This window comes from Natranaeroarchaeum sulfidigenes (genome assembly GCF_017094485.1).
GTDB classification, from domain to species: Archaea; Halobacteriota; Halobacteria; order Halobacteriales; family Natronoarchaeaceae; genus Natranaeroarchaeum; species Natranaeroarchaeum sulfidigenes.
The window spans coordinates 1,007,355-1,060,886 of sequence record NZ_CP064786.1 but is presented as its reverse complement, the minus strand read 5'-3'; the positions used below and the strand labels follow the sequence as shown (position 1 = coordinate 1,060,886).

General features: G+C 60.6%; 60 protein-coding genes, 2 tRNA genes and 2 pseudogenes. 31 read left to right on the top strand and 33 right to left on the bottom strand.

Annotation, left to right across the window (positions count from 1 at the left end; translation table 11 throughout):
- The first annotated feature begins 126 nt into the window (after positions 1 to 126).
- On the top strand, positions 127 to 723 hold the full coding sequence (locus AArcS_RS05550) for a hypothetical protein (protein ID WP_238479488.1): 597 nt from the start codon (positions 127 to 129) through the stop codon (positions 721 to 723).
- 371 nt (positions 724 to 1,094) lie between these two features.
- Here the strand turns inward: AArcS_RS05550 and AArcS_RS05545 are convergent.
- Positions 1,095 to 1,167, bottom strand: a tRNA-Pro gene (locus AArcS_RS05545).
- A 194-nt stretch (positions 1,168 to 1,361) separates the two neighbouring features.
- Here AArcS_RS05545 and AArcS_RS05540 point away from each other — a divergent pair.
- Positions 1,362 to 1,769 carry a DUF7522 family protein gene (locus AArcS_RS05540; protein ID WP_238479487.1) on the top strand — a complete coding sequence of 136 codons (408 nt, stop codon included), beginning with the start codon at positions 1,362 to 1,364 and terminating at the stop codon, positions 1,767 to 1,769.
- Positions 1,770 to 1,771: 2 nt separating this feature from the next.
- Here the strand turns inward: AArcS_RS05540 and AArcS_RS05535 are convergent, their stop codons facing one another.
- From AArcS_RS05535 to AArcS_RS05510, 6 genes are all read right to left on the bottom strand, one after another.
- On the bottom strand, positions 1,772 to 2,593 hold the full coding sequence (locus AArcS_RS05535; RefSeq protein WP_238479486.1) for a DUF7504 family protein: 822 nt from the start codon (positions 2,591 to 2,593) through the stop codon (positions 1,772 to 1,774).
- Positions 2,594 to 2,934: 341 nt separating this feature from the next.
- Positions 2,935 to 3,915, bottom strand: coding sequence for a metal ABC transporter permease (locus AArcS_RS05530; protein WP_238479485.1), 981 nt, complete (start codon positions 3,913 to 3,915; stop codon positions 2,935 to 2,937).
- The gene (locus AArcS_RS05525) at positions 3,912 to 4,652 is read right to left on the bottom strand and encodes a metal ABC transporter ATP-binding protein (protein WP_238479484.1); all 741 of its coding nucleotides are present in this window, start codon (positions 4,650 to 4,652) and stop codon (positions 3,912 to 3,914) included. Before AArcS_RS05525 ends, AArcS_RS05530 begins: the two co-directional genes overlap by 4 nt.
- Positions 4,653 to 4,655: 3 nt before the next feature.
- Positions 4,656 to 5,543 (bottom strand): metal ABC transporter substrate-binding protein, encoded by an 888-nt coding sequence (locus AArcS_RS05520; RefSeq protein WP_238479483.1) that lies wholly within the window; start codon positions 5,541 to 5,543, stop codon positions 4,656 to 4,658.
- A 127-nt stretch (positions 5,544 to 5,670) separates the two neighbouring features.
- Positions 5,671 to 6,534 carry an SAM-dependent methyltransferase gene (locus AArcS_RS05515; RefSeq protein ID WP_238479482.1) on the bottom strand — a complete coding sequence of 288 codons (864 nt, stop codon included), beginning with the start codon at positions 6,532 to 6,534 and terminating at the stop codon, positions 5,671 to 5,673.
- Between the two features lie 600 nt (positions 6,535 to 7,134).
- Positions 7,135 to 8,991 carry a rhomboid family intramembrane serine protease gene (locus AArcS_RS05510; protein ID WP_238479481.1) on the bottom strand — a complete coding sequence of 619 codons (1,857 nt, stop codon included), beginning with the start codon at positions 8,989 to 8,991 and terminating at the stop codon, positions 7,135 to 7,137.
- 123 nt (positions 8,992 to 9,114) lie between these two features.
- Here AArcS_RS05510 and AArcS_RS05505 point away from each other — a divergent pair, with 123 nt between their 5' ends.
- The 4 genes from AArcS_RS05505 (at position 9,115) to AArcS_RS05490 (ending at position 11,315) form a co-directional block, all read left to right on the top strand.
- The gene (locus AArcS_RS05505; protein ID WP_238479480.1) at positions 9,115 to 9,426 is read left to right on the top strand and encodes an MTH1187 family thiamine-binding protein; all 312 of its coding nucleotides are present in this window, start codon (positions 9,115 to 9,117) and stop codon (positions 9,424 to 9,426) included.
- A 42-nt stretch (positions 9,427 to 9,468) separates the two neighbouring features.
- A complete protein-coding gene (locus AArcS_RS05500) occupies positions 9,469 to 9,675 on the top strand; it encodes a heavy-metal-associated domain-containing protein (protein WP_238479479.1) in 207 nt (68 codons plus the stop codon).
- Between the two features lie 201 nt (positions 9,676 to 9,876).
- Positions 9,877 to 10,809: a methenyltetrahydromethanopterin cyclohydrolase gene (mch, locus tag AArcS_RS05495; protein WP_238479478.1), complete on the top strand. Its 933-nt coding sequence runs from the start codon at positions 9,877 to 9,879 to the stop codon at positions 10,807 to 10,809.
- Positions 10,810 to 10,811: 2 nt separating this feature from the next.
- Complete coding sequence (locus AArcS_RS05490; RefSeq protein ID WP_238479477.1) at positions 10,812 to 11,315, top strand: double winged helix-containing putative transcriptional regulator; 504 nt, start codon at positions 10,812 to 10,814, stop codon at positions 11,313 to 11,315.
- On the opposite strand, the gene AArcS_RS05485 is transcribed toward AArcS_RS05490, so the two are convergent.
- Both AArcS_RS05485 and AArcS_RS05480 read right to left on the bottom strand, forming a co-directional pair.
- A complete protein-coding gene (locus AArcS_RS05485) occupies positions 11,312 to 11,827 on the bottom strand; it encodes a magnesium transporter (protein ID WP_238479980.1) in 516 nt (171 codons plus the stop codon). The two genes, AArcS_RS05490 and AArcS_RS05485, sit on opposite strands and share 4 nt — an antisense overlap.
- Positions 11,828 to 11,913: 86 nt before the next feature.
- Positions 11,914 to 12,486 (bottom strand): magnesium transporter, encoded by a 573-nt coding sequence (locus tag AArcS_RS05480; RefSeq protein ID WP_238479476.1) that lies wholly within the window; start codon positions 12,484 to 12,486, stop codon positions 11,914 to 11,916.
- A gap of 98 nt (positions 12,487 to 12,584) precedes the next feature.
- Here AArcS_RS05480 and AArcS_RS05475 point away from each other — a divergent pair, with 98 nt between their 5' ends.
- Positions 12,585 to 13,793 (top strand): potassium channel family protein, encoded by a 1,209-nt coding sequence (locus AArcS_RS05475; protein WP_238479475.1) that lies wholly within the window; start codon positions 12,585 to 12,587, stop codon positions 13,791 to 13,793.
- Between the two features lie 20 nt (positions 13,794 to 13,813).
- Here AArcS_RS05475 and AArcS_RS05470 read toward each other — a convergent pair whose 3' ends face one another.
- The 6 genes from AArcS_RS05470 to AArcS_RS05445 all read right to left on the bottom strand — a co-directional run bounded on the left by AArcS_RS05470 (position 13,814) and on the right by AArcS_RS05445 (position 19,589).
- Complete coding sequence (locus tag AArcS_RS05470; RefSeq protein WP_238479474.1) at positions 13,814 to 14,392, bottom strand: magnesium transporter; 579 nt, start codon at positions 14,390 to 14,392, stop codon at positions 13,814 to 13,816.
- Positions 14,392 to 14,979, bottom strand: coding sequence for a magnesium transporter (locus tag AArcS_RS05465; protein WP_238479473.1), 588 nt, complete (start codon positions 14,977 to 14,979; stop codon positions 14,392 to 14,394). Before AArcS_RS05465 ends, AArcS_RS05470 begins: the two co-directional genes overlap by 1 nt.
- A gap of 305 nt (positions 14,980 to 15,284) precedes the next feature.
- Complete coding sequence (locus AArcS_RS05460) at positions 15,285 to 16,904, bottom strand: GTPBP1 family GTP-binding protein (protein WP_238479472.1); 1,620 nt, start codon at positions 16,902 to 16,904, stop codon at positions 15,285 to 15,287.
- Between the two features lie 84 nt (positions 16,905 to 16,988).
- Entirely contained in the window at positions 16,989 to 17,687 is a 699-nt protein-coding gene (locus AArcS_RS05455) for a sensor histidine kinase (RefSeq protein WP_238479471.1), read from the bottom strand.
- 75 nt (positions 17,688 to 17,762) lie between these two features.
- A complete protein-coding gene (locus tag AArcS_RS05450; protein ID WP_238479470.1) occupies positions 17,763 to 18,260 on the bottom strand; it encodes a J domain-containing protein in 498 nt (165 codons plus the stop codon).
- A 24-nt stretch (positions 18,261 to 18,284) separates the two neighbouring features.
- The gene (locus AArcS_RS05445; protein WP_238479469.1) at positions 18,285 to 19,589 is read right to left on the bottom strand and encodes a tRNA (N(6)-L-threonylcarbamoyladenosine(37)-C(2))-methylthiotransferase; all 1,305 of its coding nucleotides are present in this window, start codon (positions 19,587 to 19,589) and stop codon (positions 18,285 to 18,287) included.
- A gap of 147 nt (positions 19,590 to 19,736) precedes the next feature.
- Here AArcS_RS05445 and AArcS_RS05440 point away from each other — a divergent pair, with 147 nt between their 5' ends.
- Complete coding sequence (locus tag AArcS_RS05440) at positions 19,737 to 21,683, top strand: PGF-CTERM sorting domain-containing protein (protein WP_238479468.1); 1,947 nt, start codon at positions 19,737 to 19,739, stop codon at positions 21,681 to 21,683.
- 1 nt (position 21,684) lies between these two features.
- Here AArcS_RS05440 and deoC read toward each other — a convergent pair whose 3' ends face one another.
- On the bottom strand, positions 21,685 to 22,332 hold the full coding sequence (deoC, locus tag AArcS_RS05435) for a deoxyribose-phosphate aldolase (protein ID WP_238479467.1): 648 nt from the start codon (positions 22,330 to 22,332) through the stop codon (positions 21,685 to 21,687).
- A gap of 88 nt (positions 22,333 to 22,420) precedes the next feature.
- On the opposite strand from deoC, the gene AArcS_RS05430 reads away from it, so the two are divergent.
- Both AArcS_RS05430 and AArcS_RS05425 read left to right on the top strand, forming a co-directional pair.
- Positions 22,421 to 23,434, top strand: a complete 1,014-nt coding sequence (locus AArcS_RS05430) for a ribose 1,5-bisphosphate isomerase (RefSeq protein ID WP_375139649.1) — start codon at positions 22,421 to 22,423, stop codon at positions 23,432 to 23,434.
- Between the two features lie 39 nt (positions 23,435 to 23,473).
- Positions 23,474 to 24,298, top strand: coding sequence for a DUF63 family protein (locus AArcS_RS05425; protein WP_238479465.1), 825 nt, complete (start codon positions 23,474 to 23,476; stop codon positions 24,296 to 24,298).
- 7 nt (positions 24,299 to 24,305) lie between these two features.
- Here the strand turns inward: AArcS_RS05425 and AArcS_RS05420 are convergent, their stop codons facing one another.
- Positions 24,306 to 24,881 carry a hypothetical protein gene (locus AArcS_RS05420; protein ID WP_238479464.1) on the bottom strand — a complete coding sequence of 192 codons (576 nt, stop codon included), beginning with the start codon at positions 24,879 to 24,881 and terminating at the stop codon, positions 24,306 to 24,308.
- 119 nt (positions 24,882 to 25,000) lie between these two features.
- On the opposite strand from AArcS_RS05420, the gene AArcS_RS05415 reads away from it, so the two are divergent.
- The 5 genes from AArcS_RS05415 (at position 25,001) to AArcS_RS16040 (ending at position 28,072) form a co-directional block, all read left to right on the top strand.
- Positions 25,001 to 25,891: an ATP-dependent ribose-1-phosphate kinase gene (locus AArcS_RS05415; protein ID WP_238479463.1), complete on the top strand. Its 891-nt coding sequence runs from the start codon at positions 25,001 to 25,003 to the stop codon at positions 25,889 to 25,891.
- A 42-nt stretch (positions 25,892 to 25,933) separates the two neighbouring features.
- A complete protein-coding gene (locus AArcS_RS05410; RefSeq protein ID WP_238479462.1) occupies positions 25,934 to 26,389 on the top strand; it encodes a hypothetical protein in 456 nt (151 codons plus the stop codon).
- Between the two features lie 91 nt (positions 26,390 to 26,480).
- Positions 26,481 to 27,206 carry a guanosine phosphorylase gene (locus AArcS_RS05405; protein ID WP_238479461.1) on the top strand — a complete coding sequence of 242 codons (726 nt, stop codon included), beginning with the start codon at positions 26,481 to 26,483 and terminating at the stop codon, positions 27,204 to 27,206.
- A gap of 60 nt (positions 27,207 to 27,266) precedes the next feature.
- A complete protein-coding gene (locus AArcS_RS05400; protein ID WP_238479076.1) occupies positions 27,267 to 27,797 on the top strand; it encodes a 50S ribosomal protein L16 in 531 nt (176 codons plus the stop codon).
- 122 nt (positions 27,798 to 27,919) lie between these two features.
- The gene (locus tag AArcS_RS16040) at positions 27,920 to 28,072 is read left to right on the top strand and encodes a zinc-ribbon domain-containing protein (protein ID WP_510627373.1); all 153 of its coding nucleotides are present in this window, start codon (positions 27,920 to 27,922) and stop codon (positions 28,070 to 28,072) included.
- A gap of 3 nt (positions 28,073 to 28,075) precedes the next feature.
- Here AArcS_RS16040 and AArcS_RS05395 read toward each other — a convergent pair whose 3' ends face one another.
- Entirely contained in the window at positions 28,076 to 30,403 is a 2,328-nt protein-coding gene (locus tag AArcS_RS05395) for a disk-shape morphogenesis protein volactin (protein ID WP_238479460.1), read from the bottom strand.
- Between the two features lie 137 nt (positions 30,404 to 30,540).
- Here AArcS_RS05395 and AArcS_RS05390 point away from each other — a divergent pair.
- The 4 genes and pseudogenes from AArcS_RS05390 (at position 30,541) to AArcS_RS05385 (ending at position 31,515) form a co-directional block, all read left to right on the top strand.
- Positions 30,541 to 30,611 (top strand) — tRNA-Pro (locus tag AArcS_RS05390).
- 157 nt (positions 30,612 to 30,768) lie between these two features.
- Positions 30,769 to 30,972 (top strand): annotated as a pseudogene (locus tag AArcS_RS15910) (DUF7563 family protein); the annotation flags it as partial.
- Positions 30,962 to 31,090 (top strand): DUF8053 family protein, encoded by a 129-nt coding sequence (locus AArcS_RS16035; protein WP_510627377.1) that lies wholly within the window; start codon positions 30,962 to 30,964, stop codon positions 31,088 to 31,090. The pseudogene AArcS_RS15910 and the gene AArcS_RS16035, both read left to right, overlap by 11 nt.
- A gap of 41 nt (positions 31,091 to 31,131) precedes the next feature.
- Entirely contained in the window at positions 31,132 to 31,515 is a 384-nt protein-coding gene (locus AArcS_RS05385; RefSeq protein WP_238479459.1) for a hypothetical protein, read from the top strand.
- Positions 31,516 to 31,624: 109 nt separating this feature from the next.
- Here AArcS_RS05385 and AArcS_RS05380 read toward each other — a convergent pair whose 3' ends face one another.
- A complete protein-coding gene (locus AArcS_RS05380) occupies positions 31,625 to 31,933 on the bottom strand; it encodes a hypothetical protein (protein ID WP_238479458.1) in 309 nt (102 codons plus the stop codon).
- A 120-nt stretch (positions 31,934 to 32,053) separates the two neighbouring features.
- Here AArcS_RS05380 and AArcS_RS05375 point away from each other — a divergent pair, with 120 nt between their 5' ends.
- The gene (locus AArcS_RS05375; protein WP_238479457.1) at positions 32,054 to 32,545 is read left to right on the top strand and encodes an AN1-type zinc finger domain-containing protein; all 492 of its coding nucleotides are present in this window, start codon (positions 32,054 to 32,056) and stop codon (positions 32,543 to 32,545) included.
- A gap of 1 nt (position 32,546) precedes the next feature.
- On the opposite strand, the gene AArcS_RS05370 is transcribed toward AArcS_RS05375, so the two are convergent.
- Positions 32,547 to 33,134, bottom strand: coding sequence for a tyrosine-type recombinase/integrase (locus AArcS_RS05370; protein ID WP_238479456.1), 588 nt, complete (start codon positions 33,132 to 33,134; stop codon positions 32,547 to 32,549).
- A 206-nt stretch (positions 33,135 to 33,340) separates the two neighbouring features.
- On the opposite strand from AArcS_RS05370, the gene AArcS_RS05365 reads away from it, so the two are divergent.
- Positions 33,341 to 33,799: a hypothetical protein gene (locus tag AArcS_RS05365; RefSeq protein ID WP_238479455.1), complete on the top strand. Its 459-nt coding sequence runs from the start codon at positions 33,341 to 33,343 to the stop codon at positions 33,797 to 33,799.
- Between the two features lie 130 nt (positions 33,800 to 33,929).
- Here AArcS_RS05365 and AArcS_RS05360 read toward each other — a convergent pair whose 3' ends face one another.
- Positions 33,930 to 34,730 carry a hypothetical protein gene (locus AArcS_RS05360; RefSeq protein WP_238479454.1) on the bottom strand — a complete coding sequence of 267 codons (801 nt, stop codon included), beginning with the start codon at positions 34,728 to 34,730 and terminating at the stop codon, positions 33,930 to 33,932.
- A gap of 223 nt (positions 34,731 to 34,953) precedes the next feature.
- Here AArcS_RS05360 and AArcS_RS05355 point away from each other — a divergent pair, with 223 nt between their 5' ends.
- From AArcS_RS05355 to AArcS_RS05345, 3 genes are read left to right on the top strand one after another with little or no spacing between them, the layout of a single operon-like run.
- Positions 34,954 to 35,412 (top strand): type IV pilin domain-containing protein, encoded by a 459-nt coding sequence (locus AArcS_RS05355; protein ID WP_238479453.1) that lies wholly within the window; start codon positions 34,954 to 34,956, stop codon positions 35,410 to 35,412.
- Positions 35,413 to 35,997 (top strand): type IV pilin domain-containing protein, encoded by a 585-nt coding sequence (locus AArcS_RS05350; RefSeq protein ID WP_238479452.1) that lies wholly within the window; start codon positions 35,413 to 35,415, stop codon positions 35,995 to 35,997. It abuts the gene before it with no gap.
- Positions 35,998 to 36,029: 32 nt separating this feature from the next.
- Positions 36,030 to 36,530 carry a type IV pilin domain-containing protein gene (locus tag AArcS_RS05345; RefSeq protein ID WP_238479451.1) on the top strand — a complete coding sequence of 167 codons (501 nt, stop codon included), beginning with the start codon at positions 36,030 to 36,032 and terminating at the stop codon, positions 36,528 to 36,530.
- Between the two features lie 38 nt (positions 36,531 to 36,568).
- Here the strand turns inward: AArcS_RS05345 and AArcS_RS05340 are convergent, their stop codons facing one another.
- The 6 genes and pseudogenes from AArcS_RS05340 to AArcS_RS05315 all read right to left on the bottom strand — a co-directional run.
- Positions 36,569 to 36,841 (bottom strand): winged helix-turn-helix domain-containing protein, encoded by a 273-nt coding sequence (locus AArcS_RS05340; RefSeq protein ID WP_238479450.1) that lies wholly within the window; start codon positions 36,839 to 36,841, stop codon positions 36,569 to 36,571.
- Entirely contained in the window at positions 36,842 to 37,054 is a 213-nt protein-coding gene (locus tag AArcS_RS05335) for a hypothetical protein (protein ID WP_375139635.1), read from the bottom strand.
- A 201-nt stretch (positions 37,055 to 37,255) separates the two neighbouring features.
- Positions 37,256 to 37,579, bottom strand: a complete 324-nt coding sequence (locus AArcS_RS05330) for a HalOD1 output domain-containing protein (protein ID WP_238479449.1) — start codon at positions 37,577 to 37,579, stop codon at positions 37,256 to 37,258.
- A gap of 41 nt (positions 37,580 to 37,620) precedes the next feature.
- Complete coding sequence (locus tag AArcS_RS05325; protein WP_238479448.1) at positions 37,621 to 38,727, bottom strand: helix-turn-helix domain-containing protein; 1,107 nt, start codon at positions 38,725 to 38,727, stop codon at positions 37,621 to 37,623.
- Between the two features lie 136 nt (positions 38,728 to 38,863).
- Entirely contained in the window at positions 38,864 to 39,829 is a 966-nt protein-coding gene (locus AArcS_RS05320) for an acetamidase/formamidase family protein (protein ID WP_238479447.1), read from the bottom strand.
- A 173-nt stretch (positions 39,830 to 40,002) separates the two neighbouring features.
- A pseudogene (locus tag AArcS_RS05315) lies at positions 40,003 to 40,329 on the bottom strand (ferredoxin--nitrite reductase); the annotation flags it as partial.
- Positions 40,330 to 40,566: 237 nt separating this feature from the next.
- On the opposite strand from AArcS_RS05315, the gene nasA reads away from it, so the two are divergent.
- Positions 40,567 to 42,621, top strand: coding sequence for an assimilatory nitrate reductase NasA (gene nasA, locus AArcS_RS05310; RefSeq protein WP_238479446.1), 2,055 nt, complete (start codon positions 40,567 to 40,569; stop codon positions 42,619 to 42,621).
- A gap of 209 nt (positions 42,622 to 42,830) precedes the next feature.
- Positions 42,831 to 44,186, top strand: coding sequence for an MFS transporter (locus tag AArcS_RS05305; RefSeq protein ID WP_238479445.1), 1,356 nt, complete (start codon positions 42,831 to 42,833; stop codon positions 44,184 to 44,186).
- Here AArcS_RS05305 and rtcA read toward each other — a convergent pair whose 3' ends face one another.
- The 4 genes from rtcA to tmcA all read right to left on the bottom strand — a co-directional run bounded on the left by rtcA (position 44,187) and on the right by tmcA (position 49,964).
- Complete coding sequence (gene rtcA / locus AArcS_RS05300) at positions 44,187 to 45,233, bottom strand: RNA 3'-terminal phosphate cyclase (RefSeq protein ID WP_238479444.1); 1,047 nt, start codon at positions 45,231 to 45,233, stop codon at positions 44,187 to 44,189.
- A gap of 66 nt (positions 45,234 to 45,299) precedes the next feature.
- Complete coding sequence (locus AArcS_RS05295; protein ID WP_238479443.1) at positions 45,300 to 47,024, bottom strand: alpha-amylase domain-containing protein; 1,725 nt, start codon at positions 47,022 to 47,024, stop codon at positions 45,300 to 45,302.
- Between the two features lie 146 nt (positions 47,025 to 47,170).
- Positions 47,171 to 47,650 carry a DUF456 domain-containing protein gene (locus AArcS_RS05290; protein ID WP_238479442.1) on the bottom strand — a complete coding sequence of 160 codons (480 nt, stop codon included), beginning with the start codon at positions 47,648 to 47,650 and terminating at the stop codon, positions 47,171 to 47,173.
- Between the two features lie 40 nt (positions 47,651 to 47,690).
- Positions 47,691 to 49,964, bottom strand: coding sequence for a tRNA(Met) cytidine acetyltransferase TmcA (gene tmcA / locus AArcS_RS05285; RefSeq protein WP_238479441.1), 2,274 nt, complete (start codon positions 49,962 to 49,964; stop codon positions 47,691 to 47,693).
- A gap of 380 nt (positions 49,965 to 50,344) precedes the next feature.
- Here tmcA and rpl7ae point away from each other — a divergent pair, with 380 nt between their 5' ends.
- Genes rpl7ae through ndk form a run of 4 tightly spaced genes read left to right on the top strand, consistent with a single transcriptional unit; the run spans position 50,345 to position 51,818 of the window.
- Positions 50,345 to 50,707 (top strand): 50S ribosomal protein L7Ae, encoded by a 363-nt coding sequence (gene rpl7ae, locus AArcS_RS05280; protein ID WP_238479440.1) that lies wholly within the window; start codon positions 50,345 to 50,347, stop codon positions 50,705 to 50,707.
- A 9-nt stretch (positions 50,708 to 50,716) separates the two neighbouring features.
- On the top strand, positions 50,717 to 50,941 hold the full coding sequence (locus AArcS_RS05275) for a 30S ribosomal protein S28e (protein WP_097007461.1): 225 nt from the start codon (positions 50,717 to 50,719) through the stop codon (positions 50,939 to 50,941).
- 2 nt (positions 50,942 to 50,943) lie between these two features.
- A complete protein-coding gene (locus AArcS_RS05270; protein ID WP_238479439.1) occupies positions 50,944 to 51,354 on the top strand; it encodes a 50S ribosomal protein L24e in 411 nt (136 codons plus the stop codon).
- Positions 51,351 to 51,818 carry a nucleoside-diphosphate kinase gene (ndk, locus tag AArcS_RS05265; protein ID WP_238479438.1) on the top strand — a complete coding sequence of 156 codons (468 nt, stop codon included), beginning with the start codon at positions 51,351 to 51,353 and terminating at the stop codon, positions 51,816 to 51,818. The genes AArcS_RS05270 and ndk overlap by 4 nt, the downstream gene beginning before the upstream one ends.
- 89 nt (positions 51,819 to 51,907) lie before the next feature.
- On the opposite strand, the gene AArcS_RS05260 is transcribed toward ndk, so the two are convergent.
- Positions 51,908 to 52,177: a DUF7571 family protein gene (locus tag AArcS_RS05260; protein WP_238479437.1), complete on the bottom strand. Its 270-nt coding sequence runs from the start codon at positions 52,175 to 52,177 to the stop codon at positions 51,908 to 51,910.
- 141 nt (positions 52,178 to 52,318) lie between these two features.
- Between AArcS_RS05260 and AArcS_RS05255 the strand changes: the two genes are divergently transcribed.
- Positions 52,319 to 52,525 carry a cold-shock protein gene (locus AArcS_RS05255; protein WP_238479436.1) on the top strand — a complete coding sequence of 69 codons (207 nt, stop codon included), beginning with the start codon at positions 52,319 to 52,321 and terminating at the stop codon, positions 52,523 to 52,525.
- Between the two features lie 159 nt (positions 52,526 to 52,684).
- Here the strand turns inward: AArcS_RS05255 and AArcS_RS05250 are convergent, their stop codons facing one another.
- Positions 52,685 to 53,458 (bottom strand): ferritin-like domain-containing protein, encoded by a 774-nt coding sequence (locus AArcS_RS05250; protein ID WP_238479435.1) that lies wholly within the window; start codon positions 53,456 to 53,458, stop codon positions 52,685 to 52,687.
- Positions 53,459 to 53,532: the final 74 nt, after the last annotated feature.

The following is a 53,532-nucleotide window of genomic DNA, read 5'->3' as shown; positions in this document are numbered from 1 at the left end:
CGACGGGAGTCCCCGGTAAAGACACAAATGCCCGTTTGCGTCTACGGTACGAATATACTACTACACCCTCACGGTACAGGTATGAACCGACGTTCGTTTTTGGCTTCGGCCGGAGTTCTTGCATCCATGTCGGGCTGTCTAGAGTCCGATGGACGAGAACAGGGAGACGGGAACGACCCACAGTCGGATGACGACGCAAATTCCAGCGACGAGGACTCCCAGGAAGATATGTATCCACTCATCGAACCGGACCCACTCGACGGTATCGACCCGCTCGCCTACGACGTTTCGATCACGTCGGAAGCGACAGCGGACTCCCCGCTAATCATCGATGTTGCACTGACGAACACCGGCGAAGAAACCATCACGTATGGTGAACGTCGGGATGCGATGTTCTGGACGGCTGGGGGTGATGACGACTTCTCACTGTATCCGAAGGGCAGCGTCGAGGACCAGTACGAGTATGACGACGGCGTCTGGTGGCTTCCGGATGGGTTCGCAACGACGATGGACTATCAAACGGCGACGATCGAACCGGACGAGACACACACGGAAACGCTCGCGCTACTGCACGACTCCGTCGATGATGCCGAGGAGCTCCGAGCGCTCCCACCGAGTCTCTACTTCGGCGTCGAGTTCGGGTATTCCGCAGACGAAGACGATACGATGCCAAACGGGACGGATATCTCCTGGGGGTTCCACCTCCGTCTCGACGAGGAGTAGGTAATTTTTCAAGCCTGGTTGCCGACGCGGCGAACCGCTTCGAGATATCAGTTGCTACGTTCCTGAACTCTCACAAAATCGGGGGGCGCTCGGATGTGAACCGAAGCCAGACGTGCTCGCTTCCTGTGCGCGACTGGCAGGATTCAAATCAAATCCAGCGGATTTGAACCACGCGAACAGCGTCGCTACGCTTGCTGGCCTCTACTTCAAACCCTCACTGGTTAGATTGCTGTCGCTCACGGAAATGTTCACGACAGCAATATGGGGCCGCTCGGATTTGAACCGGACCAAGACTCGCTTCGCTCGTCTTGTAGGATTCAAATCCTGCGGGTACACTATTCGCTCGTCACGTTCGTTCCTCGCAGAATTGATGGGGCCGCTCGGATTTGAACCGAGGTGGCGAGCACCCAAGGCTCGAAGGATACCAAGCTACCCCACGGCCCCGTATATGGGGATTCGAGTGGCTGTATGTAAAGGGTTTCGTTCTCCGTGTGCACCGTGCTGTGTAGAGACACACCACCTGATCAGTTGGCCGCCAGCCCTCGCCAACTCCGCCTAGCCCGCTTGCCCGAATTCGCGACAACCGTTCTATACCATGCAATAATACTTATCAACTACGAGGCTGCAATAGATGTGGTATGGCTATCCGGAACGGCTCGGTCCTCACCGATTTCAACGCAACAGCCGCACTTCGAGCAGTCGAGGACCGGGTCGGTGACGACATTTTCGTCTGTGGTGAGTTCACTCCGGACGACTTCCATATTCTGTACGTCAGCGATAGAGCACTCGACCAATACGACAGCGAGACGGATGTCTGGGTCGTGGGTGACGTCATTCACGAGTACATGAACGTCGACTTCCTCGAACGGGAGCTGTTCAACGAACTGTACCCCCAGGTCACCGAGACGAACGCCTTCGTTACGTACACTGATTATGCAGCAATCATACGGGTGCTCCAGAGGGAGGAAGGGTTCTATCTCTCGGTCGATCCGCAGGCACCGGTTTCGGAGATCGTCAATGAATTGACGGCGATACTCGACCAGTAAGGCTACTCGTCAGGCTCGGTACTATCGAGCTCGTCCAACTGTTCGGCAATATCGTCGTCGGTCGCTTCCGAACTCGAAGCACCTCGGCGCTGTGTACTGTCTTCCTGTGTGCGTGGTTGATCGTTCAGGCGCGCTGCGATGTCATCATCAGAGGCCTGTGACGAGCCCGATGTCGCCGGGATGCCGTCACTGAGGGATGGCTCAGTGTCGTCCGTCTCGTCTTCGAGGTTCGACTCGTCGAGTAGCTCTCCTGGATCGTTCGGATCGACGACCTGGTCGAACAGCGACGAGACCGTGGAAATAAGTTGCTCGTCGTGGCTGTCGGGGTCGATATGGAAATGCGAGACGGTATCCACACCGTCGAGCCGTTCGAGGAGCGTGTGCAGAAACTGAAATACGACTTCTGGATCGGAGTGTTCCAGAAGTCGTGTGATCGAATCAAAGCACAGGACGATCCGGTGATCGCTCGTCGACCATGTCTCACAGAACTTGCTCACGGACGTTCCAATCCCGGTTAGATTGCCGGGATCCTCGACGATATCGGAAGCTACTGGTGCATCGAAGTCCGGACTCGACGACTCTGCAGACCGTAGAACGTCGCCGACGGTGATCTGTCCGTGTTTGTTCGGTTGCCGACCAGTTGTCCCCGTATCGAGACGGGGTCGATCAGTTATGTCCACGGGGAAACTCACACGTATCTCGGCTCTGCTGGCCGCCGGACCAACATCCAGAAGTGTGTCACAGCACTCTTCAGTTACCGATCCAGAAACACCTAGCAGTAATACCGACCCACCCTCGATTACGTCGATCGTCTCATCGCTCATTTCTCGTTTACTCCTGTGCTCTGACTGGCTCAAAGCCGTCTCTAACGTAACTGTATCTTCTCACACAACTGTTAATACTTTTGTGTCAGTCTCTCCACACCGGCAATGGAAAATTAGCCGCGGCGTGAGGTAGGTATGTTCTGTCTTGCCGAGGAGATCGTCGGAAATATCGATCCTCCGCCCGTTGTATTCATACAGAGACTCCTCGGAAAACCACGGCTATAGCCGTTGGAGGTACGCGTCACTTGGGAATCGAACCATGTATCTGGGAACTGACAACGGTGAGTATATAAAAACACTCGGCTGACTCGTTCACTCGATCTGGGGCGTGGCGTGATCGGCTATCGGAACAGTGCGAGCAGGTAGATCGCGATAGCGACGAGAACGATCATCGCGCCGGTCGCGATGTTCCACTGGTAGGAAAGTGCCACACCGCCGAGCACTGCGATCTCGCCGATTAGCACTGAGAGCCACATCAATCGCGTAAAGGAGTCAGTCAGTTGCATCGCCGCAGCCACGGGCACGACGAGCATTGCGGCGACGAGGATCGCGCCGAGAATCTGAATCGCGGCGACGACGACCAGTGCGGTGAGCACGATCAGGAGCGTATCGAAGAAATCAACGTTGATCCGCGAAAGTGTAGCGGCTTCACGGTCGAACGTAATGTATAGGAGCTGTTTGTGAGTGACGGTGACGACACCGATCACCGCCAGCGAAATTGCAGCCATCAACTGGACGTTGTGGAACTGCACCGTGAGGATGTTGCCGAAGAGATAGCTGTTGATAGTCGCGCCGAAGCCGTAGCCTCGCGAGATGATGGCGATACCGAGGGCGAAACTACCGACGAGCAGGATGGCAATCGGCACGTCGCCGTAGGCATCGGTGTGGCTTGCGAGATACTGCAGTCCGAGTGCGGCGATGGCGGCGACGATCAGCGCAACTACGAGTGGATAGTTCAGCCATTCAATGGTGCTGCCGATCACGAGGCCGATAGCGACCCCGGCGAAGGCAGTGTGGGCAAGTGCCTCGCCGATCAGTGCCATCTGTCTGTTGACGAGATAGACGCCGATGAGCGGCCCGGCGATGCCGATGAAGACGCCGGTTGTCAGCCCACGCTGGAGGAACGGGTTACAGAGCATTCCGGTACCCAGGGCAGTACCGACGCCGCAAGCACCCGACCAGAGCCCGCTCCCTGACCAGAACAGATCGAACAGCGTCGGGAACAGTACCGCGACGAACAGGTAGATCGAGACAAGCCCGCCTACGACTAGCCCTGACTGCACGTCCCGTCGGTTCAGATCGAGGCGACGAAGCGGATTCATGAGAGGGCAGTGACGGCTTTCCCGGCGGTGCCGAACGTTTCGAGCAGTGCATCACTGTTGAGGAAGGCATCGACATCGCCGTCGTAGTAGAGCTCACGGTTGATACAGACGACCCGGTCGACGTGTTCGGCAACCACGCCGATATCGTGTTCGATCAGCAGGATCGTGATCCCCTGGTCGTTGAGATCGTCGAGTAGATCGTAGAACGCCTCGCGGGATTCGGCGTCGACGCCGACTGTCGGTTCGTCGAGAGCGAGCAGATCCGCTTCGGCGGCGATCGCCCGTGCAATATATGCGCGCTGTTGCTGTCCGCCCGAAAGGCGACCGATACGGCGATCCGCGAGGTCCGTGATCCCCACCTGTTCGAGTGCCTCCTCGACGAGCGCCTCGTCCTCGTCGGACAGGGCGTTCAGACCGACGTGTGGATACCGACCCATTCGGACGACCTCACGGACCGTTACCGGCATAGAGTTTGCAACCTCGGTGGAGGCTTGCGAGACGTAGCCGAGTCGTTTACCGTCCTCAAACTCGTCGACCGGCTGGTCGAACAGCCGGACGGTTCCGGTGTCGGGCGAGAGCGAACCGAGCATGAGTTTCAGCAGCGTTGTCTTGCCGCTCCCGTTCGGTCCGACAAGTCCGAGGAACTCGCCTTCCTGTACGTTCAACGAGATGTTCTCGACGACGAGCTGGTCGTCGTAGGCGAACGAGACGTTTTCGGCGTCAATAACCGGTCTCATCGATTACTCCTCCGGTACTTCCAGTGCGCGTTCGAGGGTCGCAAGGTTGATATCGAGCATGTGTTCGACATATCCCATCCCATCCGCCAGTTGCTCTTCGGTGGTCGCCTCGATGGGCGAGAGCGGAAGCGTCTCGGCGCCCGTCTGCTCGGCGATGCTCACCGCGTAGTCGTCCGGTTCGTACTTGTCGTAGAGCACGTAGTTCAGGTCGTGGTCCTCGATGATGCCGGTAATCTCCTCCATCTCCTGGGGCGTCGGCTCCCCGTCCGGCGAGATCCCGACAGGCGAGTGGACCTCGATGTCGTACCGTTCGCGCCAGTACTCGAAGGAGTTGTGACTGCCGACGACGATACGATCGCGCTCCCGCCGATCCATCACAGCCTCGTACTGTTCGTGAACGTCGTCGAGTCGCTCGATGAACGCCGCGGCGTTCTCCTCGTAGGCATCGGCGTTATCGGGATCTGCCTCGGCGAAGCCATCGTGGATGTTCTCGACGGCTTCCTGTGCAAGGGTCGGATCCATCCAGAAGTGCGGGTCGATATCGCGACCCTGTTCGCCTTCGATGTGGTCGATCCCGTCGGCGGCGTCGATAACCGTTACGTCGGGGTAGTCCTGGGGCAGGGCCCCGGCCACGTTGTCCGACCAGCTCCGAAACCCGTCGATATAGACGAAGGCATCGGACTCGGCGACATCCTCGATAATACCGGGGTTTGGTTCCCAGTCGTCGCCGTGTGCTCCTGCCGGTACCAGATCTTCGATCCGCAGCTGGTCTCCGGCCACGTTGCGTGAAAGATCGTACAGCATGAAAAACGAGCCCGCGACTGCCGAAAGCTCGGTATTGCCCGGCTGCTCGTCCGCTTCGAGACAGCCAGCAACTCCGAGTCCAGCCACACTGGCACCAGCCGCCAACATTGACCGTCGTGAGATACGACTGTCATCGCTTGGAATTGCCATCGCATAAATTTAGACGTGGCTAATATAATAAGACTTGTTGTCTAAACAATTAGACTGCATCTAATCAATCCTCCTCATGGTAGTGATCGGCAGTCACGATATAATATCCCAGCGCGCCGCCCCCGATCAGTTTGTAGATGTCGTACGACGCCCGATAGAGAGCCAGCTCCCGATCATCCCCACCACCAAACAGCCCCCGAAGGCGCTGGATGGGATAGTTTACGAAGCCGGTGATACCCCGTCTGCGGACTGACGGTCGGACAGCCTCGGTGACATCCCGGATCGAGACGTTCTCGAATCCTGTGTCGGCGAGAGCAGCCTCGAATACGTCGATCCGCGTCACATCCACGCCAAAGCCGTCATCGACACGCCCGAGACGATTCGCTTCCCTGTCGTCGAGATTGCGAGAGCGCTGAAACAGGTCGCCAACCACGAGCCGACCGCCGGGAGCAAGTACCCGATGAATCTGTTCAAGCACCGTGTCGTCCGCTCGTGAATGACAGAACGCTTCGAGCCCCCAGACGACATCGATTGATTCGTTCTCGACGGTTGATAGCTCGTAAAAGTCGTCCGTCCGGAACATCACCGAATCCATAACATCACTGTCGCGAGCATACTCCCGTGCGGCCTCTAGCAGTCCATCGTTGACGTCGATCCCGACGACCTCGGCCCCACGCTCGGCCGCAATCCAGATCGACGCCGCGCCCGCACCGCACCCCAGATCTAGCACACGATCGTCGGGACCGATCTCCGCGAGCGTGGCGAGGACGCGGGTCGTGTTTTCCACTGCGCTCGCAGGGTCGTCGTGGTCGTCGTCGTGGTAGCCGTAGTGGAGGCCCCGATGGCCCTGCTCGTCCCACATCCGCTCGTGGGAGTCCTGTAGTTCGTCGTACACTCCCGAGACGGCGTCGCTATCGCGCTCTCCCATCGTGTTGGTAAAAGTGACAGAGGCTTGTGAACGTTGGCAAGGACGATCGGGTCTCCTGACGGGTGAGCGTCATCGCCGTCACCGTCGATGTATGACGTATCCCGGTGTGAGTCTTCCCTGTGCCGTCAGTATGTAACTCTGTAACTAATGATACAATGTTACATTGTGTACGTACGTCGACAGAACAGCCGAGAGACAGAAGCATGACACCCGTCTGACAAGGTCTTATGTTGCTGACCAACATGGTACGTGAACACATGTCGTACGATCGACCAACAGGGAGTGTCACTGGTCCAGGGGAGTGGCAGTGGAATCAAAAAAACGGGGGACAAGAGAGGGAGAAGACTCCAGCGGAGTCCCCAACTGGGAACCGCAGGTTGGGGGCTCAGTGCAGTGAACAAGACCGCCCCGTGAAACGCGATGTCGAGTCACTGCAAACCGAACTGAAACGAAAAGAGCGCCACCTGAAGCAAGTCACCGAGCAGTACGAACGGTTGTTGAGCGAAAAGAACCGGAAACTGTCACGAGAGCGTTCCGGGGAGACGAACGAGAGATGGCTCCTCTCGGGAGTCGTGCGCTATCTCAGAGATCGCTGAGCCGTCAGGAGTACTCCTCCTGTTCGGCAACCGGAATCCGGGTTCCGTCGGCTTCAGCGACAACCCGGACTGTGCCGTCGTCGTCTTCGGTGGCGAACTGGACGCCGTCTATCGTCGTCGACTCGTCGGGCTCCGGAATCGGGGCCTCACCAGCCGATTCCCCGTCCTCGATGAGTCGAACCTGGAACCCGTCATCGGCCGGTACGACGTCGACGGTTCGCCCGTCGACCCGGACGTCTGCCCGAACCGGCTCGGAGGTGAACGATCGCGTGGTCTCGCCGTCGTGGGTAAGATCGACCGCGTACGCGGTGTCGTTGCCAGCAACAATCCAGCCACTTCGCTCGGCGTGGACGGTCTCGTGCCAGCCCAGCCCACCGACGACAACAGTATCGCTCCCCTCGAACTCCAGCACCTCCTCGCGGACGCCGACGGTCCATAGTTCGCGCTCGTCGCTGACGACGATCACACCGGTCTGCTCGCCAGCCAGCACGTCTTCCTCGCCGAGATCGATCACCGGCACCTGGCCGCTGGCCGCATCCTGTTCGTAGGTGACGGTGTAGTCCTCGATCTCGACGCCACCGTCACCCGGAACGGCGTCGTCGCCGACCGTCGTGAGGCTGATCGGGATGCTGGGGAGCGCGACGAGCAGGGTCAGTACTGCAAGGCAGACGATCGCAGCCTGTCGACGCGAGACCGGGCCCGCAAACCACCGGTCCGGTACCAGGGGCGGAACTGCTGGGATCGCCAGTAGCCCACCGAGCACGAGCGTGGCCGCGATCGCAACACCGACGAACTCGTCGGCGACGACCGCCCCCGCGATACTGAGACTCGCAAGCAGCACGAGCAGCCCGAGCCATACCACAGCAAGCTGGCGGCGCGACGGCGCTCTGGGGAGGGCAGCCAGCGGCCGCCGATTCAACAGCGGTCGCTCGCTTCCCGTGACAGCGATCGTGACGAGCATCGTCAACAGGAGGACGAACGTGACGCCAGCACCGCGATAGAGGACGTAGACGTCCTCCCCACCTGACCAGGCGACCAGCCAGAGCGACTGCGCCATCCCGACGACAATCATCGCAAGGAAGACCCGCTCGGTGGACGGTCGCCGACCGCGGTAGTGCAACAGCGCGATCGCCAGCAGGACGCCGAGCAGGAAGCCGAAGAGGTGGGCCTGAAACGCGATCCCGGCCCACCCCGGCGGCGCGGGGGGTCCGACCTCGACGGCCTCGCGGACCACCGGCTCACTCAGCGCGCTGTACAGCGTTCCCAGTGCGGAGCTCACGACGACGGCGACCACTGTGGACAGGGGATGAGTGATGAGTGCAAAGCCGAACAGCGCGAAGACGGCTCCCGAAAAGCCCAGCCCCGGGCCCAGCGAGAACACTGCCGTGACGAAGGCGACGGACAGCAACGCGAGCGGAAAGACCACGACTGCGCGAAAGAGTGGTCTGGTGAGCAGCCCGTCGCTGTCCTGACCGCCGCCGGTCCGACCGCGCCGCGGGGGGTAATGGCTCCATGCGTACTCCACGATCGGCGCGACCGCGAGCGTCCCGGCCATGTTCGAGACCAGATGCTGGGGGCCACTGTGTGCGATCCCAGAGGTGAGTATCCCGGTGGGATACAGGTACGACCAGGTGATATAGGGAAACGTCAGCGGGTCGTCCCACTGGCGTGCGCCGGCCTGCGCCAGCAGGTAAAACGCAACGACGATCGTGACGGTGACAAGCGTCCCCCAGGGAACGCCGTACACGAACCGATCCTCCAGCCGAGTGCGCCAGCGACCACGCCCCTCGTAGTACCAGACGAAACTGAGGGCGAGCGCCAGCGTCGCAGCGAGGACTACCTGCGTGGGCGAGACGGGCATCGAAGTTGCATACACACCCCACGGTCACAAATATTCGGTTCCGCTGGTACGTTTTCGCGGGGCGAACAGGGTTCGCGGACCCGATCACGATGGTTTTAGGCAACTGCCGCCGCAATATCCGATATGACAGTGGTAGGCTACCTGTCGGTCGCACCGGTGATCGAGGACAGCATGGCAAGCGAAGTCGCGAAAGCAGTCGACGCTCTGGAGGAGTTCGACGTCGAGTACGAGACCAACCCGATGGGCACCGTGATCGAGACCGAGGAGATCGGCGAGCTATTCGCTGCCGCACAGGCCGCCCACGAGGCGGTCGACGGCGATCGCGTGAGCACGGTGCTGAAGATCGACCACAAACGGACCGCAGAGACGACCGCCGCGGACAAGGTTACCTCCGTCGAGGAGCATCTCGGCCGGGACGCCAGTAGCGCGCAGTAAGCGTCCGAAAGGGCTTCCATTCAGGAGGCCGTACGTCGGCCCATGACACGACACGAGTTCACTGTCGAGGGAATGTCCTGTGGGGGCTGCGAGCAGAACGTTGCGGACGCGCTAACGGAACTTGACGATGTCGAAAGCGTCGAAGCGGATCACGAGGGCAACCGTGTCACCGTCTCGCTCGCCGAAGACGTCCCCGAAGGAAACCTGACTGCGGCGATCGAAGCGGCGGGCTACGACGTCGTCAGCTGACTCGCCAGTCCGGCCACTGTTTTCGGCAGGTCTCGCGCAGGGATAGCCATGGGCAACCGAGCCTGCTACCGCGAGTTCTGTCCCGATTGTGAGCTACAGGCCAGCGCGGTCTGGAGAACTGTCCCGACTGTGGACGCGCGCTCGACCTGACGTGAGCGTGGTATACCAACAGGTAAAACCGAGGACGAACAACGACGCGGCATGGAGAGTCTCAATCGCATGGCGATCGAGCTGGTCGACGAGGCCCTCGACTTCGCCGAGGAACTCGATATCGGAGCCTTCGAACTGGACAACGAGGCTACAGTCCTCGATTTCGGCGTCGAGTTCGACGGCGGAATCGAGTCCGGTCTGTTGCTCGCAGAGATCCAGACCGCCGGGCTCGCGACGGTCCAGACGCGGATGGACGAGGTCGGCGGCGCGCCGATCCCGCACGTGGAACTATCGACCGACCATCCCGCACTCGCACTGTTGTGTGCACAGAAAGCGGGCTGGGAAGTCACGACCGAGAGCTTCGAGGGGCTTGGAAGCGGCCCGGCCCGCGCGCTCGTCGCCGAAGAAAGCGAGTTCGCACGTACCGGGTATCACGACGCCTTCGACCTCACCGTGCTGGCGATCGAGAGCGACCAGTTGCCCGACGAGAGCGTCGCCGAACAGGTCGCCGACATGGCCGACGTGGAGCCAAGCGGCGTCTTCCTGCCCGTCTTCCCGAGCGCCAGCATTGCGGGCAGTGTGACGATGGCCGCCAGGGCCGCCGAACTCGCCGCCTTCCGGCTCTCGGAGCTAGGATACGATCCGCTCGATCTCGTCTCGGCCACCGCAAGCGCACCGATTGCACCGATCGCCGGGGACGAACAGACTGCCATGGCCCGCACCAACGATGCCCTGGCCTACGGCGGACAGGTCCATCTCACGGTTCGCGAGGAGTTCGATCGCTTCGATGAGATCGCCTCGACCGCTACCGAGGTATACGGTCAGCCCTTTGCCGAGATCTTTGATGAGGCCGACTGGGACTTCTACGAGGTCGACGATGGCGTCTTCGCGCCCGCGCAGGTGACCGTGGACGTGATCGGCGGTCCGACGACGGTCTACGGCGAGACCAGCGAGGAGCTGCTCGTTGAGAGCTTCGAGTTGTAACCGTGAGCGGGGACGCTCGATTCAAGCCGGTTCCACCAGCGCCGGAATCGCTCGACCGGCTTCATGAAGCTCGGGCGGCGGTTCCACTCGTCCCCAGTGGTAGCGAGGACTGCTGTGCCCGTGTCGCTCGGGCGCTGGGACTGGCCGACCGCGGCACGGGGGAAACGTGGCTCGTCTTTTTGCGCGCGCTCTCGCTCGTCGAGGCGGGTGACCGGGGGTACCACAGAACGCGCGAGGACGTGGAGATTGCTGCACTCCGAGCGCGGTTCCGAGAACGCGTCGTCGGGGCCGACGATGTACTCTCGGCTGTCGAAGACGCCGACGAACCGCTGGGGGTCGATCGGATCTTCGAGCGGGTCAGCGAAACCGTCCCGGCGTGGGAGCGACGACGGCACGACGACTGGGAGGCGGTCTGGCGTGATCGGACCGGGCGGCTACTGGGGTGGGCGACACTGTTCGAGTTACTAGAGGAGACGGATGGCCGATACTGTCCAGAAAGGAACTAGAGGACGACTGCGACGACCCCGAACAGAATGAGGACGCCGGTGATGTCACAGACGTTCGTGACCACCGGAATCGTCGTGTCGTCGGGATCGTGGCCGAGCCGGAACGATGCCCAGACCGCTCCGAGACTGACGACGACGACGAAAACCGCAAGAAGCATTCCGCTGATTACCGAGATGAGCATCACTTCCCAGAGCGCGAGCGTTCCCCCGAGGGCGCGGCCAATACCCCAGGCGCCCAGACCGAGCAGGACGAACACCGTCGCGGCGAGCCCTATCACAGCCCCGGCGTTTGAGCGGATCGCGCGGTTCTCGGGTGTGAACTCCAGCGTTCCGAGATGAAGCTGGGTAGAGAGCCGTGAGCACATGATCGAGCCGAGGTTTCCTGCCGTTCCGATCATGACCGGGACGAGGATCAGTAGTGACGGGTTCGCGAGCAACTGGTCCTCGAAGGTCTCCAGGACCGTACCTGAGACCATCTGGAGGATCGACAGGATTGCCAGTAGCGGCACCATCGTCGTCACGATTCCCCGTACCGTCCACTGATCGAGGATCACCTCCTCGTAGTACTCTGTCTCAAAGAACTCCTCTTCCGGGGAGCTCACAGTACCAGCCCAACGAGATAGACGCCAACGAGCAGAAAGGCAACGCCGAACACGTCGCCGACCGTCGTGACGACCGGCCCGATCACGTTGTCAGGGTCGAGACCACGCCGGTAGCCAATAAAGATCACTGATAGGAGCACGAGAAGCATCATAACGGCACTGAGAAAGCCAGCGATCACCATGATACCGACCAGCTCGAGGAGGCTACCGGAGCGTCCGAGACCGATCAAGACGGCGAATGCTACGACTGCTATAAACACCGAAACGACCATTCCATTGATGAAGGAGGCGACGATTGCGTTCGTGATGCGTTTATCGCGGCTGAAGTACGGCTCGATGAGTCCCTGATGGAGTCCACTCGACAGGCGTGCCCCGAGTGAGCCGTAGACACCGCCACGTGTGGCCAGAAATGCCGGGAGTAGTAACAGAAGTCCGGGAACGCTCTCGATCCCGTTTCGCATCGTATCGGTGCCGAGAATCGTTCCTGCGAACAGCCCAGCGACCAGACTGACGAGGATGACAGGAAGTGATTGCCGGTAAACGTCACCCACCGTTTCATGAGCCGACATCGTTTCGACAGGCACACCCGATCACCTTAAACCTGTATAGCTGGGGAACGGTCCGAAAGGTAACAAACACTTTACCCCCTGCCCGAATAGCGCCACGTATGAGACCGAACGAGGGTGCGGCATCCTCGCAGCCGATCAAGTACGAGCCAGTGAGCGTCAAGGACGTGCTCGTCGAGATGAAAGACACGTCGGAGCTGCTAATCGATCTGTCGTACTCGGCCGTGCTGCACCAGAGCGAGGATATCGCCGCCGAGGTGTTGAAACTCGAAGAGAAGATGGATGTACTGGAGATGCGTGCGCGGATGAGTCTGATGATGGCCGCGCGCAATCCGAAGGACACAGAGATGCTCGCCCCGGTCCTCGGGGTCGTCAGCGGGGCGGAGAAGATCAGCAATGCAACCGGTGACATCGCGAAAATTGTGCTAGAGGAGATGGGGCTTCCCGAAGCGATGCGAGCAGCACTTCCCGAAGCTGTCGAAACGCTCGTCCGCGGCACGATCGCGGCGGATTCAGAGTACGTCGGCAAGAAATTGAAGACGATCGATCTGGAATCCGAGACCGGTGTTCGAATCATCGCGATCCGACGCGGCGATGAGTGGATAACGAATCCCGGTCCGAAAACGCGGATCGAGGCCAACGACGTAACGATCATGCGCGGCCCGGAACAGTCGATCGACGACGTCTACGAAACTGCAACCGGCGAACGGTATAGCCTGCCGGAGTTCGAGGAACCGGATGTCGACGATCTGGAACGCGCCGTCCGATCGATCATCCACATGAAGAACCTGAGCGAACTGGCGGTGGATCTGGCCTACGGCAGCATCCTCTTCGACAATGCCGAACTCGCCGAGGAGGTCCACAATCTGGAAGTCGAGGTCGACGCCCTGCAATCGCGGTTCGAGGCGTGGACGTTACGGGCTGCGAAAGACGCCGAGGACCCGGTTTCGCTGCGAGGGCTGATCCGCCTCGGGATCAGCACGGAAGTGATCAGTGACGCCGCACTGGAAATAAGCGAGGGCGTACGACGCGATATCGATGTCCATCCCGTGATCGAACTGGCGATGCAGGAAAGCGACGAGGTCATCTCCCGGGTCACAGTCGAAGCGGGAAGCGACCTCGCGGGCGCGACGATCACGGACGGCGTTCCGGCAACCGACGTGACGATGAGCGTCATCGCAATCAGACGGCCCGACGAGGGCTGGATGCTCGTCGCCGACACCGAAGAGACGCTGCAGCCGGGCGACGTGTTGATCGGAAAGGGAACCAGAACTGCCGCGGAGAACTTTGCCGCCCTCGCTACGGCCTGATCACGTCCGGTAGTTCTCCTTCAGAACCCGAGTACGGCACCCGAAACTCCGATGAAGATAACCATCCCAAAGACATCGACGACGTTCGTGACAACTGGGATCGTTGTGTCGTCGGGATCGATTCCCAGTCTGTAGGAGCCGTAGGTCGCCGCGAGACTGAAGATGACTGCGATGATCGCCACGCTCAGGCCGCTGATTAGCGAGATTATCAGCAGGTCGACGATTCCAAGCGCCGCGCCGATGACCTGACCGATCAGCCATGCGCCGATGGCGAGCGCCGTGAAGATCGTTACGGCGAGTGCCATCACGGCCAGTATGTTCGCCCAGAGCACCCGATCGCGTGGGTCGAATTCAGTCGTCCCGAGGTGCAATCGCGTCGAGAGCCGGGAGCTAAGGATCGCACCGAGATTACCACCCATATCGACCATTGTCGGGACCATCACTGCCAGCAGCGCAAATTCCTCCAGATTCTCCTCCGCAGCTTCGAGGGTGATCCCCGCCCAGAGCACGATGACACAGAGCACCACCAGCAGTGGGAACATGTTCGTCACGATACTGCGTGTCTCCCACGATCCGAGCGATCCGCTGGGAACCACCATCAGATGATCACCTCGAACAGTCCGTCGATCACGAGCACCGATATCAGGAGGAACAACATGCCGAAGATGTCACCGAGCGTCGTGACGATCGGGCCGACGAGATTGTCCGGATCGTAGCCCATCCGATAGCCCAGAAAGATCAGTGCGAGCAGGCCGAAAATCATGACGACCGAGGTGATCGCACCGGCAAGAAGCATAATCCCGACGAGTTCGTACCACGCTGCAGCGGGCATTCCGAGCAGGTTCAGCGCCCCCCACGAGATGAACCCAATCACGATCGAGATACCGATCCCGTTGATGAAGGAGGCAATGACCGCGTTGACCAGGCGCTCGTTCCACTCGAACCGCGGCGGGAGCAGCCCCTGATGGATCCCGCTGGCGATCCGCCCACCGAGCGCTCCGTAGACGTTCCCACGGGTGGCAAGAAACACTGGCACCATCACGAGCAACCCGGGGAACCGTTCGACGCTCTCCAGGATCTCTTCAAGCACCAGTCCGGCGAACAGGCCGCCACCGAGTGCGATCAGCAGTATCGGCAGGGTCTCTCGATAGATCCCCCAGAACTCCTCACGCGGGGTGGCGCTCACGGTCGAACCACCCTCAGTCGAGGTCTATTCCGGACGACCCGATCAGTACTGGCCGCCATACGCACACCCCCAGATAGGTGTCAGTGCCCGAAAAACGCCGGCGAATTCGCCTTCCATCCGATCGAGAACGCTGACAGAACGAGGGGAGACCCGTGCAACCATAGTTCGCGTGTCGACGCCGTCGTGTATCGAGAACTGAACGCTTTCGAGCATACGTGGGGCTATCGCTGCTGAAGCGGGTTATAGATTTACGTTTCAGATATGTGTGATTAATATTCACACACTCAACAGTCGTGCGGGAATAGCTATTCCGTCGGGCCGACACCCGTCACCGTCCCGACCCCCTTGCTTCGCCCCTCACGGAACACGAAGCGTTGACCCTCCTCGATCAGGTACGGGCGGAACTTGAAGCGAATGCGAGCGTTGCCCGTGTCACCCGGAAGGAGCGTCCCACCGTCCGGATAGAAAACGGCGGCCTCGCTGATCGTCTCGACGTGGACGACCGGCTCGTACCCCTCATCGATGCTCGTGGGGTGGTTGAGCACCATCACCTCGGCGGTGAACTCACGGACCGGTTCCGGATCGCTGTCTCGCGGGAGCAACGCCATCCCGCGTTCGATCTCGCGCTCCTCGACGCCTTTCAGTGCGATGCCGACGATCCGCCCTGCCTTCGCCTCGTCGACCCGGTGGTAGTGCATCTCGATCGAGCGAACCTCGACCTCGCGGAAGCTCCCGTCGGGCATCGGACCGAGCAGGAGTTCGTCGCCCGCCTCGACTTCACCCGACATGATCGTCCCGGAGGCGACTGCGCCGACGCCGGTAACGCTGTAGGTCCGGTCGATGTACATCCGGAACTCGCCGCCCTCGCCTGCGGTCTTCGGGAGTCGTTCGAATAGCTGGTCGAGCGTATCGAGGCCGTGCCCGGTCACCGCACTCGTCGTGACGACGGGGACGACCGTCTCACCGATCTCGGCGACTGCGGCGTCGATACCGTGGCGCTCCACCCTGAGCGGGGTGCGCTCGACATCTCTGAGCATCCGTTCGACCTCCCGCTCGACTTCGGCGAGTCGTTCCTCGGTGACGGTATCCGCCTTTGTGATCGCGACAAGCGTCGGCAGCTCCGTTGCGAGCAGGACGCCGAGATGTTCACGGGTCGTCTTCGTCGGCCCGTCGTCGGCCGCGACCGTGAGCAGGCCGTAATCGAGTTTCTGTCCGACCAGTCCCCGGATCGTGGTCCGGAGCCACGGCTCGTGGCCCACGGTATCGACGAAGGAGACGAGCCGATCCGCTTCCTCGACAATCCGTGCCCGGTCGGTTTTCCGATTGGGATTGTCCATCCGCACCGGACCGTCGTCGTCGAAGCCGTAGACGCCATAGGAGAGATCGGCCGATAACCCTCGCTCTACCTCGTGGGGCTGCACGTCGAGGTAGCTCCGGGTTCCACCCTGTCCGTCGTCGGCCTGCCCCGTGACGAGCGTGCCGATGAGCGTGCTCTTGCCGTGGTCGACGTGACCTGCCGTCCCAACCACGATGTGGCTGTCGTCGGTATCGAGAATTGCTCCCTCACTAATCGTCGCCACACCGACGAGACCCGTGTCAGCGTCGCCGCTGGGTTCGACGCCCCAGGTCTGGACCTCGTCGATGTGTGCGCCCGCTTCCTCGGCCAGCAGGGAGAGGACATCCATCGTCTCGGAGAACTCGTCGGCCGAGATTCCAGCCAGTCCGCCGTCGTCGGTGACGCCGACGACGTAGGTAGCCTCGCCGTCGCCGGACAGCACCCGGTGTCTGAGCTGGGCCGCAAGGCTCTCGCGCCGCCCGTCGACCAGATGCAGATCCCGCTGTAGTCGCTCCTTGAATTCGACGCTGCCGCCTTCCCGCTCGCCGCGCTCTATTGCCCGTTCGAGCACGACACGGTCCGGGCTCATGTGGCTCCGTTAGGCGACAGCAAATAAAAGGCTTCGGCGTACAATACCATACCACGGTCACTCGGGACCGGACGGGTCGACTGCCTACGCCCGTACGTCCTCCTGGAGCGCCTCCCTGGTGATCAGGTCGGCCCCGGAGATGTCGATCCGAAGGCCGCACCCCTCGCTCTCGGACAGCGAGAGCGACCAGCCGTGTGCCTGCGCGATCGCACGGACGATGGTCAGCCCCAGCCCCGGCCGTTGCTGAACGGTCGAATATCCCGCTTCGATGACTGCTTCGTGTTCGCCCTCGGTGACGCCGGGTCCAGTGTCGGCGACGAAAAAGCCATCCTCGGTCGTCCCGACGGTGACAATGACGTCCTCGTCACCGTGTCTGATCGCGTTATCGAACAGTCGGTCCAACAACGAACGAAGCCGATTCCCGTCACACTGGATCGGGTCAGCCGATTCGATCACCAGTTCGCCGTGTGCAGGGGAGCGCTCGCTCCAGCAGGCCTGGACGACCGTCCGGAAATCCACGGACTCGGTTCGCTCTACTGGCTGGCCGAGCCGTGCTAGCCTGACAACCTCGTCGCTGATCGCTCGCATCTCGTCGAGTGCGTCCTCTACGTGGTCGAAGTACTCATCGTCGCCGTGACTGCGCGCCCGGGAGAGGTAGCCGTTCGCGATCGTAAGCGGGTTCTGCAGATCGTGGCTGACGACGCTGGCGACCTCTTCGATCCGCTCCTGGGGCGATAACGGATCTGCAGTGTCGTCCTCGGTCGTCGAGACGTCCTTCCCCATCGATCTGAGCGTATCACTCCGTGTACATATGACTTGCTCTCGCGAGGCAGCTACAACCATGGAGGCACTCGTTCATTACTCGGTCAGGCGCTCATAGGCGCGCGTGACGCGTTTGAACTCCTCTTCGTCGCCATTGGCTGTGTCCGGATGCACGGATTTCACTTTCTCACGGTAGGCGTCCCGTACCGCCGATCTGTCCGCATCCCGTCCGAGGTCGAGGATCCGGTAGGCTTCTCGGCGTGTCGGTTCCTCGGTACTGGTCGGCGCTCGACGGCTCCAGTCACCGCCGCGCCGGTTGCGAGTGGGATCCCGACGAGCACCGCGAAACCGTTGGTCCCGCGGGCCTGCTCCGAACCCTCCCTGCGAAGCCGTTCGCCGATCCCGCGTGGCCTCCTGTCGGACCCGTTGCTCCATCCGTCCGGAGACGTGATACCAGATGAGATATGCCGATGCGCCGAATAGACACGCGACTAGCAGGAAGAAGAGGTTAAAACGGATCGCGAGGACGGCCTGTAAGAGCGCCATCAGCCCGAAGACGAAGACGAGCGCGTAGCCGATCGTCTGCCGGTTCACGGACGCGCTAGGTGCTGGACCTTCCTAAGCCCCTCGGCTGCGGCGGTCCTCCGGCTTTCCTCCTGCCGGAACCGGCCCTACGGGAACGGCCAGGGCGTAGACCGTATTGTGTCCGGTCACCTCGACAGTCGTGAATTCGCCGATTTCGAGGCCGTGTTCGCTTGCGTTCTGGACGATGATCTGTCGGTAGGCGTCGTCCCGACACTTCACGGAGTCACCAGTTCCCTCCTCGACGACGAGCACCTCCCGCCGGGTACCGACCATCGACTCGTAGGCCTCGCCGACGATCTCGTGTTTCAGTTCGGACATCGCTTTCGAGCGCTTCTTTTTCAAGGTCCCTCCCAGTCCGTCCATCTCGGCAGCGTCCGTGTTCGGCCGCTTCGAGAACCGGGTGACGTTTACTTTCTCCGGCCGGATCTCGCGGAACAGCTCCATCGACTGCTCGTGATCCTCGTCGGTTTCAGTGGGGAAGCCGACGATGAAGTCAGTCGAGAGCGTCCACTCATCGAGATACTCGTCGAACGTCTCGACAGTTTCGATGAATTCGCTCACCTGATGTTGTCGGCGCATGTCGCCGAGCACGTCGTTCGAGCCGCTCTGGACCGGTGCATGGATGAAGTTGTACAGTTCATCGTGGTCGGCAAAGACCTCGGCCAGCTCCTCGCGGATGCCGTGAAGCCCCTTCGGATTCGCCATCCCGACCCGTACCCGGAACTCGCCATCGATCTCCGTGCAGATCCGATCGAGTAGTGTGTGAAGTTTTCGTTCACCCTCGTCCCACCCGTAGACGCCGGTATCCTGTCCAGTGATACGGATCTCTTTCGCGCCCGCGTGGACGAGCGCCCGCGCCTTCTCGACGTTTTCCTCGACCGGCGGCGAGTCGATTTTCCCGGTCGCATGCTTGGTAATACAGTACGAGCAATCGCTCATACAGCCGCGAGCGATCGGTAGAATGCCAATCACGCCGTCGAGAATCGGCTCCGTCCCCACAGTTGTCGTCGGACACTCGCCGTTGCCGACCGCCGTTGGCACGTCGTCCCAGTGCAGGATTCGCGCGTCGATGCCCTCGCTCTCGAACTCCTCCCCCTGTGCGAGCGCCATACAGCCGGTGATGATCAGATCGGCGGTCTCGGCCTGTAGCTCCTCGGCGCGTCGAATCATGTTGCGCTCGGTTTTCTCGACGACAGTACAGCTGTTCATGATTGCAACGTCGGCCGCTTCGGGACTATCGACTGGACGGTGGCCCGCATCCCGTAGCTTCTGCTCGATCGCTCGGCTCTCACCCCGGTTCGACGTACAACCGTACGTCTCGATGTGGTAGCGGGCCATCTCGGTACCACCAGTAACGGCTCCGGCGGCAAAAGCACGACGAAACTGAGCGTTCCTGGCTTGCGTCACAGTATCGTGATCCCAACGAATTTATAATACAAATCAGAGGCGAAATTATAAATACCGGCAAAAAAGACAGGAGAACGCATGAGCGAAACGACAATATCCCTCCAGGGTAACGCGGTGACCGCCGTGTTACTCGTTGCAGTGATGCTCCTCGGGACGGTGGCGGCCGCCGCCCCCGCAGCAGCATCCGATAGTAGTATCGACGCCCAGCAGATCGACGACAGCGCAGACCCCGCAGACGAGATCTACGTCGACGGGGACGGCGACGCCGTACTCGTCTACGAGGACGACGGTGACGACGAACTGACGACGTTCGACCTCGGGATGCACGTCAGCGAAGGACTGGCCCACACGCTGATCGAAGGTGACGTCGAGGAGGACGAGCTCGACGAGAGCGCGGCCGGTGGCATGTCGCTGGTCCTCGAAGAGGATCGGTTCTTCGGTGAGGGCGATCTCCAGATGGAGAGCCCCGACGAACTGGAAGACATGAGCCTCGACGTGTACGGCGAGCAGTCCTCGGAGACCAGCGAGTTCGACGCTGATCTCGAGATGATCTTCGAGGGAGAGGAGGCCGCTGACGACTTCGAGAGCTTCGAGACGACCGGTGACGCGGAAGTGACGCCGGATACGTTCGCCACGTCCGGTGACGTCAACGCCGAACTCGGGACCGTTCAGGGCGGCGAGTTCTACTACGACGTCAGCGTCACCGACACTGGTGACGGCTACACTCTCGATGTGACCCAGGACGAGATCGTCAGCCAGTTCCAGACCGGTATGTGGGAGACCGAAGAAGCAGCCGAACAGACCCTCGAAGGCCAGTACGGTATGCTCGCCGAGGAGTTCGGTGGTAGCACCGAGATCACGATCGAGAGCTACGCCTACACCGAAACCGAAGATGGAGAAGGTGACCTCGACATCAGCTACACGGTCGAGTTCCAGAACGTGCAGGACGGCTTCGCGGACGTCTTCGCACAGGTCCTCGCGGAGGACCCCGAGCTTGATCTCAGCCAGGCAGAGGCTGACGCGCTCGCTGAGAGCCTCGTCGACGTCGAGATCGACACGATGGAGTTCACCGCCGAGCAGTCCGGGACGAGCTTTGATGCCGACTGGTCCATCGAACTGAGCAACCTCGAAGGCGCTGTCGATGAGATGGTCACGCTGATCGACACGATCGACGCGCCCGAACTCGAGGACGAACTCGACGAGTTCCAGGACACCGTCGAGGCCCAGCAGGAAGCCAATCTCGAACAGTACTACGAGTGGTCCGCAACCTTCGAGCAGTACGATGCAGAGCACGACCGAGTCAACCTCTCACTGAGTACTGACACCGCAAACTGGAGCGAGTACGTCAACGAACTCGAGGAGCGTGGTATCGACGGTACCATGGGCGACGTGACGATCGATCTCACCGCTGAAATCGACGACAACGACGTCCTCGTCGCTGACATGGCGCTGGAAGTTGAACAGGAAGAACTCGTCGAGCAGGCACTTGACTCGATGATCGAGGCAGCCGCGGAAGACCCGATGGCTGGCCCTGAAGTAAACGAGTTCCTCACCGATCTCGAAGACTCCGAGTTCGAGATCGCGGCCATGGATGTCGACGTCGACGGCGAAACCGTCAGTATCGAAGCCGGTGCACAGTTCGGTAACATGGAGGCCCTTTCCGAGGAGATCAACGAGGCGTTCGGCGGTCATGAAGTGACAGAGATCGCCGGTGCGCTCGAAGACGACGACACGATGGGCATTCACGTTCACGTTGACGCGCTGGTCGACGCGGACGCCGATGAGGGCGATGTCCGTGCGCTCGCAGTGGCCGACGACGACACCGAGATCTACATGGACGGTGACTGGGACCGTGACTTCAACCGGATGGACACCGCTGCTGCCGAGGAGTTCCTGGGTACACAGTCCGATGCGGGCATGGACGACGAGGGAGCCGATGACGACGACTCGCTGCCCGGCTTCGGACCGCTCGTCGCCCTCGTATCCCTGCTTGCAGTCGCGCTAATCGCCCGGAACCGTAACTGAGCTACTGACCCGCCGACTCGCGGTACTCGGCGGCGATTTTCTCCCCGTTACTCGCGCCGATCCGTTCAGCGCCCGCGTCGACGAATTCGAGTGCTGTCTCGTAGCTCCCGATACCGCCACTCGCTTTGACCGGCAGGTACTCGCTCATCGCCTCGACGTCGGGAATCGTCGCGCCGCCGGACGCGAACCCGGTCGATGTTTTCAGGTAGTCGGCATCGGCCTCGACGGCCAGTTCCGAGAGCCGATCGCGTTCCTCGTCAGTGAGCAGAGCCGTCTCGATGATGACCTTGACAGGCTCGCTGACAGCGGCGACGATCTCGTGCAACTCGTCGAGGACCGCCTCTTCCTCGCCATGTTTGAAGCGGCCGATGTTAGCGACGACGTCTATTTCGTCGGCTCCGCTGGCAACCGCACTCGTCGCTGCCCGAACCTTGGTTTCGGTCGCAGTCTGACCGTGTGGGAAGCCAACCACTGTAACCAGTCGAACCGGAGGTGCGTACTCGACCGCCTCGGCGACGTAACAGTGGGGGATACAGGCGTTCATTCCGTACTCTTGGGCCTCGTCGAGGACCTGATAGACGTCCGAGCTGGTCGTTTCCGGGCCGAGTACTGTGTGATCGATGCGTGCGGGAAACTCGGGGTACTCCATACGTCGAATCGGGGACGGGGGATCAAAAAACGGGCTGTCGACCGGATCCGGGGCGTCGGATCGTTTTTGTTTCATGGGGGCGTATCTCATGGGTATGGCTGACGAGCGACTCGTCGAGGCGGTCGGGGAGACGGCGAACGATATCGCGCGGATGGAGACGAGGGGTGCCGTCGCGATTGCGACTGCCGCCGCCGACGCGCTGGCGACCCAGGCTATCGAAAGCCAGGCAGATAGTCCCACAGGGCTACGTGCTGAACTCGCCGACGCTGCCCGGTTGCTCCACGACACCCGACCGACTGCGGTGAGTTTGGCGAACGCGCTCCGATACGTGCTACGGGATCTCGATGCCGACTCGGTAAAGGAACTCGAAGCAACTGTCGTCGATCGAGCCACGACATTTCATACGGACGTCGAAGCCGCACAGGCAAAGCTCGGCGAGATCGGAGCGAACCGGCTCCAGGACGGTGATACGGTGATGACACACTGTCACTCGACCGACGCGCTCGCCTGTGTCGAAGCAGCAGTCGCGGACGGCAAAGAAATCAGTGCAATCGTCAAGGAGACGCGCCCACGGAATCAGGGCCATATCGCCGCGAGGGAGCTCCGGGAGATGGGCGTGCCGGTAACACTGATCGTGGACAGCGCGGCCCGACGACACCTCCCGGACGTCGATCACGTGGTCGTCGGGGCCGACAGCATTGCTGCAGACGGCTCGGTGATCAACAAGGTTGGAACGAGTGGGCTAGCAGTGCTCGCACGCGAGCAGGGTTCCCAGATCATGGTCGCCGCGGCGACGATCAAACTCCACCCGGACACGCTGACGGGATCGACGGTCGAGATCGAACAGCGGGCGGAGACAGAAGTACTCGGACCCGATGAACGTGCTGCGATAGAGGAGGTTCAGACGGCAGGTGATTTGCCTCCGCTCGCCGTCGACAACCCGGCCTTCGACGTGACGCCGCCGCGATACGTCGACGCGATCGTGACAGAACGGGGTCAGTTCCCGCCCGAGAGCATCGTCACGCTGATGCGGGAGCTGTTCGGCGAGAGCGTCGAGCGACCGTGGGAACCCCCGGCAGAGATTGTTTCGAGGGATGAGTAATCGTAAGCTTTTCACCAGTTCCGGTCCGGTGTTGGGAATATGGTACTCCCCGAGGGCCTCGCAATCCCGCCGCTACCGTATCTGGTCGGGTTGCTCGTCGGGTCGATCGGCGTCGCCGGGCTGCTCTATCTGCTCCGGCCCCCAGTGACGAACTGGACCGTGGCGGCGTTAGCACCGTGGATGGCGACCGGTGGGATGCTCCACGGACTCGAACAGCTAGGGACGTATCCCCCGGCGATCGCACCGCTGTTCGAGGCACCCGGCGTCTATCTGACACTGGCGATCGTCACTGGGCTAGCGTGGGCGGTCGCGGAACTCGTAGCGGAAATTCGACCGCACGGCTCCGCAGACCGCCGGCTGGGTGTGATCGGCACGGCAGTTGCGATCACGTTCGGTATCCTCTCGATCTATCAGGGGATCGGTGCGGGGACGTTCTCGCCGTTCTGGCCGGTGATCGCCGTCGTCGTCTCGGTGGTCGTCACTGGCGCAGTCTGGATCGCGATCAGCGTGGTCTTCACCGAATCCGCCGCAGTCACCGGGCCAGCGGGGGCTCTCGTGGTCGCCGGGCACGCGTTCGACGGCGTCACGACGGCGGTCGGGTACGATCTCCTCGGAGCCCACGAACGGACGCCGCTGTCGCGATATATCCTGGAAGCTGGCGAACTGCTGCCGACCGCCGAACTACTCGGCGCTGGCTGGCTGTTCGTCCTCGTCAAGGTCGGGCTGGCGGCGGCCATCGTCGTCCTGTTCCGCGAGTTCGTCAAGGACGACCCCGTGTTCGCCCGCCTTATGCTGGCGGTCGTCGCTGCAGTCGGGCTCGGCCCGGCGTTCAACAACTTGCTGCTGTTCACGATTGGCGGATAAGTAGTCGTTATTGCGTCTCGCCCCAGTCGAGACGTACCCCCTCCTGGTAACCGTGGCCATCGATGACCGTGAACTCTACGGCATCCGGCCAGTTGCCCCCGACGGACGCACGGATCAACCCTGCGGGTGACTTCGGAGTTGCGTCGCCTTCTTCGGCATCGTCACCAATCGCCCGTACGGTTCCCGTCACGGTTGCTCCTGTTACCTGCACGTCCCGAAACTCGATCTCCGTATGATTGTGTCTGGGCCATGACGAAATCACGTAGATCAGGAACTCCTGATCAAACGCCGTCTCCTCTATGAACGTCTCGGCAACATCTCGCTCCGACCACTGGGGGTCGTCAAACGGTAATTCCTCAAAGGCCCTCTCGGCGGCGGTAAATATGTCGATGCCTCCCACCGATTCATACACCATTGAGCTACTCAGACCCGGTTCGTCCCCGATATTTTGTGTTTCGTACTCGAACGTACCGGAGGCGGGCGGTGGTGTGTCATCGCCAGCGCCCAGAACACCGTCGAGACAGCCAGTGATCCCCACAGAGATTGTGGCTCCACTGCCGAGCAACACCTGTCGACGTTCCATATCGAAACCCTCTCTCTCGTCGACAAGTACTTTGTGTCAGTTCGGACCAGCGAGAGGACTTATTTCTCGCCGCAGTCATACTGTGTGCATATGAACAGTCCCCACAACCACGATGATCCATGATCCGCGTATTGAGTGCTGGCCACGTCAACTGGGACGTCACGCTCCGGGTGGACGAGCTGCCGGAGCCGGACGGTGAGTCCCGGATCCGCGCCCAGTCGAGCGGCGGCGGGGGGAGCGCCGCGAACACGGCGGTCGCGCTGTCGAGTCTCGACATCGACGCGGGAGTTCTCGGAAGCGTCGGCGACGACGAGCACGGTCAGCTGGTTCGTGACGAACTGGACCAGCGCGGCGTTGATCTATCCGCACTCCGGGAGATCGAGGGAGGAACGACTGCGGTTAAGTACCTCCTGATCGCCACGAATGGCACCGTAGCGGTGCTGGGAAACGACGGCTGCAACGAAGCGGTGGGACCGGCGGACATCGACCCTGCTCGGCTCGACGGGATCGATCACCTTCACCTGACGAGCCAGCGTCCCGCAACGGCGCGTCGGCTGGCTGAACTCGCACGTGCAGGTGATGGAACCGTAAGCTTCGATCCTGGTCGGCGGCTCCCACACCGAGACTTTTCGGGCGCGCTCTCGCTCGCCGATCTGGTGTTCTGTAACGACCGCGAGGCCAGTGTCGTGGGTGAACTGGAGCCGGAACTACGGGCGGACTGCACGCTCGTCGTCAAGCAAGGAAGCGAGGGGGCACTGGCCCTCGCGGGCGAGGAGGAGTACCATCACAGGGGGTTCGGTGTCGATCCGGTCGACACGAGCGGCGCGGGAGACGCGTTTGCTGCCGGGTTTCTCACAGAATGGCTCGACGGCGACGATGTCAACCGATGCCTGGCGGTCGGTAACGCCTGCGGGGCGCTCGCAGCGGAGCAACAGGGGGCCAGGACGACCCCGACGCGAGAGGCAGTCGAACGACTTTTGGATGGCAACTCACGACCAACCAGAGGGTGAAGACTTCGGACGAGTTTAGTATCCCCTGCCCCTGGTATGAATATGCTCGGACTCGGCGCACCGTTTATGACGCTCTGGCTCTCGCTTGCAGGCGCGCTTATCGCTGCCGTCGCCGTGCTTCCGCTGCTGTATTTCATGAGCGAAGGGCTGACACCCGCCTACGTGCTGGCGGCGCGGCGACGCGGCTGGTCGATCGAGGAGGTTTCCCTGCTACAGGCACTGGCTGCATACGTTCTCGCGGCAGGATTTCTCGGTGTGGTCTTTGGCATCGCACACCTGCTCGTCGCCGCAAGTGGGATCACATGGTTGATTCCGCCCGTTGCCGCAGCAGCGACCGTCACGTCCGTGATCTACTTCCTGTTCACCCGGCTCGTTCTTCCCGATGTCGAGCTTGAACTCCGTCGTACCCGCTTGCTGAAGATCCAACTGCTCTCGACCGCGTTCCTGTACGGGCTGGTACTGATGGTTCTCGTCCCATCGCTCGCGCTCGTCGTGTAAGTGGAGCCGCATAGTTACACCTACTTGGTGCCGCATAGTCCATCCACCGCAAGAGCGCGCGTTTTTTGACGGCCTTCCCCGAACAACGGGTATGGCAAAACAGCCTCACCTGCTCGTCGAACCGGGCGACCTGACCGATATCGCGCTCCTTCCGGGCGATCCGGGCCGTGTCGATCGGATTGCAGGTCAGTGTGAAAACGTCGAAACCGTTGCGGAAAACCGCGAGTACAAACTCATCAACGCAGAGTACGACGGCACACCCGTGACGATCTGTTCGACCGGAATCGGCTCGCCCTCTGCCGCAATTGCTGTCGAAGAACTCGCCGCGGTCGGCGTCGAGACGTTCATCCGTGTCGGGACGACCGGTGCACTCCAGTCGGGCATCGAGATCGGTGACATGGTCGTCGCCACTGGAGCAGCCAAAGACGAGGGGACCACCGGGCGCTACGAATCGGAAACCGTGCCAGCAGTCCCCGAGTACGATGTGCTCTCGGCACTCGTCGACGGCGCGGAAGCGAACGACGAGGACGTCCACATCGGCCCCGTCGCCACGGACGACGCCTTCTACGCCGAGACCGAGGAGTACGTCGAAGCATGGGAGTCGGCGGGTGTCCTCGCCGTCGAAATGGAGGCTGCTGCGATCTTTACCCTTGCCCGGCGGAAGGGGCTCTCCGCGGGGGCGATCTGTACCGTCGACGGTAACCTCGTCGAGGGCACTCAGAAAGGCGAGACCGACGACGACGAACTCCCTGAAAAAGCGAAAAACAACGTCGAGCGCGCGATCACGATCTCGCTCGACGCTGCGACGTCGCTGTAGACCGTTCTCCGGGTATCGAAGCCCTTATCCCTGCACTGGCCGTTCGTTGCCGTAACAACCATGTCCGAGAAACCCGCCTCTATGTATCGGCAGATAGACAAGCCCTCCTACACGCGCCGCGAGTATATGGGGGGCATTCCCGGCTCGAAGATCGCTCAGCATCAGATGGGCGACCTGCAGGCCGATCCCGATGACTACCCCGTCCAGATCAGTCTGGTCACCGAGGAAGCCGTCCAGCTCCGCCACGGCGCGCTCGAAAGTGCCCGTCTGTCCGCGAATCGCCACCTCATCAAGGAGTTCGGCGAGGGCAACTACAAGATGACCCTGCGGAAGTTCCCTCACCAGGTCCTGCGTGAGAACAAACAGGCAACCGGCGCAGGAGCCGACCGTGTCTCCGACGGGATGCGCCAGTCGTTCGGCAAGATCGTGGGGACCGCCGCCCGGATTCCCGAGGGGGACCGCATCTTCACCGCCTGGTGTGACGTCGATCAGGCCGCCGAGGTCAAAGAAGCCTTCCGACGGTCCTACAACAAGCTCTCGCCGCCGTGCCGGATCGTCGTCGAGCGTGGCGAAGAGCAACTCGTCGCCTGAGATCGGTCGGCGTTTTTTTGCGAAATAGTAGCAGTAACCCTTCCCTTACAGAGCTATCTCTTGCGTAATCGATCGCATAACTAATCGGTGGGTGATCATGTGTTGGAACCACGTGACAATTGATGTCGATGCTTGGCCGAATGGTTGGGACGTTGCGTACAGCTCGGAACCATGACCTCTTCTGTGAATGCCGACAGTGCGGTACGACGCTCGATCCGACGGATCTAACCTGTCCGGCATGCGGAAGCAGTGATCTCGTAACCTACGAGATATAAGTATTACCGTGCAATCACGAGACCGCCGAAACAGACGATCGCCAGTGCCCCAAATACGGCTGCCAGCACGAGCGCGTCAGCTATGGCTGCGCCGCCAGCGGCGAGAAGACCGAACGCCCCAGCACCTCCGAGAGCAGGAGCGAGCACGCGCTCGTGAGCGACATCGCTAGCGATCTCACGGACTTCGTCCTCGCTCGGGCCGTCATCCACGTCGGTCACCGACTCGACCTGTAACTGTAACTCGTTCAGGTCAGACCGAAGTGCATCGACATCGTCGTCGCATTGAGTTTCCATCTCGTCGAGTGTGCCCTCCAGTTCACCGACACGCTCGTCGACTGTCTCCAGCTTCGTGATCCGCCGGTCCACCTCCCCGAGCGAGGTCTGGAGCGAGTCAAGTCGTTCGCTAGTGTCGTCGAGGGAGTCTGAGAGCTCCTTGACGGCCGCGACTGACTCCTCTACCGACTCGATGCGCTCGTCTATCGCTTCGTTCGACGACTCCACTGCCGCAATTCGTCCAGCCTGTTCGTCGACAGTCTCGTTGAGATCGTCGACGCGACCGTCGGTTGACGGCGCCTCCTGCTCGATGCTCCCGATCCGGGACTCGATCTCCGAGAGCCGTTCGCGTACCGTGTCGGTGTCGGCTTCAACGACGTCGAGCCGAGAGCCGATCCCATCGATCCGATCGATCGTGGTATCCGTTCGCGTTTCGATGTCCTCAAGGAGCGTTTCGAGTTCCTCGATCCGCTCGACGGCGCTGTCGAGGTCGTCTCCGGTAGTCACAACTGTCTGGTCGAGTGCTGCTACCTGCGAGCGCAGATCGTCCCATGAGTCGAGCGTCGCCTCGATATCATCGATCCGATCGAGGAGTTCGTCTGCAGGCTCGGCCACGTCGGCTTCGAGCTCTTCGATTCGTGAGCGTATTCCGTCGACCTCCTCGCGAAGCGCCGACAGCGCGTCGTCGAGATCTGCAACGGTTTCGTCGAGGTCGCTGTCAGGTGTATCGTCGAGTCGACTGTCGAGGGACTGCTGTCGCTCTGCGTGATCGTCGAGGCGCTCTCGAAGATGCTCGACATCGTCGGCTACCGCATTGAGTTCCGAAGACAGGGATGCGGGCTCCACATCTTCTATCTCGGCGACCCGGGCGTCAAGTCCGTCGACCGCCTCGTCGAGATCAGACATCGCGGTCTGGTCAGACCACGTGTCGACGCACTCGCGGAGGTCCGCGATGCGTTCGTCGAGGGCTTCGACTGTCGTGGTGAGGTCGGATTTGACGGAGTTCTCTGCTTGATTGCTGTCCGATCTGTCGACTTCTAATTCGCCGGGCTCTTGGCCCGACCGAGTTGTCGACCCCTCGCTGGCGCTCCCCGACTCGACAGCTGTGGCCGTCTCCACGGACGATCGCTCGACATCCGGCGCAAGTCGAGCCCCGCGGGCGACCGCAGTCACCGGATCGTCGAGGACGTGGATATCCTCGATTGCGAATGACGAATCGGCCTCGGTGAGAAGTTCGGAAAGCGTCTCACCGATGCCCGCTGGTCGGGCCGCCGGACCCGCAACGACGACCGGCAGCGCCGCACCGTCAATCTCGGTGTGCTCGACCACCGCGTCCACGACGTACGAGAGGAAGTTCTCGTAGTACATCCCGAGAACGTCGCCGTCGCCGGCCGTGAGATCGTACGTCTCGCGTTCGTCGGCGACCATGCTAGGATCACGATCGGTCGCATCGGCGACCTGTCGGTCGATCCAGCTGCCGCCGCGACCCAGGCCGAACTGAACGATTGGACGCCCACCGTCGAGCAAACAGGCCTCGCTCGTCCCGGTGCCAAGCACCACCGCTACTCCGGTCGGCGCGTCAGTGCCGAGTCCTGCGTAACCTACTGCGCTGGCGCGCGTGATCGACTCCGATTCGTAGCCAAGCGCTGCCAGTTGATCGTGGATCGTCCGGCGGTGAAACAGCATGTCGACGTTCCGGTCGACCGGCTCGGACGGCGCGGCGAACACCACACGCTCTTCGCCCTCGGCCGCTCCAAGGACCTGCTTGATCAGTCGTTCGGCCAGCACGGCGTCGACGTCGCGCTCACCGGTCAGGATGCCGCCCCGTAGCAATGATTCGACTGGCGCGTCGAACATCCCCGCGAAGTCGGTCGCGGCATCGCCGACTGCATACACCGCGCCGTCGCGCTCGACATACTCAATCTCCCCGCTGGACAGCATATCAAGCACCATCTCATCGTCCGGTAGCTCGACGAAGTTCGTCCGCTCTGTCGTCGGGGCTGTACCGTCCCGCGCGACGACAGTAAATCGGTCGTCGATATCGAGTCCGATCGTCATTCGTGTCCGTGGTTCTCAGGGGGCCGTAATGTGTGTTGTGCTGGTCGGTGGCTTACCACACGCTACCGCCACTACGTCCTGCGGTCGCGTCGAAACGAAGCCCTTAACACGCGAACCCTCCTCAATCCGAATGCACTGGGACCGTGGGGTAGTGGTATCCTCTGCGGATGGGGTCCGTAGGACCCGAGTTCAATTCTCGGCGGTCCCACTACATTTTCTGAAAAACGTCATTGTCGGCAGCCTCAGGTAGGCCTACCGCCTGAAATCGCCATTATTACTTTGCTGGCAAGTGTAGATACTTGCCGGTACTCGGATGGGTCGAATACTGGCGCTATAGACCGCCCGAACAGCCGCAAAACAAGGGGGTGGTCGGCGTGTTGAAACTCGTCACCGAGAGCGACGAGTCCGCCACCTGCCGGAACTGTGGAGCCCACGTCTCAGAGGATTTCCGGCGGGTGTTCGGCGACGAGGATCACGTCGCCCACCGCTGTCCAGAGTGCGATACCAGCCGCCGACTGAGCCGCGGGAGCGCCGCCGGGGTCGCGGTCTCGGTTAGCGATCCCGAAAGACGACCTCCGACTCGACGGGCTGATCAACGAAGACGGCGAGATCGACGGCGAACAGCACGCGCATATCCGGCGGGAGGGGCCGGGGAAGTGGACCGTTGAAGTCGTCGAGGGTCTGTAAGCAGCAACAGTATTATTTTCGTCCAGTCTGAACTCCGACTAATGCCGCCCTCCAGGTCCAGACCCCGTGGTATCACGGTACTGTGCGTGTTTTACGTGCTGATGTTGCCGTTTCTTCTGCACATAGGGGATGAAACGTATTCCCACTTTTTACGGGAGGCATCACGCCCCACAACCGAAGTCATTGGACTCGGGGGTCTCTTGGTCGTCGCGTTGATCGGGGCCACAGTCTACATGATCGCAATGTACGTCGCTCTCTATGGACTCTGGAAAGTAGAGCCGTGGGCGTGGAGCCTTTCGTCCGTCTTGTTCCTGATCGGCGGGGTCCTGAGTCTCGTCGATTTCAGCATACTCGGGTTAGTCTATCATTTCGGGATCCTCTGGTACATCTATTCGAAGAGGGAATACTACTCGAAACATCGCTGAATGAGATCACAACGGGAACAACTCGCGTATCGCCAGCGCGAGGGGCCGGGGAAGTGGACCGTCGAAGTTGTCGAAGATTTGCAGGTCCGATTCAGTACTGGGCAAGAAATCAGACCCAGAATGGACGGGAGCTAAATCCACCAGTCAACTTGGCCACGATACCGATGAATACAACGACAAGAACAGTGCCTGCTATTGCTACTTGACCATCGGCATACAGCATTATATCACCGACTTCTGTGGGGGTGAATTCTATTCCCAGAACCGTAAGCTCGAATGCGATCTCATACTGAAGACCCAGAGCTATCAGATAGAACCCAAAGAGAACAGCACCTATACACGAAAATAAAAACACGACCCAGAGAATTGTCCGGAATCGTATCCACAGCGTTTCCAGCTTGAGTTTCCAATTGCTCATGTCAGAGAGTTATCTGGAAAATACTTGAAGCTACTTCTAGAAAGATGAGAGTAGAAAGTAGTATATCGTGGACCCTTTGAGGGGAAGTTATTTACAAAAATGTTCTAAATTCGAACAGTAATGGCTGCGTGCGATATCTGCGGCGAAACGTCCTCGTTCGACTACTCATGTCGATACTGCGATGGGACGTTCTGTAATAAACATCAGTTGCCGGAACGGCACAACTGCGTATATCTCGGCAGTGCAAAGACGCTTGGGCCAGAGCTCAGGGACTTCGACGGAGAGGCAGCTCATCAGCGTGTATCCTCCGATGAGGGGCAGACTGTGGATCGACGAGAGGAACGAGACACAACCGACTGCGAAGGCTGTGGTGAGACGATTGACGCCAGTCGGACATACTGTCCAGATTGTCGACTGGAGCTGGCAGATATAGATCAGACTGATGGACCGGAAGTAGTGGTCGACAACTCTCCTGAGCCTGATTCGTTGGCGAACCGGACGCGAAATATCGACAGTGATGAGGAAGACGGGATACAGCCCTGGGTAGTGATCGGGATATTTGTTTTAGTGGTAGTGATGGGTGCGTCTGTTGGCCTGTTTATACTATTGTAGATCACAGCCAGCCGACCTTTCCTCGTTCTCGCTGTTGGGCCTCCGGCGAGTACGTCCCGCGATAGTGCTCCAGAAACGTCTCCAGATCGTTCCAGCCGCCCCAGTCGCAGACCAGTAGGGCGTCGACGTCGGCGCTGGCGAGCGCTGTCGCCCAGGTCCGCCGGAGATCGTGAAAGCCGAGATGGTTCCACCCCTCGTCACCGGTTTCGTCCTGGAGGCGATCGGCGGCGTTCTGAATCCAGCGCCGAAGTGAGCGCGTCGACGTGATGTCCAGCAGCGACGAGCTGGCGCTCTGGTCGCGCACGTCGTCGATCGTGCGGATGGTCGTCGCGAGATCTCGCGGGACTGGCGTTTCGCGGTACTGGTCGCCTTTCCCGTGCCAGACCCGCAGCATCGTTCCGGCGTCAGTGTCGACGACGTGCTCCGGGGCAGCATCGAGGACCTCGTGAGAGCGGAGTCCGCAGCGAGCCCCGAGCGAGAAGGCGATCCGCTGCTGGGTGCCCTCCGCCTGGTCGATCAGTTGGTTCACTTCGGACTGGCTGAGCCAGACCTTCATGTCGTCGCGTTGGGCGTGGGCTTTGAGATTCATGTCCGAGTAACCTGTAACCCGGACGGCAACGCGGGGGGTAATGTCGTTTTTGGTGGGGTACCCGGCGTGATCGGGGCGGGATCCGTCCGACTTTCTCCTACTTTCCGGACGCTGTTTTTGGTGGCCAGTTCTTATATTTGTTTTACTACTTCATTCATATACATTGAAACGGTAGGACTATCAACTATTAACTATGGATAATAGCCATGGGATTGCCAGATGATCATCAAGAAATCTTAGATGATTATCTTACCGATGGTGAAACAGTACGCGGAAAATATGCAGATAACAACGAGTCGTACGTCGTCACTGATGAACGTGTACTCACAATATCTACAGTCGAGAATAATAAATCGGTGGATTCAGTCAACATATCTGGAGAGCATGTCGTGGGATCAAAAGTTAAAACATCTAGAGAGAATGAAGAGGTTGTAACCTTTGGACTTGGTATAATTGCTGTTGGAATTATTGGATGGAGTTTGGGATTACCTGGTTTGATTGCTGGAATTGCGGGATTGGTCGGGATCGCAATAATCCTACTTGGTGGTGATGAATCAACTAAGATTGAAATTGTGACTAAGCAATCAAACACACAGATACAAATACCAGAGGACGCAGAGCACTTGGGGCAGCAAGTATCAAAAGTGATAGCAGGGGGCGAATGAATAGCTGATTTATTTATTCAATTGGCACATGCCGAGGCTTTGTAACACCTACAGACTATTTTAGAATCTTACTCTACAATCTGTAAGGGCCGATCTACAAAGTCCGACTTTCTCCAGATGTCCGGACACCTCAGAATGGCCGATCAATCTTCCCGTACAGCGCGTTGGCCGCCGCAGCCGAAACGATCACATTCTTGTCCGAGACCGTCACCGACTCTCCGGCCACGTCCTCGATGAGCGCCGCGAGTTCCTGGAGGTAGCGATCGGCGCGTTCTTCCCGGAGTGTCAGCGTTCCCTTGTCGTCGTGACTTTGGGCCCGGTTCCGGAGGTACACGTCGACGAAGTCCGCCCTGATCTCGTCTGGGGCGTCGTCGAGATACTCCGGCAGGGAGATCTCGGCGCGGTCGTTCTTGTCGCCGACCGGTGCGCCGAGGACCGACAGCGCCCGCCCGAGTATTGAGGCGTGCTCCGTGGGGACGATCTCGGTCGCCCGATCGGGCTGATCGTCACGCTCGCGTCGCCAGTCGAGCCCCAGCTGGTCCAGCGCGTCGGTCACTCGCTCGGCGTCGCCGTCCCGACCCAGCGCGAAATACGGCGAGTGATCCCGCTCGTTGATCGACCCGCCGCTGAAGATCCACGCGACGAGCTGGTTCAGCGCCGCGAACTCGTCGGTGTCGGGGCCGCCGAACCAGTCGCGTTCTTCGGCGACCTCGACGGCGCGGGCGGGATCGGGCTTCGAGCCGTTTTCCCACGAGCGAATCCGGCCGCGCGGCATCTCTAGTTTCGACGAGAGCGCGCTGGAGCCACTGTCTGGATGTTGGGCTGCGACTTCGAGATATCGCTGGTAGTCCTCGACGGCGTCCCAGCCATCTGCTCGGTTCCGAACGTCGTAGGTACGGGCGAGCGATTTCGGGGAGAGCGTAGTTGTCATTTTATTACGGGTACATCGTAATTAGGTGTTAATTACGTAACAGTTCATCATATTTGGCTCAAGCTTTATTAGGGATTAATGTATTGCCAAAGGTAACGCCGATACTACGCGGAAGGACAAGGCGAGGAGGAGTGGTTCAATGCCCCCTTGCCTCATCGTACACCTCTCCGGTGTTCGATATTAATCCTTTGGCCGAATATCGGCGCAAACAACAAAGAAAACTATGGATCTGAAAAACGTATTCGAAACGGACGGCGACGAACGCGCGGTTTCGCCGGTTATCGGCGTCATCCTAATGGTCGCGATAACGGTGATTCTCGCGGCTGTGATTGGGGCGTTCGTGATTGGTATTGGTGGCGATCAAGAGACAGTTCCCCAGGCAAGTTTCTCTAGTAGTCAAGAGAATACAGCAGATGACGCTGACGACGTAGTGATTGACATCTCGCATGAGAGTGGAGAGTCAATTCCAGAAGATAACGTCGATGTGACTGTAGACGGGGAATCAGCGGACGACTTTGAGGATGTTACCACAGACTCATTCGGTGATCCAATATCTGCAGGATCAACTTATACAATAACTGATGACGATGATGACTTTGATGGAGATGAGACCATCCGTGTCGTCTGGACGTCTGACGATGGAGGAGACTCCTCTATTCTATACGACTTTGAGGTTCGATAAATGAACATCAGTGATATTTACTCTGATGAAAATGCTGTTTCTCCGGTTATCGGTGTCATCCTTATGGTCGCGATAACGGTTATTCTCGCGGCTGTAATTGGTGCGTTTGTCATTGGTATCGGTGATGAACAGCAAACGGTTCCACAAGCTAGTTGGGATGCCTCGCAAACGACAGAGGACTTCTCACATGATGATGACACAACTTTTGCCTCCCTGTCTGTAGTTGAAGTTGAACACCAATCTGGACAATCGATTGATAGTTCAAACATTGATATCACAATAGATGGCAACCCCGCTTGGGGCGTTGAGCCTAGTGGGGACCCCGAAACAGATGACAGTGTAGAAGCACTGTGGTCTAGTGGAGAAATATCCGCCGGAAGTACCGCTACTGTCGTACTATATGATAATGATCCCTCAGCAGGTCCTGTAGAAGAGGGAGACTCTGTACAGTACGATGACGATGCAGACTCAATTACCTCTCCCAGCGAGGCTACAGAGTTGTCATCAGGTGAGACGATACGTGTAGTCTGGACGTCAGACGATGGCGGGGATTCATCAGTGTTGTTCGATTACGAAGTCAATTAGACTGGGCTCTGACCATTCCCATACGGCCAATTATGTCACACTTTTTCTCAGATGACTGTGCTCAATCATCGGTCATCGGAACAATCCTACTAGTTGCGATAGTCGTAATCCTCGCCTCTGTACTCGGCATCTTCGCGATCGACCTGTACCAGAGCGCGGGCGACGTTGAGGAATCACCCGACGTGCGCTTTGATGCCGAACAGTACGGTGGGGACCACGATCAGTTCGTCCGCGTGTACCACATGAGTGGGAACACGATCGAGGACCTCGACACGATCTCGGTCGTCGTTGACGGTGAGACCGTCAGCGAAACGGGTGCCGACTGGTCGGACTCCGACGAGGGGCTTCGGTCACAGAGTTCGCTCTATATCGCCGCGGACAACGGCGGGTTCATCGCCGATGATAACGCGAATTTCGACAACGAAAGCGATGAAGAACAGTTAGACCCTGGCACCGAGATCAGTGTGATCTGGAACAGCGCCGACACCGACACGTCAGCGACGCTGTTCGAGTACGAAGTCGAAGATCGATAACGCGCTCTCTTTCTCTCTCCCAGCCCACGTACCGACGCTTACACCCGGCGCGGGCGTGGCTGGTACTCGGCGTCGAGGTCGCCGTCGAGATACCGCTCGCCTTCGGACGTGAGATCGAACGAATCCATTCCGGCGCGGTGGACCAGCCCGGCGTGTTCGAGCTTCGCCAGTCGCTCGCTGACGTGGCCCGGCGAGACCGTCCGAAAGACCTCGTTTGCGATCAGTGACGCCGGGGCCATGTCCTCGGTCGCGAGAAATTCGAGGATCCGTTCGTCCTCGCGTTTCATCCAGGAGGCGCTCTGTCGGTTCATTCAGATACCCCACGGCGACGGAACGCCGTCGTTGTTCTCTTCCCCGCCGTTCTCCCGGATCTCGTCGGGTTCGTCCTCGTAGGTCGAGATCTCGCCGTCGAGGTAGCCCTCGCCCAGCTCGGTGATCACGTACACGCCGTTCCCCAGCGGCTTCACGAGCCCACGCTCGCTGAGTTTCTGGAGCCGTCGCGAAGTGTAGATACTTGCCGGCATAACGATAGGATACTGTGATTTTGTAAATAATGTCACAATGTTACATTGTGTACGCAGACCTACGTCTCGACTGCTCCTAACTGGATCCGAAGCGATCACCTGCGAATCGGGTGATGAACCGCACTACGGGCCACTTCGTTCGCGATCAGTGTGTGCGATGCACGTCCTCGGAGCGGTGATATTCGAGGGCCAGGTCATGATTCATTGTAACTCCTCTTCTATCGTAACGTCCCCGACACTTGAGACTGTAACCCGACAGCCCTGATACCGGAATGAAACGTCGACAGAGCGGTCATCGGACTGAGGTGTGGACATCAGATCGGCCAGCGCACCGGGGTTGACGCTGTCGTATAGGGGCGGTAACTCCGTGACGTCCTCATCGGTGAGGTCGGCCACGTGCTCTACGATACTGAGAACGATCTCACTCGCCGGGTCGTCAGTCTCGTCGAACGATATGGTCGTCTGGTTCAGAGAGTCGTCAGATGGTGTGGATTGTGATTCTGAGCGAATCATGTCGTTACTCATGAAACCGGTACAAGGCCGATCCCGATAAGGACAGAGACTGACTAGTCAGTGTCGTCAATGGCTGATTTCTCGAACAGATGTCGAAAGACCACCTGTTGAGCTTTTCGGAGATGTTGGTTGAACGTCTGCCGGGTGACGCCGAAGCGCTCTGCAAGTTCCCCTCCGGTGCTGGTTCGTGGCGAGTCGAAGTAGCCACTAAAGTACGCCGCATCGAGAGTCGCAAGCTGGCGGTCTGTGAGAGCAGATTCGACGATATCGTACAGCAGATGCGGCGAGTAGACGAGTTCCTCCGAGACGAGCTCGATGTCCGGGTGAAACTCCGCGATACCGTCCGCTGCCAGTCGATAGTCGACATCTCCGGGAAGCACACCCGAAAATCGGACCTCGTCTTTCATCACGACGATGTCGAGGGGGCGTCCCCCGAGCGACTGAAAGACTTCCGCGACCGTCGCGGACTCCGCACGCGCCTCGATGCGACTGTAGTCGTCGATCGTACTGAGCAGACGAACGTCGACGTAGTGAGGCACTTCCTCGACGGCAGTGACGAAGTCACTTGCGGGCAGATCCGATGTGCCCATGTACTGAACCGTCGCACCGTCGGGTAGCGAGACCACGGATTCGACCTCGAACCGGTGTTCCCCGTGTTCGACACGGAGCGATCGCGGTACCGCCGACCGGTCGGCCCTGAACTCGACGCGTTGCATATGCTGGCTGCTCAGCCGCTCCTCCCGACGTTTCAGTTCCGTGATGTCCTCGAACGCGACGACAACGTACTCGACCGCTCCATCCTCCAGCAGCGGGGTCGCGTTATGTGTGAGCCAGCGCTGAGACCCGTCAGGGGGCTTGATCCGCTGTTCGTAGCCGTATTCCGGCTCACCTGTCTCGAACACACGCGTAACTGGGTGGTTGTCGGACGAAACGGGGACACCACCCTGATATATGTCCCACTTCGGGGAATGATAGGTCCGACCGACCAGTTCCTCCCGTGTGGTGTTGAGTATCTGCGTTGCGCGGTCGTTTGCGAACACGACTTCGCCGCTCCGTTCGATCACTGTGAGGCCGACCGGGCTCGCGAAGAACACCCGGCGAGCGAGATCAGCAGGGAGCGCGGCGTCATCGAAAGACGCGTTCTGTGGCGTGTCAGTCATACGAACGTCCTGGCCATCCGCCCTTGGTTACGGATACATCGGGGTACGAGTTCGCTGTACAAGTGCGTTTCACCGGGGGTGCAAGGCGGTCGACCGCGAGGGCTGTCGACAGCTTCTGGCCAGAGCGGTTCTGTGATCATTCTTCCCGGAACACTCGCTCCGGGAGGTACGCCGAGACCGTCCAGTTCGGTGCATTAACGATCTGGTTGATCTTCAGGTCGACGGCTGCAGAGCAGAGTACGTACGCCTGCTCGCGCGCGAGGCCCCGCTCTTCGTGAAGATGCTCCACCATCGCGCGAACCGCGTCTGCACTCGCGGTGTACAGGTCGTCGCCGACACCTGTAGTCCCGAACATCCGTTCGTCACGCCCACTCGGCGTAAACGGCCCGTCGGTCTCAAACTGTGGCGCGTCGATCGATCGCCCGGTCTCGACGTCGAATCGACAGGTAACCGACATCGGTGCTTCAATGCCAGTCCCACAGACCTCGCCATCGCCCTGTGCGGCGTGACAGTCTCCGATGCTGAACAAGGCGTCCTCGACTTCGACAGGGAGGTACGCGGTCGACCCCGGAGTGAGGTGTTTGATGTCGATATTGCCGCCCGTTGGACGAGGGGGAAACGTCTCGAACGATCCCGACTCGGCCGGTGCGACGCCAAGGATCCCCGGAAACGGACTGATCGGTACCTCGATACCGTCATTGAACCGAGCGACGCCATCGTGGAGGTCCCAGATATGGAGCGTCGGTTCGGGGAACTCCTCGGCCAGCAAACCGTGTTCGAACTCCCCCGGCAGAACGAGAGTGTATCCCCAGCCCTGATGAGAGACGTCGAGGATCTCGACGGCCAGCACGTCACCGGGGGTAGCCCCCTCGATAGCCACCGGACCGGTCAGGGCGTGGACCTGTTCGATATCCAGCCCAGCGAGGTCGGCGACAGTCGAGTCGGCGTCGATCTGTCCGTTCGTCGCATCACGACACGAAAACTCGACGATGTCACCGGGTTCGATCGTACAAACAGGCGAAATATCGTTGTCCCACGAATGATGAACGCCGTCTTCCTCGGGTGTGATACGATGATCGGTAGCCCTGTCGTCCTCGTCCATATTGCAGCACTACACCGACCAGCAATAAATAAACTTGTTGGGCGAATGAATTGATGGTGCGGGGCAACTACAAGAACAGCTCGGGGGCGACGTCGGCCGAGACGTGTTCGTTCGTCGCCGACTGGACTGGTTTCTCGGACGCAGTACCAGAGCCAGCCCCGTCAGGAGTCGTGTCAGTCATCGGCGGATGCAGCACCTCGTGCACCCTCTGCGTCCTCGTCAGCGAACGGATACCAGGACTGCTTGGCGTCGGTCAGACACGGATCCTTGTAGGTCGTCTCTTCGGGCTCGCTGAGTTCGATGAGTACTTCCGCTCCCGTGGCGTCGACCCACTGGCGGAAGGCCTGTCCGGGCTCGCGATGGGCTGCGAACGCCTCGACCAGCTTCTTGATCGCGCCGGGGGCCTCGTCGGCAGGGATTCGCTGTCTGATGTACTCGACAAACGATGGATCCTCGCCGATACCCCCGCCGACGCCGAGGTCGACCGCTTCAATCAGATCGGAGATTCTGACTGGTTGGCGTACGAACGAACGCGTGCTTATTTCGAAGAATATTTGATATATTTTAAAAAACGAGTTTACCGGAACAGTTATGACAGGCAATTCCAAATATTCGTACAAGACCAAAGGAGAAATGAGGTGGGTCATACGTCGAGACGCCGATGTAATCACGGCTGGTGTCCCCTGCGGTCGTACGAGTAGCAACGCGGGCAGCCATCGTGATGGGCAAGAAAGACGATGAGCCGCTGGATACCGACTACCTGTCTACGCTGTGCGGTCGGCTGTGGCCTTCTGCAACGAGGGGCAGATAGCGGGTTCGGACTAGAGACGGTCCGTGGGGATACCAGTCACCCAGTTACCGATGGACTGGCCTGTCAGCGTGGCGTCAATGAAACAGCGAATTCGAATGGAGAGCGGTTAACTCGACCGCTGATTCGGAGCGACGGCGGACTGATGCCGACCAGCTGGGATACAGCACTCGGTGTGGTCGTCGAGCGGTTCCGCGCGGCGCTCGACAGCAATCCGGACGGTGTCGCGGTTCTCGGGAGCGGCCAACAGACCAACGAGGCGGCCTACGCACTGGGGAAACTGGCCCGTGGCGGCTTCGGAACCCGGTACTACGACGCCAATACGACGCTGTGTATGGCTTCAGCGGTAACCGCATACTATCAGGCGTTCGGGAGCGATGCGCCCCCGCCGACCTACGATGACATCCCCGAGGCGAAGACACACCTCATCTGGGGAGCGAACCCGGCAGCGGCTCATCCGGTCATGTATCGCTGGATCGTCGACAGCGCTGCGGATGACGACAGCCAGATGATCGTCGTCGACCCTGTCGCGAGCGAAACCGTCGACGATGCGGACAAGCACGTCCAGCTGGAGCCGGGGACGGACCTTGCCTTCGCCCGGGCCGTACTTGCCCAGCTCGTCGAGGACGACGCAATCGACGACTCGTTCATCGAGTCGGCGACGGTCGGCTTCGACAGATTGCGCGAAGAACTGCCAACCGTGGAGAGCGCTGCGGCCACCGCAGGGGTGTCAGTCGAGACGATCGAGCGTGTCGCAGCAGCGTTCGAGGATTCGACACTCGTCTACTGGGGGATGGGGGTCAACCAGAGCGTGCAGGGAACCGCCACGGCACGGGCGCTCATCGACCTCTGTCTGGCAACCGGTAATCTCCGCCCGGGAAGCGGGCCGTTCTCGCTGACCGGACAGGCCAACTCCATGGGAACCCGGCTCTGTTCCTCGAAGGGGACGTGGCCCGGCCACCGGCCATTCGACGCGCCGGACCATCGCGAGACGGTGGCCGAGACGTGGGGCGTGCCCGTCGGCCGCCTGCCGGATGATCCGGGTCCCGGGCCGGTCGGCATCGTCGATGCACTGGCCGAGGGTACTCCCGAGGCTTGCTGGACGGTGGCAACAAACCCCGTTGCGGGAATGCCCGATGCCGACCGGGTCAAAGAGACGCTCTCCGAAACGTTCCTGGTCGTCCAGGACGCGTTCATGACCGAGACCGCAGAACTCGCGGACGTGGTGCTTCCCGCAGCGACGTGGGGGGAATCGGAGGGAACCGTCACCAACATGGAGCGGACCGTCTCGCGGGTTCGAGCAGCGACCGAAACACCCTCGAAAGTACGTCAGGACATCGACATCATCGCGACCATCGGCCACCGGCTCGACGACGACCTGTTCGAGCGACCGGTTCTCGAACCTGAATCGGCGTACGAGGAGTTTCGAAAGCTGACGGAGGATACGCCCGCAGACCTTTCCGGGATCACGTACGAGCGTCTGGAGCGCGAACTGGCAGTTCGCTGGCCCGCTCCCGGATCTGAGTCGCAAGGCGGCTATCGGTACTACTCCGGGGACGGCTGGAGTTTCCCGACCGACCCGGGACGAGCACAGTTCTCGATCGGTATGCACCGCGGGCTCGCAGAGCCGGTCGACGAACAGTATCCGCTGACGCTGACCACCGGACGAGAATCCGACGCGTACAACACCGGCGTCCGAACCCGTGGAGAGGAGACCACAGACCTACCGGTCGCACGAATCCATCCGGAGACGACGATGAGCCACAGCGAGGCCTTCGAGCGCGGGGAGACCGTCGTCGCCTCGCGCCGGGCGTCAGTGACAGTCTCGGTCCAGCCGGACGAGGGCATCCCGGAGGGCGTGATCTGGCTGCCGATCCATCATCCGGCGGTCAATACGCTCACGCTCCCGACCGTCGATCCGGAGTCCGACGAACCGAACTTCAAACAGTGTGCTGTTAGATTGCGTGCACCAGCTGACAACTGAGAGTCCGTATCGGATTCGTCTTTGAGGGCAGTTTGCCTATTTCTCTGCCCACGGGTATGTTCGACAGCTCGGTACAGGAGTTTACCTGTCGCTCTCTGGAAGCCAGGAAGTCAACCCGAGAGTCGGAACTCTCATACCGAACGGATTCTGACCAGAAAAATATACGATACCGAGGAAGAAGCAAGCTGCCGACGCGAGGGAGATAGCCCATGAAGCTCACGTCATTACTGTACGGGAAGTACCGGAACCTGCTGCTGGCGACGGCGATGTTCAACCTCGGGTTCGTCATCTGGTTTTCCTTTGCCCCGTTCACTGGCGAGATTGCCCGGGAATTCGGGCTTTCGGTCGCTGATCTGGGGATCGTTGCCAGCGCGGCGATCGTCGCCGTACCGGTTGGTCGGATCATTATCGGACCGCTAACCGACAGGTTCGGTGCAGACGTGACTGCAAGCGTGACGCTAGTGACCGTGGGAACGTTCGCGATCATCAGCGCGTTCGCACAGAGCTACGAGGTGTTTACGGTATCGCGGATCATCGCCTCGCTGGCTGGCATCACCTTCGTGATCGGCATCCAGCACGTCGCCGAGTGGTTCGAAGAGGAGAATCTCGGGACTGCAGAGGGTATCTTCGCCGGTGTCGGTAACGCCGGAGCCGGTCTGGGCGCGTACTTCACGCTTCCCCGGATCTTTGGCGAGGGGTACACCGACCCGATCTTCGGCTCGGCGTTCCTCGCGACGTCTTCGAACTGGCGGGCTGCCTTCTTTTACACCGGCCTGCTGGCCATTGTACTCGGGATCGTCTACTACGTCTTTGGGGATGCCGCAAAGTCCGAGAAAAAACGCGAGGCGACCAGAGCCGGAATTAGCTGGGTGCAATGGAAGTTCATAGCGACTCGCTACGGCGCGGTCGTACTCTCGGTCGCATACATCATGACCTTTGGTCTCGAACTGGCGATGAACGGTTGGCTTGGGACTTACTACCGCGAGGCGTTCGGACAGGGCGACATCGTCATCGCGGCGACGTTCGCAGCGACGTTCTCGATCGCTGCTGGCCTGTTGCGTCCGATCGGCGGCTACGTCAGCGACCTCGTCGCACGTAAAGAGATGGATATACTCCCCTGGTTCGAGGGCGAATATCGAAATCAGTGGACGTTCACGACGCTCGTGTTCGTCATGCTAACGATGTTCGGGATGACCATCGCAGGGCTCACTGGAAACATCTACCTCGCGGTTGTCGCTGGCTTCTTCGTCGGAATGGGATGTGCCTTCTCCGAAGGCGCGATCTTCGCACAGGTGCCCGCGATGTTCCCCAATAACTCCGGCTCAGTCGCGGGGATCGTCGGCGGCGTCGGCACCGTGGGTGGGGTCGTCTACCCACTTGCATTCTCGGCTGCATTCTTGCCGAACTACCACGTCGGCTACGCCATCGTTGGAGCGTCGATGATACCGATTATCGTACTGACTGCGTGGGTGTTCCAGCCGAGGATCTCGGAAGTCGCCAACGAGGCTGGCTTCCTCGTCAGTACTGACCCGCGGTCTCCGAAAGAGATTCCCTCGGACGACTGATCAACGACGCGAGCCCGTCTTATTTTGTCCCGAAATCGGTTCATCAATACTCACTATCGTCGATGCTCCAACGTCGTCTACTCGACACTCGATCCCGAACTGCTCTAACAGTTCAACGCTCGATTCGACATGGTCTGTCACCCGTGGGATCGATATACGCCCACCGCCGATCGCCATCGGGAGCAGTAGCTGATCTGCGAGGTGTTCGTCAATGGCAGCCCCGCTCCGATCGAACTGCCGGAGTGACGCCGCGGCGTCCGAACCGACCTCTTCTGCGGGTTTTCCGCGCTCGCCGAAGGCTGTGAACCCCCCGCATCCATTTTCGTACGTCGCAGCGACGACGATCGCTGATCCAGGTGAATCCGTGGTCGCAACCGTCGAGACGCGCTCAGTGACCGACGCCTCCGTCGGAAGCTCCTGGGCCACTGTCCTCGCCTGTCGCGGTGCTACGTCGGCGTCGTCGAGGTGCTCCGAGGCGACCGAGTAGATCCGAATGTGACGGCGCTCACCCCGATCGGTCGCCCGGATCGGCGCAAGCGTTGACGGCGCAGTACGGAGCCGTGCTCTCCCGCCGCCTGTGGGATAGAATCCGCGCCGTGCCGGGTCGATCACTGCCTGAAGTCCGCACTGCCGGAGGAACGGAAGCTTCACCCGCCGGTAGTAATCGAGCGACGGCGACCACTTCACGTCGGTTCCGCCGCCAACCGTGACCGATAGCGGCTCGTCGATCACGGTAGCGAGCGGGAGTACCGTGTCGAACACTAGCGTGATGCTCCCGGCCGTACCGATCGTCGTCTCGTAGTTGCCACCCGAGACGTCTCCGGGATCGAAGGTCAGGGTCGTCGCGCCGAGCTCCGCGCCAGTCACGTCGGCGTCCCCGACTTCGGCGGCGAGTTCGACTGCACCGCGGTGCTGGTGTTTCAGGCCAGGATCCGGCCGGTTTCCCCGCACGTTCTCGATACGAACTGGCGTGTCAGTAAGCATGGAGAGCGCGAGCGAGGAGCGGACGATCTGTCCCCCGCCATCGGAGCCGTCGATATCGAGCATGAGAGGGATACGTGCCGATTCATCAAAAACGGTGTGAGTCCTCGCAACCGCTGTCGTCGGCGTGAGTTACTCCCAGCCCTGGTGTGTGGGACTGAGATCGTCCTGATCGTGATTGTCCCCCTGTTCCCACTCTTCGCCGCTTTCTCCGCTCGGACCCAGGCGGGTCTTCCACTCGAAGGTCCCCGGATCGTCGATCGTTAGCTCCCAGCTGCCGTCCGAGTGTGTTCCCTCGACACCGCCGCCCCAGTTGGTGAGTTCGTCGGTATCGCCGGTGAAGTAGACCGACTCCCCGTAGTCGACATCGACGTCGACGCTGAACGTGACTTCGCCGTTTCCGTCGTCGCTGTCGTCGTCATCGCCATCGTCAGGTCCTCCTTGCCCATCGGGAGCGTACATGACCCAGCTCTCCGAGGGTACGCTGATCTCGACCCAGCCGTCGTCGTTGGTCGTGACATTCCCGCCGTTGCCGGTGTAATCGACCAGCGTCTCGTTAACCCACGAGGTCTCGACCCACTCGCTTCGATCCTCCCAGCTGTTGTTGTTGAGCCCGGCGAGCAGGTTCTCCTCGCGCTCATAGATGTACAGATCCTCGTCGATGTAACGATCGATGGGCTCACCCGTCGCCAGGTTTCGTTTGACCCAGATCAGATCCTGCAGTTCTGGGTCGTCGATATCGCTGCCACCCTCTTTCGTGAAAAAGAGCATCGGGACGCCCGCGTACGAGAGGAGGTACGCGTGGGCCAGATCCATCTCGATTCCCTCTGGATCGTCGGGGCCGACACCGGGGCCACTCACATCGTGGTTCTGCGCGAAAGTAACAGCCGCCCACGGGTTGTTGTGGACGACGCCGGGTGCGTCGTCCGCGTCAAGCGCGGTCATATCGCCGTTCTCGAAGGCATCCTCCATCGCGTAGAACAGCGGGAAGTCGAAGACGTTCATCCCGGTGTCGGCGAACTCCATGACCGTGTCGAGGTCGCCGTCCCAGATCTCGCCGACGCGCCAGAGGTCGAGGTCGTCGGCCAGCGGATTGATCTCGTACTCGAAGTACCACGGCCAGACGTGTCCAGCGGCGTCGATCCGCAGGCCGTCAGCGCCGAGATCGGCGATCCGTTCGAGGTAGTCGACGTGAACGGACTGGACGTGATCGTTCCCGATGTCGAGTGTCGGGAGGCCGAGCAGATCGCACTCGTAGGTTTCCTCGTCGCCGTCGAGTTCGCAATCGTCGCCGATCGTGCCGTAGTCGTGGAAGTGTTCGTCGCGGTCGAACTGCGGGAGTGAGACCTCCCCGTCGGGTCCATTGTTGGTCGACATGTGGTTCAGTACCACATCGACGATGACGTCTATGTCGTGATCGTGGGCCGTGTCGATCATCGATTCGAGCTCCCACTCGCTTCCGTGTGGAGAGTCGAAATCCTCCAGATCGACTGGCTGATAGCCAAGCGGTGGGTGCGGTTCGAGCGTCCCGAAATAGGGGTGTTCCTCGCCGTAGAACCCCTCCTGATCCTCGGTCGTCTGATCTTCCCAGTCGAGTTTTCCGACGGCGGGTTGGGGTACCCAGATCCCGTCGACGCCGATCTCGGCGAGCCTATCGAGGTCGGATTCGATCTCGCCCCACTCGGTATGGAAGTACTGGTACAGAACGGGTTCACCCCCCTCGTCTGGCTGGCTGTCGACCGCCGCGGCCGATCCAGCAAACGTCGTTCCAGTCGCTGCTGTCGCGGTTGTCAGGCCGAGCCATTTCAGCACGTTTCGCCGTGTAGTCGAGGTGATGTCCGGTGTGTGTGACACCATGACATCGAGAATGATTGACTATTACATAATACTTTCCCTACGTGATATATAATATATAATAAAAAGGAACATCTAGTGTAATTAGTTATTTTACCAACACTCGGGAAAGCCCCTCTCCGTTTCTCATCAGTGACTATGGGGGTAACTCACACGACCGCGAGGACGAATCCGACCAGCACCAGAAACGTCAACAGCACCTGCGCTACCGTTGACCCGAAGATCCCGATAGTGGTGTACGTGGCAGCCTTCAGCCCCCGTGAAACGTCGTCGTGGCGACGTAGCTCCAGCAGGAAGACGAGTAGACTCACGCCAACGATCATCAACAGTGGTCCCGTGAGAAAGAGCAACGCAATTCCTGCGACGCCCGCGATTCCGGTTACCCGCCACGACGCGCCGCCCGCCCGGGCCGAAAGCGCACTCGCGACGAACTCGACGACGAACGCCAGTAGTGCAACGAGGATCAATCCCACGAGAACGACGGTCCCGGGCTCAGCGTAGCCCGTCGACCACCAGTAGCCGACAATCCCCAGAATCGAAAGAAGGGGGCCAGGAATCATCGGGACGACGCTGCCGACGATGCCCGCAATCAACAGGGTGACGGCGACAGCAAAGGCAAGATCGACCATACACTCGGTTTGGCCGTGTCGGCAAATGGGGGTTTCGACCTCAGTCCCGGTACCGCGCCCGCTCTTCGAGCGCCGTCTTTGTACCGTACCGGTCGACGAGCGGCTGGAACACGGTGCCGATCGCCCGTTTGCACTCCCCCGTCGAATGATACCCCAGCCGGTCGGTGACTTCCTCCCAGTCGTGAGCCTGCAGGACACGCAAGACGAGCAAGCGCTCCTGTCGGTCGTCCAGTCGGGCCTCGCCCTCAAAAGCGTCGACGAAGTACGCGAGTGCGAGACGGCGGAACGGTCGCGGGGAGACATCGTAGAGCCCCGGCCCGTATGCCGCACCAACGACGACGCGCCAGTCCCAGTCAGTGAGGTCAGTCGACACTGATCCCGGAATCGTGCGCAGGGTCGCCCGCACGATATCGGGATCGGCGTCGTCGAGCGCATCCGAGAGAACACCGGCGATGCGCCCGCGGAATCGCTCCGCCGTTCGATCACGAAGTGCGTGCCCTGCCTCCGAGAGCGGATCGATCATGACCGCGGAGTGCTCGCCGCTGGTGTCGTTTCTCGTCGTCGAGAGATGAAGCGTCGAGAACCCGTTGGTATCCCAGAAGTGGAGAAGTTCGGGTGTCGCACCGTAGGCGACACCGAGCCAGTCCAGCCCCTCATCGATTGCGTGCTCCCGTACAGCATCGAGCAGCGCCGAGCCGAGGCCGCGGGATCTGGCCGCGTGGTGCGTGGCGATCCGGAGGACCCGCCAGCCGGTCGGTACGGCGGCATGCTCGTCGCGCAACTGGGTCGTTACCAGGTCGGGTAACAGATTCCCCCGGACGCGCTCGCCGTCGTACATTCGCGCTCGCTGGTCGTCCGACAGGCCGCCCTCCCGCGCCAGCAGGACGACCGAGACGACGTGACCGTCTACCAGTAGAGCGTGGACGACGAGGTTCGGCGCGTCGAGCAGGCGCGCGAGGTCGTTCGGCTCAGTCCGGTAGTGCGCCAGTACCAGCAATCCGAACGTCTCCCTGAACAGCACGTCATCAGCCAGAAGTTCCTGAGCCGAGAGTTCCCGGTGCTCCACACGCTCGGGCGTGGCGTCATAGGCGAGCGGTGCCACCGCGGGACGAGCATCGAGTAACAGGGCGTCGAACGCCCAGATCTCGACGGGATCGCCCGGCGCGTACCTGATCGGATCGGACAACGAGACGTCGGTGACCTCGTGGACGCTCTCGTCGAGCCGGTCCCGGAAGCGAACCGAAAAGCCCCGGCCAGCACCTTCGTAGCCGTGCACCGTCGTTGCGAAGGCAACCCTGTCGGCCGCGAGGAACCGTTCGAGCAGTGCGACTGGAAAGGCGGCTGCTTCGTCCACGAGGAGAACATCAGCCGTTTCCGCGCGCTCGGCCGCAACGATCGGTTCCGCGAACTGCACCGATCCACTTCCGGGGAGATCGATTCGCTGAGGAACGTTTCCGTGGGCCGCGGCAGTATCCCCTGACTCCCTCTCGGCCCCCAGCACGTCGACCAGCTCGCTCGCCCGCGCGAACAGCTCCGCGGCACTCCGGAACCGGGGGGCGGTGACGAGTACGTCGTCCCCACCCACTGCGAGGCTTCCGGCTGCCAGTCCTGCGGCACTGGACTTCCCGCGACCGCGGTCCGCCTCAACGACGACAGCCTGTGATGGCTCAGCAAGGGATTCGAGATCCCGGACCGCTCTCGCCTGGTCGTCGGTCAGGCAGGCATCGTAGGCACCGTCGGGGAAGACGTCTCCACGCGGAGTGGGGCGCTCCCGCGAGTCGACGAGCCGAGGTACCGGGTCGGTTAACCCGTCGCACTCCACATGCCCACTGTCGACGTCAAGGATGGCGATCCCACGGTGGGCCCGGAGCCGCTCGACGAACCACTGACGGAAGTTGCCCGTGACATCGTCGACATCAAAGGGCGGGACAGCAAGAGTCCCGTCGAACGGGTCCGATTGGTCCGGCCAGTCGTCGAGGGAGGGGGTACAGAGCACGAGAAGCCCGCCACCATCGACCGCGCCCACGATTCGGCCGAGCGCGCTCGGCGGCAATCCGTCGTGGGCGTCGAAGACCACCGCTTCACGGGTCCGGCCGAGCAGTTCGTCGGCGTTTCGGTGTGCAACGCGTTCACAGCCCAGCGCGTCGGCCGAGCCGACGAGCGTCGTCTCCCTCCGATCGATACGGGCGGCATCGAGCGCGCTTTTTGCCGCGTCGTGACAGGGTGACTGCTCACCGGAGAGCACCAGCAGTCGGCGCTCGTTCGTCTCCATGGCCTCGCGTCGCAATGCGCTCGCGACCGCTCCCACGTCCATAGGATCCCTCACTTCGGGACGTACAAATGAGTTCGTTCCCAGCAGTTCGAGCGACCGGACGCCTCTTGGATTCGTTGGACCGTCGAAAAAGCGAGTCTGCGACACGACACGGATCGTCCGGGAGCTCGATGACGCGAGGCGGACCCTCCGGAACCGCGTCAAATCGGAACTCCCCTGTGAGGGCTCACCACACCCTCAGACGTTTGAAAGCGCTTTTATGGAGTGGTGTGCAACGGATGTGTACAGCCTGCGCGGGGTTGATGATGCTCCTAGCTATACAGGACTTTCGCCGGTCGCCATCGGGCGATCGGACCGGGTGCCCAAACAGGGCGGCCCGGACAGCAGGGGAGCGCGAGCCCACGTGCGGGAGGTGACTAACAATGCCAGTATACGTAGATTTCGACGTACCAGCCGACCTCCAGGACGACGCCGTCGAGGCCCTGGAAGTCGCACGAGACACCGGAGCTGTAAAGAAAGGAACGAACGAGACCACCAAAGCGATCGAGCGCGGCAACGCAGACCTCGTCTTCGTTGCCGAGGACGTCCAGCCCGAAGAGATCGTGATGCACCTTCCCGAGCTCGCAGACGAGAAGGGCATCCCGGTCATCTTCATCGAGACGCAGGACGACGTCGGCCACGCGGCCGGTCTCGAAGTCGGGAGCGCCGCCGCGGCGATCGTCGACGCTGGCGAGGCGTCCGACGATGTCGACGAGATCGCAACCAAGGTCGAGGACCTTCAGTAGAGATCTCCCATGAGCGCAGAAGAGTCTGAAAGCGGATCCACGCCCGCAGAAGTCATCGAGATCGTGGGAAAGACCGGAATGCACGGCGAGGCCATGCAGGTCAAATGCCGCATCCGGGAGGGCGAGAACCAGGGACGGATCATCACCCGGAACGTTCTCGGCCCCGTTCGAGAGGGCGACGTCCTCCAGCTCCGTGAAACTGCCCGCGAAGCCGATTCGATCGGAGGTCAGTAACAATGGTGCAGCACCGAACGTGTGATTACAGCGGCAAGGAGATCGAGCCCGGTACGGGCATCATGTACGTCCGTACCGACGGAACCGTGCTCCACTTCGCCGACTCGAAGTGCGAGAAAAACTACTTCCTCGGACGCGAACCGCGCGACCTCGAATGGACCAGAGAAGGCGGTAACTGGGCCGACAAGGAGGACGCTGAAGCCGAAGGAGAAGAAGAAGCTGAGGAAGACGTCGAGGCTGAGGAAGACGTTGAGGCTGAAGAAGCTGAGGAAGACGTTGAGGCTGAAGAAGCTGAGGAAGACGTTGAGGCTGAAGAAGCTGAGGAAGACGTTGAGGCCGACGAAGCCGAGGAAGACGTTGAGGCTGAAGAAGCTGAGGAAGACGCCGAAGACGTAGACGAGGACAAACAATGAGCGACCAGCGCGAGCGAACGTTCGTCATGATCAAGCCGGACGCCTTCCAGCGAGGGCTCGTCAGCGAGATCATCGGCCGGTTCGAGGACCGAGGGCTGAAGCTCGTGGGGGCGAAAGTCACTCGACTCTCCCGTGAGCAGGCCGAAGACCACTACGGCGAACACGAGGACAAACCCTTCTTCGACGACCTCGTTGAGTTCATCACGTCCGGCCCCGTCGTCCCGATGGTCTGGGAGGGCGAGGACGCGACGCGACAGGTCCGGCAGATGATCGGCGCGACCGATCCCGCCGAGGCCGCGCCCGGAACGATCCGTGGCGACTACGCCGTCGACCTCGGGCGCAACGTGGTCCACGCGTCCGATCACGAGGACGAAGGTGCTAACGAACGCGAGATCGCGCTGTTCTTCGACGACGACGAACTTGTCGAGTACGACTTCCACGAGTCGACCTGGCTCTACGAGTAACGCTGTCGCTCCGGAGCGAGTTTCCCTATTTTATTACTTCGTAGCTCTTGCTCACCGGTCGAATAATCGAAGACGTCGTTCGAGAGGGATCAGCCGGAGATCCGGGTCGCCCGCCAGCCGGGATCCTGGCCCGTCCGGTCGATCATCTCGGCCCGGCAGGCCGGGCAGTAGTCCGGACTCTCCGTTTCGCCGTCGGGAACGTAGACCGCGCCGCCACATTCGATACACTCGTTGTCGACGACTGTTACACACTCCGCACAGAGGTTGAAGTCGTCGACTGTGAGTTCGCGCAGGGGTTCGAGTTGTTTGTCCAATATGTACTCGTCGATGACCGCCTGACAGCTGTGGCACGGTTTCATAGCGATGCGGCTGGTGGTATGTGATCACATCACAAGTATCTGTCCCCCATGGCAAACACCGCCAGTCGGGTGCGGGACGACGTGTCGTGGCAACGTTGCTTCGCAAGTGTTATCAGGCATACGCTCCTCGGGTAGTATGTAATGGCAGAAGGTACGGTCGACTTCTTTAACGACACAGGCGGTTACGGTTTCATTTCGACAGACAGCGACGACGTCGATGACGACGAAGACGTCTTCTTCCACATGGAAGATGTCGGCGGTCCCGACCTCGAAGAGGGGCAGGACGTCGAGTTCGATATTGAATCATCCCCCAAGGGACCCCGCGCGACGAACCTCGTCCGACTATAAACGAGGCTTCGCAGCCGGCAATTTTCCATTTTTTCACAGGGCATAGCAGTTGCTGTAGTCGTTGTCTATCGTTCGATGGCTGATTCCTCGTCCAGTTCCCCTCAAAAAGAGTTGCGACACGTCGGCCCAGATCGATCCGTCGATCGCTGATCCGCTCGGTCAGTCGACGATGAAATCCGACGCGATGTCGAGGACTTCCGATCGGGACCGGGGCTGATCGTACGGCGTGGGGAAGCCCGTTTCGGCGTTGAGCACCCGGAGGAACGAGGCGTGGCGTGCCTCGACACTGTGAATGCTGAGCGCGGGCGGGACGACATCCTCGTTCTCGATGAACGGGGCCGCCCCCGCGTAGGCGGATACGCCCGTGTCTTCGAGTGCCACACCGGTCGCGATGAACGCGGCCGGGTCCTCGACAGCCTCACCGAACTCGAACTCCGGTTCTTCGACGGGCTCGCCGCCGAACTCCTCGATCGTGGCCGTGAGCGTCTCCGCGTGATCGATCTCGTGATCCCTGATCGTCTCGAGCTCATCGAACAGCTGATCCTGGAGCTTGTCGTGGAACGTCGCGATAGAGCCCGTGTCAGGACGCTTGTCGTGGCTGACGTTATCGAGAACGGTATTAATCAGCTCCTCACTGTCGAGGTTGTCGAGACCCTGCCGGTAGAAATCAGCTTCGAGCAACTCGAGTGTCAACGCGAAGTTGAGGATCTCGATGTCGTCCTCGAACTCGTTTTCGACCGCTTCGGGCGGGACATCGTCGGGCATCTCCGCTTCATCGTCACCGTGCTCGTCGGCAAACGCGGAGCCGACACCGAAGGTACTACCGAGCGCGAATCCGCCAATCGCACCGGCCGACCCCGCTATGACCTGTCGTCGTGTGTTGTTCGTCCGATCGATCGGTTCGCCGTCGTCACCGCTGGTATCTTGCGACACATAACTGAGTGGGTATGGGGACCAGTTAGTTATGTGACTGCTTCACATAGACGAAAATCGATACCCCGATACAA

What these genes read in the sequence shown, in the direction of transcription:
- AArcS_RS05550 (WP_238479488.1), top strand. Translation starts at nt 127, where the DNA reads ATGTCGGGCTGTCTAGAGTCCGATGGACGAGAACAGGGAGACGGGAAC.
- AArcS_RS05540 (WP_238479487.1), top strand. Translation starts at nt 1,362, where the DNA reads ATGGCTATCCGGAACGGCTCGGTCCTCACCGATTTCAACGCAACAGCC.
- AArcS_RS05535 (WP_238479486.1), bottom strand. Translation starts at nt 2,593, where the DNA reads ATGAGCGATGAGACGATCGACGTAATCGAGGGTGGGTCGGTATTACTG.
- AArcS_RS05530 (WP_238479485.1), bottom strand. Translation starts at nt 3,915, where the DNA reads ATGAATCCGCTTCGTCGCCTCGATCTGAACCGACGGGACGTGCAGTCA.
- AArcS_RS05525 (WP_238479484.1), bottom strand. Translation starts at nt 4,652, where the DNA reads ATGAGACCGGTTATTGACGCCGAAAACGTCTCGTTCGCCTACGACGAC.
- AArcS_RS05515 (WP_238479482.1), bottom strand. Translation starts at nt 6,534, where the DNA reads ATGGGAGAGCGCGATAGCGACGCCGTCTCGGGAGTGTACGACGAACTA.
- AArcS_RS05510 (WP_238479481.1), bottom strand. Translation starts at nt 8,991, where the DNA reads ATGCCCGTCTCGCCCACGCAGGTAGTCCTCGCTGCGACGCTGGCGCTC.
- AArcS_RS05505 (WP_238479480.1), top strand. Translation starts at nt 9,115, where the DNA reads ATGACAGTGGTAGGCTACCTGTCGGTCGCACCGGTGATCGAGGACAGC.
- AArcS_RS05500 (WP_238479479.1), top strand. Translation starts at nt 9,469, where the DNA reads ATGACACGACACGAGTTCACTGTCGAGGGAATGTCCTGTGGGGGCTGC.
- mch (WP_238479478.1), top strand. Translation starts at nt 9,877, where the DNA reads ATGGAGAGTCTCAATCGCATGGCGATCGAGCTGGTCGACGAGGCCCTC.
- AArcS_RS05485 (WP_238479980.1), bottom strand. Translation starts at nt 11,827, where the DNA reads ATGGTGCCGCTACTGGCAATCCTGTCGATCCTCCAGATGGTCTCAGGT.
- AArcS_RS05480 (WP_238479476.1), bottom strand. Translation starts at nt 12,486, where the DNA reads ATGTCGGCTCATGAAACGGTGGGTGACGTTTACCGGCAATCACTTCCT.
- AArcS_RS05475 (WP_238479475.1), top strand. Translation starts at nt 12,585, where the DNA reads ATGAGACCGAACGAGGGTGCGGCATCCTCGCAGCCGATCAAGTACGAG.
- AArcS_RS05470 (WP_238479474.1), bottom strand. Translation starts at nt 14,392, where the DNA reads ATGGTGGTTCCCAGCGGATCGCTCGGATCGTGGGAGACACGCAGTATC.
- AArcS_RS05460 (WP_238479472.1), bottom strand. Translation starts at nt 16,904, where the DNA reads ATGAGCCCGGACCGTGTCGTGCTCGAACGGGCAATAGAGCGCGGCGAG.
- AArcS_RS05455 (WP_238479471.1), bottom strand. Translation starts at nt 17,687, where the DNA reads ATGGGGAAGGACGTCTCGACGACCGAGGACGACACTGCAGATCCGTTA.
- AArcS_RS05445 (WP_238479469.1), bottom strand. Translation starts at nt 19,589, where the DNA reads ATGGCCCGCTACCACATCGAGACGTACGGTTGTACGTCGAACCGGGGT.
- AArcS_RS05440 (WP_238479468.1), top strand. Translation starts at nt 19,737, where the DNA reads ATGAGCGAAACGACAATATCCCTCCAGGGTAACGCGGTGACCGCCGTG.
- deoC (WP_238479467.1), bottom strand. Translation starts at nt 22,332, where the DNA reads ATGGAGTACCCCGAGTTTCCCGCACGCATCGATCACACAGTACTCGGC.
- AArcS_RS05430 (WP_375139649.1), top strand. Translation starts at nt 22,421, where the DNA reads ATGGGTATGGCTGACGAGCGACTCGTCGAGGCGGTCGGGGAGACGGCG.
- AArcS_RS05425 (WP_238479465.1), top strand. Translation starts at nt 23,474, where the DNA reads ATGGTACTCCCCGAGGGCCTCGCAATCCCGCCGCTACCGTATCTGGTC.
- AArcS_RS05420 (WP_238479464.1), bottom strand. Translation starts at nt 24,881, where the DNA reads ATGGAACGTCGACAGGTGTTGCTCGGCAGTGGAGCCACAATCTCTGTG.
- AArcS_RS05415 (WP_238479463.1), top strand. Translation starts at nt 25,001, where the DNA reads ATGATCCGCGTATTGAGTGCTGGCCACGTCAACTGGGACGTCACGCTC.
- AArcS_RS05410 (WP_238479462.1), top strand. Translation starts at nt 25,934, where the DNA reads ATGCTCGGACTCGGCGCACCGTTTATGACGCTCTGGCTCTCGCTTGCA.
- AArcS_RS05405 (WP_238479461.1), top strand. Translation starts at nt 26,481, where the DNA reads ATGGCAAAACAGCCTCACCTGCTCGTCGAACCGGGCGACCTGACCGAT.
- AArcS_RS05400 (WP_238479076.1), top strand. Translation starts at nt 27,267, where the DNA reads ATGTCCGAGAAACCCGCCTCTATGTATCGGCAGATAGACAAGCCCTCC.
- AArcS_RS16040 (WP_510627373.1), top strand. Translation starts at nt 27,920, where the DNA reads ATGTCGATGCTTGGCCGAATGGTTGGGACGTTGCGTACAGCTCGGAAC.
- AArcS_RS05395 (WP_238479460.1), bottom strand. Translation starts at nt 30,403, where the DNA reads ATGACGATCGGACTCGATATCGACGACCGATTTACTGTCGTCGCGCGG.
- AArcS_RS05385 (WP_238479459.1), top strand. Translation starts at nt 31,132, where the DNA reads ATGCCGCCCTCCAGGTCCAGACCCCGTGGTATCACGGTACTGTGCGTG.
- AArcS_RS05380 (WP_238479458.1), bottom strand. Translation starts at nt 31,933, where the DNA reads ATGAGCAATTGGAAACTCAAGCTGGAAACGCTGTGGATACGATTCCGG.
- AArcS_RS05375 (WP_238479457.1), top strand. Translation starts at nt 32,054, where the DNA reads ATGGCTGCGTGCGATATCTGCGGCGAAACGTCCTCGTTCGACTACTCA.
- AArcS_RS05370 (WP_238479456.1), bottom strand. Translation starts at nt 33,134, where the DNA reads ATGAATCTCAAAGCCCACGCCCAACGCGACGACATGAAGGTCTGGCTC.
- AArcS_RS05365 (WP_238479455.1), top strand. Translation starts at nt 33,341, where the DNA reads ATGGGATTGCCAGATGATCATCAAGAAATCTTAGATGATTATCTTACC.
- AArcS_RS05360 (WP_238479454.1), bottom strand. Translation starts at nt 34,730, where the DNA reads ATGACAACTACGCTCTCCCCGAAATCGCTCGCCCGTACCTACGACGTT.
- AArcS_RS05355 (WP_238479453.1), top strand. Translation starts at nt 34,954, where the DNA reads ATGGATCTGAAAAACGTATTCGAAACGGACGGCGACGAACGCGCGGTT.
- AArcS_RS05350 (WP_238479452.1), top strand. Translation starts at nt 35,413, where the DNA reads ATGAACATCAGTGATATTTACTCTGATGAAAATGCTGTTTCTCCGGTT.
- AArcS_RS05345 (WP_238479451.1), top strand. Translation starts at nt 36,030, where the DNA reads ATGTCACACTTTTTCTCAGATGACTGTGCTCAATCATCGGTCATCGGA.
- AArcS_RS05340 (WP_238479450.1), bottom strand. Translation starts at nt 36,841, where the DNA reads ATGAACCGACAGAGCGCCTCCTGGATGAAACGCGAGGACGAACGGATC.
- AArcS_RS05335 (WP_375139635.1), bottom strand. Translation starts at nt 37,054, where the DNA reads ATGCCGGCAAGTATCTACACTTCGCGACGGCTCCAGAAACTCAGCGAG.
- AArcS_RS05330 (WP_238479449.1), bottom strand. Translation starts at nt 37,579, where the DNA reads ATGAGTAACGACATGATTCGCTCAGAATCACAATCCACACCATCTGAC.
- AArcS_RS05325 (WP_238479448.1), bottom strand. Translation starts at nt 38,727, where the DNA reads ATGACTGACACGCCACAGAACGCGTCTTTCGATGACGCCGCGCTCCCT.
- AArcS_RS05320 (WP_238479447.1), bottom strand. Translation starts at nt 39,829, where the DNA reads ATGGACGAGGACGACAGGGCTACCGATCATCGTATCACACCCGAGGAA.
- nasA (WP_238479446.1), top strand. Translation starts at nt 40,567, where the DNA reads ATGAGCCGCTGGATACCGACTACCTGTCTACGCTGTGCGGTCGGCTGT.
- AArcS_RS05305 (WP_238479445.1), top strand. Translation starts at nt 42,831, where the DNA reads ATGAAGCTCACGTCATTACTGTACGGGAAGTACCGGAACCTGCTGCTG.
- rtcA (WP_238479444.1), bottom strand. Translation starts at nt 45,233, where the DNA reads ATGCTCGATATCGACGGCTCCGATGGCGGGGGACAGATCGTCCGCTCC.
- AArcS_RS05295 (WP_238479443.1), bottom strand. Translation starts at nt 47,024, where the DNA reads ATGGTGTCACACACACCGGACATCACCTCGACTACACGGCGAAACGTG.
- AArcS_RS05290 (WP_238479442.1), bottom strand. Translation starts at nt 47,650, where the DNA reads ATGGTCGATCTTGCCTTTGCTGTCGCCGTCACCCTGTTGATTGCGGGC.
- tmcA (WP_238479441.1), bottom strand. Translation starts at nt 49,964, where the DNA reads ATGGACGTGGGAGCGGTCGCGAGCGCATTGCGACGCGAGGCCATGGAG.
- rpl7ae (WP_238479440.1), top strand. Translation starts at nt 50,345, where the DNA reads ATGCCAGTATACGTAGATTTCGACGTACCAGCCGACCTCCAGGACGAC.
- AArcS_RS05275 (WP_097007461.1), top strand. Translation starts at nt 50,717, where the DNA reads ATGAGCGCAGAAGAGTCTGAAAGCGGATCCACGCCCGCAGAAGTCATC.
- AArcS_RS05270 (WP_238479439.1), top strand. Translation starts at nt 50,944, where the DNA reads ATGGTGCAGCACCGAACGTGTGATTACAGCGGCAAGGAGATCGAGCCC.
- ndk (WP_238479438.1), top strand. Translation starts at nt 51,351, where the DNA reads ATGAGCGACCAGCGCGAGCGAACGTTCGTCATGATCAAGCCGGACGCC.
- AArcS_RS05260 (WP_238479437.1), bottom strand. Translation starts at nt 52,177, where the DNA reads ATGAAACCGTGCCACAGCTGTCAGGCGGTCATCGACGAGTACATATTG.
- AArcS_RS05255 (WP_238479436.1), top strand. Translation starts at nt 52,319, where the DNA reads ATGGCAGAAGGTACGGTCGACTTCTTTAACGACACAGGCGGTTACGGT.